Raw genomic sequence first — 57,671 nt, 5'->3', positions numbered from 1 at the left:
GCAAGATTTTTTCGTATTCCGATGCCGAGCTCATCTCGTCCGGTGAATCTTCGTTGTTGACGTTTGCCCTGAAAAATAAATAGGACCGTTTCTTTACTCATATATACTACAGGTCAGGATACCATGTCTGAATTTGTTCATCTCCACGTCCATACCGAATACAGTCTGCTTGACGGAGCCATCCGCATCAAGGACTTGTGCCAGCAGGCCAAGGACTTCGGCATGCCGGCAGTAGCCATAACCGACCACGGCTCCATGTTCGGAGCGGTTAACTTTTACATGACCGCCATGGAAATGGGCATAAAACCGATCATCGGATGCGAAGTATATGTCGCCCCCGGTGACATTGATGACGAAAACGCACACAAGAGCAAGGAAAAGCGCGAGCGCTACCACCTCGTACTGCTGGCCAAGAACCAGCAGGGCTACAAGAACCTGATCCGACTTGTCTCGCTGGGCTATCTGGAAGGGTTCCACTACAAACCGAGAGTCAGCAAATATCTGCTCAACAAATACAGTGAAGGGATAATCGCCCTTTCAGCCTGTCTTGCCGGGGAAGTGTGCCGTTCCCTGACGCAGCAAGGTCTTGATGCAGGTGTTGATATGGCCCGGCAGTACGCTGAAATCTTTCCGAACAACTTCTATCTGGAAATCCAGTGCAACGGTGTACGTGAACAGGAACAGGCCAACGACCTGCTCATCCAGTGCGCCGAACGCACCGGGCTTCCTCTGGTGGCAACCAACGACTGCCATTACCTGACTCAGGATGACTACGAAGCCCACGACCTGCTGCTCTGCATCCAGACCCAGAACAAGGTGGACGACGTAAAGCGCATGCGCATGGAAACAAACGAACTTTACTTCAAGCCGCCCGAAGAGTTTGAGCAGTATTTCGCCCATGTACCGGAAGCCATTGCCAACACCCAGCGCATTGCCGAAATGTGCAACCTTGAGATTGAGCTCGGCAACTACTACTTCCCGGAATATGAACTTCCAGAAGGGATGACACTTGATACTGAATTTATACGGCTGTGCCGGGAAGGTCTGAAAAAACGCATTGAGAACGCCCCTTACGAAATTGATGAAAAGAAATACTGGGACCGCCTTGAATACGAGCTGGGAGTCATTACCGAGATGGGCTTTCCGGCCTACTTTCTCATCGTGCAGGACTTCATCAACTGGGCCAAGAACAACCGCATCCCCGTAGGCCCCGGACGAGGATCGGCAGCTGGTTCCATTGTGGCCTGGTCTCTGCGCATAACCAACCTCGATCCCCTGCCTTACGATCTTCTGTTCGAAAGGTTCCTCAACGTGGAACGTGTTTCCATGCCTGATATCGACGTGGACTTCTGCGAACGCCGCCGTCTGGAGGTTGTAAAATACTGCTCCGAAAAATACGGATGGGACCACGTTGCCCAGATAACCACCTACGGCACCATGAAGACCAAGGCGGTAATCAAGGACGTGGGCCGTGCCCTGGGCATGCATTTTTCCGAAACCGATCCCATCGCCAAGCTCATTCCGGACGATCCGGGGGTCATCGCCCAGCTTCTTGGGGTAAAAAAGGCCAAGATTACCGTGGAAAACTCGGTAAAGGCCATCCCCGAACTGCAGAACATGGTGGACACCGACCCCAAGATAGCCAAGCTCATGGATATCGCCAAGCGTCTGGAAGGAATGTCGCGCCACGCCTCCACTCATGCGGCCGGGGTCGTTATCTCCGACAAGCCCATGACCGACTACCTGCCTCTATATCGCGGAAAAAAGGGTGAAATCGTAACCCAGTACGACATGAAAAAGGTCGAAAAAGTCGGCCTGATCAAGTTCGACTTTCTGGGACTGCGCACCATGACCGTCATTGAGGATTGTCTGGATATCATCCGCGATCAGGGCAAGGAAGCACCTGATCTGGACACCCTTTCTCTGGATGATCCGACCACATTCGAAATTTTCAGTCAGGGCGATACGGACGGGGTCTTTCAGGTTGAATCATCCGGCATGCGCAAATACCTGCGCATGCTCAAGCCGAACTGCTTTGAGGACATCATCGCGATGCTCGCCCTCTACCGTCCCGGCCCTCTCGGCTCCGGAATGGTTGACGAATTCATCAAACGCAAGCACGGGGAGATTGAAGTAACATATCTCTGGCCCACTCTGGAACCGAGTCTGGCTGCCACATACGGTGTCATAGTCTATCAGGAGCAGGTTATGGCCGCGGCAATGACCATTGCCAACTACTCCCTCGGTGAGGGTGACCTGCTGCGCCGGGCCATGGGTAAAAAAATTCCTGAGGAAATGGCCAAGCACAGGGTCCGTTTTCTGGACGGTGCACGGGAAAACAAGATTCCCGAGGAAACGGCCAACGCCATCTTCGACCTCATGGAACAGTTCGCGGCTTACGGCTTCAACAAATCACACTCGGCCGCGTACGCGCTTATTTCTTACTACACAGCCTACCTCAAGGCTCACTTTCCGGTGGAATTCATGGCAGCGCTCATGAGTACTGAAATGAACAACACCGAAAAGATCATCATGTACATCAATGCCTGCCGGGATATGGACGTAACCGTACGCCAGCCGGACATAAATCTGGGCATGGCCCGTTTCTCGGTGTACGAAGGCGACATAATCTACGGCATGGCCGGAATCAAGAACGTTGGCGAGGAAGCTATTGATGAAATCGTGGCCGAAAGAAAGAAGAACGGACCATTCAATGACCTCGTTGATTTCTGTACAAGGGTCAACCTGCGCCGGGTAACGAAGAGGGTCATGGAATATCTGATCCGGGCCGGGGCCATGGACTCCCTCGGTGTTTCAAGAGCAGGACTGATCGCCTCTCTGGACAAGGCAGTTGCATACGGCCAGAAAAAGACCAAGGAAAAGGAATCCGGCATGATAAACATGCTGGACATGCTCGGCGGAGCGGAAGACAGCACGGAAACGCCGACCATCTCCTTTGAAGAATTCAACATGCCGGAAATGGATGATCAGGAAATGCAGCGTCTTGAAAAGGAAGCTCTCGGTTTCTACCTGACCTGCCACCCGCTGCTCTCCTTCAGACACGAAATGAACCGGTTAGGTCTGGTTACAATTGAAGATTGCAAGCAGATGGGCAACGGATCTCAGGTTCGCCTCGGCATAGTCATCCCCTCCTACAAGGAATACATCACCAAGAAAGGCGACAAGATGGCCTTCTGCCAGATGGAAGACATGACCGGGGCCGGTGAATTGACCATGCTGCCGAACACATATGAGGTTGCAGCCAAATTTCTGGATCAGGACCAGCCCCTGCTGGTCAAGGGCAAGATAGACCTGCGCGATCAGGAAAACGGAGACTCCGATGGGCCGAAACAGGCCAAGGTTCTGGCGGAGGAAGTGACTCTGCTCGAATCCGCCCAGGCTGGTTGCGAGGAAGCAGTCCCTCTCCCCGTTCACCACACTCTTTGCACCCAGGAAGGAATCGAAGAATTAAAAGCGATCCTCAGCGGCTATCCCGGCTCCGCTCCGGTCACACTGCAGCTGTTTCTGGATGAAGCCATCTGCTCCCTGCGGCTTGGACACGGCTACAACATCCGCCCCAACGGAGATTTCTGGCGGGAATTCAACCAGTGGCGCAGAAACGGTAACGGCCGGAAGGCTGCGGTACAATAAAAATACCCGTGCCGAAACGGGATTTGATACCCTGTTCTCTTTAGGGTAGAAGAACCCTCCGCAGGGACTTCCGGACCGGACACAAATTCATGGAGAAAGATATGAGCAAAGGCAAATGGCGCCTCAAGGTGAAAAAGGAATTCAGCGCAGCGCACCAACTGCGCAACTACGGCGGAAAGTGCGAAAACATGCACGGGCACAACTTCGGCGTTGAGCTTGAAGTGGAAGGAGACAGGCTGGACGACCGGGTTGAAATTCTGGTGGACTTCAAGGTTCTCAAAAAAGAACTTGGCGAAGTGCTGGACACTCTGGATCACAAGCACCTGAACAGCATTCCGTATTTCGAGCACCGCAACCCTTCTTCTGAAAATATCGCCCGGTATATCTATGAAGAGATGAAAAAAAGAATCGCCACGGAACATGTCCGGGTGGTTTACGCCTCTGTTTCGGAAAAGGAATCCTCTGTCGCAACTTATTTTGAGGATTAGAAAATGCGGCTTGTCATACAGCGTACCAGCCGGGCCCGCGTAGATGTCGCAGGCTCTACAGTCGGCGAGATCGGTCCGGGGATAATGGTTCTGGTCGGATTCGGGGGCGATGATGACGAGAATCTTCCCGACTCCAAGGTATGGAACACTCTCATAGATAAAATGATCGGCCTGCGCATTTTTGAAGACGAGGAAGGGCGCATGAACAGGTCGCTTGCGGATATTTCCGGCGACATGCTGCTGGTTTCCCAGTTCACCCTTTACGCTTCATGCAAAAAAGGACGCCGTCCCTCCTTTACGGAAGCAGCGCAACCGGATCTTGCCCGCCGGCTTTTCGATCTTTTCGCCGCTCAGGCGGCATCCAAAGCGCCTGGGAAAGTCGCCACCGGAGAATTCGGAGCCATGATGAATGTGGATTTCGTAAACTGGGGACCGGTGACAATCATACTGGATTCAAAAGATTTTTCCTGATTTTCCGGTTTTGGCTTGACATCTTTTGCTAAAACGTGAGGATTAGGTATATTAAATAGAGACGTGTTTCGGGAGTCCTAATCAACAGCAACCGAAAAGACCGGCTGAGCGCCGGGAATTCCATCTGGAGCATTCATGCATAATTTCGTGCTGGCAGCAGTTCCCACCCCGGAGGAAAGCAGGGAGGTTGCGCGCAAGGCCATCCACATTCTCAAACAATACATAGCGGATGAAGACCTGCTTCACGACATAGATCTGGTGCTGACCGAGGGATGCTCCAATGTCGCGCGCCACGCCTATGAAACGGATGCCCCCTGTAACAGGCTGGAACTGGCTGTTACAGTCGTTCCTGGAGAACACGTCATTTTCGAGATTTCAGATTGGGGAAAAGGCATCTGCGCCAAAACGATAGATTTCACCATGCCTGCGCCGGAAGCGGTTGGAGGGCGCGGCATGTTCATAATGTCCGAACTGATGGACTCGTTTGAACTGATCCAGGAAGATGGCAAAAACACAATCAAGCTGACCCGCAGAATAAAGGAAGAACAATGGCAGAGGAAAGAATAATGGTAACTGACGGCACCCTTACTCTGAAATGCGGTCGGGAAATAACAATTGAAACAATATATGATTTCAAGGAGCAGGTTGAACTCAAGAGCGAAAGCCCTGAGGTAACGACAGTCATTGCCGATCTTTCAGAAGCCAGATTTCTGGACAGCTCCGGCATAGGCTTTCTTGTTTCCCTGAACTCCCGGCTTAAAAGCAACAACAAGAATATGTACCTGCTCAATCCCAGCGAACAGATATGCAAGACACTGGAACTGGTGCGGCTGATCTCATTTTTTTCCGTGATTGAAGATGAACGGGAAATTCCATAAAATTCAGCACAGCTCCCGGAGTTCCAAACATGCCCTGCCTGAGACATTATTTTGATCCAGACTTCGACCACCTCAACCTCAAGCCTATAGAAAATGTCGACGGCAGCGTAGACTACTACAATATGGGCTACGTCCAGAGTGTTATCACCGGTCAGGTTCTGGCTCAATGGACACCTGAAAACGAAGACCGCTCCTGTCCAGCCGATTACCGCAGATTTCCAGTAAAAAAATTTCCGAAAGGCCCGAACACAAAGGTTAACCCGGACAATCCCGACCAGCTCATCGCCACCAGAAACGGCTATGTTTTCTACAACGAAAAAGGTCTTATCACGGTCAAGGAACTCCTGAATGTAAGAGGGGATGTAAGTCTTTCCACTGGAAACATATTCTTTGTAGGCGACCTTGTAGTACACGGCTCCATAAAATCCGGGCTTGACGTAAAAGCCAACAATATAAACGTCAAGGGCGTAATAGAGCAGGCCAACGTGCACGCCGCAGGCTTCCTGAAGTGCAATGGCGGAATCAAGGGAAACAGCAAGGGCCATGTCGAATCGAGGGAAACACTGCGGACGGCCTTCTGCGAAAATGTCACACTTGTAAGTGGTGGAAATATTATCATTGATAAAAACTGCATACACACTAAAATATATTGTGAAGGCAAATTTGCAGTAAAAGGTAGATTTGCCGGGGGCAAATGTTATAGTGGACAATATGTCTATGTAGGGGAACAGCTTGGCGGAGGACTCAGTACACAGGCTCAGATCATCGTAGGCTATAACCCTCTGCTTCTGTTGCAGATAGACAAAATTTCAGCCCAGATATCCATCCTCATGGCCGATGTTGAAGACGTGCAGAAGTCCATGAGTAACGGTATCTACACAACTGACGACTTTACGCGAAAGATTGAGAAGAACGAGATGAAAATCAGATTTCTCAAAGGCAAGAAGAAGCAGTTGTGGAACAGGATACGGCAGACGGAAAACCTTGAAAACTGTCGCATCATGGTTGGGGGAAGGATAAAACCGGGGGTGGAAATAAGCATCGGTCCGGCTTACATGCAGGTCGATCAACCTCTGGAAAACGTATTCTTTTACTATAAAGACAATGAAATCAAAGTGGGGTCACCCGCTTTAAAAAAATAATACACTATGGATATTGCAACCTTAATCGGAATTCTGGGGGGCTTCGGCCTCATTGTCGCCACCATCATAATGGGCGGCAACGCCGGCGGTTTCATCGACCCTCCTTCCGTTGTAGTTGTTTTCGGGGGAACATTCGCTTCGGCGTTTATTATGTTTCCCATGGGAGTTGTCCTCAAATCTTTCAAGATTGCGCTCAAGGGCTTTTTTGCCAAACCGAACGACCCCAAAGCCATCATCGACCAGATTGTTGCTCTTGCCGAAACGGCCAGAAAAGAGAGCCTTGTGGCGCTTGAAAAGGTCGCCATAGACAACGAGTACCTGAAAAAGGGCATTATCCTCGTTGCCGACGGAACAGACGGAGATCTGGTCCGCTCAATCATGGAAATCGAGATAGATTTCATGAAAAAGAGGCACTTTCAGGGTCAGGGTGTATTGAAAGGCATGGGGACCATGGCCCCGGCATTCGGGATGATCGGGACACTCATAGGGCTCGTGCAGATGCTTTCAAACCTGAGCGACCCGGACGCCATCGGTCCGGCAATGGCGGTTGCGTTGCTGACGACTCTTTACGGCTCCATTCTAGCCAACGTTGTATTTCTCCCGCTGGCTAAAAAGCTGGAAGAACGCTCGTTTGAGGAATCTCTGTTCATGGAAATAATGGTTGAAGGTGTAGTGGCAATCCAAAAAGGAGAACACCCCTCAATCGTAAAGGAAAAACTGCAGGCATTCCTTGCACCGGCAATGCGCGATGCCTCTTCCTAGCAGAGACACATGCTATGCAGCACACCGGAATCCGGAATAAGCCATGGCTAAAATAGTTGTTATCAAACCCAAAGATGACAGCCCACCGCCGGAAGAGGGGCTCCCTCCGTGGATGGCCACGTTTGCGGACATGGTTACCCTGCTGCTTTGCTTTTTCGTACTGCTGCTCTCTTTTGCAAACAATGACGTTGCCAAATTCAAGGAGCTCCTAGGCTCTATCCGCGATGCTTTCGGGGTAACGGTGGAAAGAAGGGAGGCAGATAACCTGGCCCTTGTTCCTTCCGATCTGAAGAGGAAGGAAATAAAAATGGATAGCAACGACAAGCGGCTGCTGGGACTGGTTCTACGCATCAAGGCCCTCATCAACGAAGATGATGCCACCCGCAAATCCACCGGCGTGAAAGCGGATCAGGACGGTGTTCTGGTAAGCACGGACACAGCATCTCTTTTCCAGCCCGGCACGGCTCAGCTAAAACCGGGGGCAACCAAGGTTCTGGACAAGGTGATCAGCATAATGAAGGACCACAACTACAATCTGGTGGTGCGCGGTCACACCGACAATCAGGAAACCCCTTCCAGAAAATACCCGACCAACTGGGAACTCTCCTCTGCCCGAGCGGCAAGTGCCCTGCGCTACATCATAGAAAAAGGCGGCATAGAGCCCAAACGGCTCAAAGCTGTAGGATATGCGGACACCCAGCCTCTGGTAAAAAACGATACTGAAGAAAACCGCAGAAAGAACCGCAGAGTGGAATTCTATTTCCACAAACCGGCCCGTGATACGTGGTAACTAAAATGGCCGGATACAGTGCAGAACTCCTCACCGATGAATCCGGACCTTATGATGTTCGCATCATTCGAGACGGCAAAACTCAGCATATGTGGGGCAAATTCGGCCGCAGAAAGGAAACGGAACTTGCGGAAACTGTCGCCGAAGACGAAGTCCCCCTGCTGGCCGGGTCCGGAATAGGGATTGCTGCGGAATTACTTGCCGCCCGCAGAGACAGACCGCTGCTCATACTGGAAACAGAAAAAGAGATTCTCGAAGCAACCGGTCTGCGCGGCAGGCTGCCGGATTCCCCCAATGTGGTCTGGATTACAGATTCATCACCAGTTGACGCTGCACGACAGATCAAAAAATTTTCCACATCCGTTGACCGCGGAGTCAGATTCCTTAAAATCCCGTTCTACCTGCGCCTGTCCCCCTTCTATCTGCAGGTGGAAAAACTTCTTCAGGACAACGGCAATGAAGAAAGCGCACCCTTGCCTCGGCCGAAATTCCAAGGCTCTGCTCCACGCATACTGCTATTGACCAGCCAGTATTTCCTTATGGGGGAAATCGTCGCCGCATGCCAGCGCCGGGACATTCCGCACATGCTCATAAATATGGACGCCAAGGAAATGGATCTGGACCATTTCGTGGAGCGTATTTCAACGGCTTTATCCTCTTTCCGACCGGATTTCGTACTCACGGTCAACCATCTGGGGGTGGATCAGGAAGGAGTGCTGAACTCCCTGCTGCATAAATTCAAAATCCCGCTGGCATCCTGGTTCGTGGATAATCCCATGCTCATCCTGCCCCTGTATAAAGCGCAGGCAGACACATCCACCACAATTTTCACCTGGGACGCAGACAGGATGGACGCCCTCAGGGAAATGGGCTTCAACAATATCTTCCATCTTCCGCTGGGCACGGACCAGACAAGATTTCTACCTTCAAAAGTCTGTTCGGAAAGCAAGTGGGCACGAGACATCTCCTTTGTCGGCAACTCAATGGTTCACAAGACAGCCCGCAGACTTGAGGCAGCAAGGCTCAACGGTCCTCTCCTTGAAAAATGGAAAGACATTGCCGGCGCTTTCGGGGAAAAATCGGAGCCATCGGTTCAGAACTTTCTACGCACTGATTTTCCACATCTTCTGACTCATTATGAAAATCTTGTTTCACCCTACCGAAAGCTGGCCTTTGAAACTCTGGTCATCTGGCAGGCAACGCTGGAATATCGCCTTTCATGCGTAAAAAAGACACTCCCGTACAACCCGCTCATCGTCGGAGATGACGGTTGGAAGCTGCTTCTGGCCGGGTCCGATTCGTGGGAATATCACAGTGAACTCTCCTACTACGAAGACCTGCCGCGCTTTTACCCCTGCTCGAAAATTAATTTCAACTGCACCAGCCAGCAGATGAAAGGGGCCGTAAACCAGAGAGTCTTCGACGTGCCTGCCTGCAACGGCTTTCTACTTACCGACCATCGTTATCAGGTGGAAAATCTTTTCGAGCCCGGCAGGGAAATCGCAATCTATTCCACGCGAGATGAAATTCCGGAACTTATCGAAAGATATCTAGGTGACCGGGAAGCGCGAGAAAGAATAATAAAAGCGGCGCGAAAAAGGATTCTGGCCGAACACACCTATGATTGCCGCATAACAAAACTCGTTGAATGCATGCGCCAGGTGTATGCCTGATCAGAATTAATCCAGCATATTTCGTCATAAAGCTCCTTTGGTGACACCTCTGTTCTGATTTATCAGTAGGACTCGAAGCAAAAAGTCTCTCCTACCGGTTACAAATAACCATGCACAAAAAAAGACAGTGTACGGTTTCGCACACTGTCTTTTTAATGTTTAAAATGATCCTTCCTGATCAGAAGAAGCAAAGAAGCCCCTCCCCTCGGGAAGAGAAAGAATCCGCAATCAAAAGCTTCAACATTTCCATTTTAGCAGGCGTCTTTGCTCACCTGTTTTCGCAACTGCAAATGTTACTTGTCTCCGTGATCCTCGTCATTATTCTCCGCAGGCTGCCAACTGCAGCTTTTCTTACCGGAGCCTCACGGGGCAATGCCCAACTTGGGAATAATAACTTTTACGATTAACAAGACTACGGCAAAGACAGCCAGAAGTCCGAGAACATCATTCATATTAAACCTCACAAGACTTATCGGGTTTCTTTTTCTGAATTAAGTTCTACATAAAATTTGTCAATAAGCAAACATCAAAACAATCTAAATTTTAAATACCAGTCTAAATGTATTCCAGTCAAGAATCATCCAAGTTTCACGTAAAAGCTGAATACGGACCCTTCCCCTACTTTGCTCTGCACATTCATTTCCCCGCCCATCAACGACACAAGTTTGCGGGAAATGGGCAATCCCAGTCCGGTGCCGCCGTATTTCCTGCTGGTAGAGGAGTCCGCCTGAGTAAAGCTGTCGAAAATCATACCTATTTTCTCACCGGAAATACCAATCCCGGAATCTCTGACAGAAAAAAGAACTCTACCATCGTCGCGCATGGAAAGCTCCACAGCAACGGAGCCGCCGGAGGTAAACTTGATTGCGTTGCTTATCAGGTTATTCAAAACCTGCCTTATCCTGGCGGGGTCACCCACAACCTTTTCCGGCACATCATCAGCCACCGAAAAAGTAAGGGCTATATTTTTCCGCACGGCATCATTATGAAACACATTAACGACCCGCCCCACCATCTCCCGCAGTAGAAATGTCTGGTGCTCAATTTCAAGATGCCCGGCCTCGATTTTCGAAATTTCAAGAACATCGTTAATGATGGACAGCAGGGCTTCGCCGGCAGTACCGGTTATTTTTAAAAATTCGCGCTGTTCCTCATTGAGATCTGTTTCATTCAAGAGTTCCACCATGCCCAGTATTGAATGCATGGGGGTACGCAATTCATGACTCATATTCGCGAGAAACTCACTCTTCACTTTGCTGGCCGCAATCGCCTTCTCCCTTTCTTCCTGCAACCTCTCAAGCGTCTTATTTATGGCCACGGAAAGATCGGTAAGTTCATCGTTCCCGCTCAGTAGAACACTGCGGGTATAGGGCCCGACAAAATATTTACCTTTCAACTGGGACTGCAGGAACTTCACCCGGGTAACAAAATTCAGGTTTACAAGTACACCGGTGGCTATACCAATGACCACGACAGCTCCCAGAAAGCAGATCACGAAAATTCTGGTCATGGAGCTGCCTATTCTGTATGCGTCCCGGTTTATTTCCAACCGCAGAAGCACAAGAGGCCTTCCGAAAATATCATCCAGGGACTTGAAGCCCTGTATGGTTTTGTCACCGGCTTTAACATCACTGAAAAAGACCGCGTCCGTATTATTCCTGCCGAGATTGCTGAAAGCAAGTTTAAGCAGCAACTCGTCACCAAGGCGGCTGATGGCGGCATCACCAAAAAACCTGCCCATAAGCATAGTCCCGCGTGAAGGCCCCTCTATGTTGCTGTTCAGGACTTTCTGAACCGAAACCATCATGATCTTGTGCCCTACCCGGATCAACCCGGATTTACCCAGATCAGTACACTGATTTATTAACTTCCTGCCGTTGCAGCCATCCTTTTCAAAACATTCAAGCTGAGCTGCAGCTTCATCCGAACTCTTCTCGACGTAGATTCTCCCACCCCGATCAAAAAATACGAGCAGGTCAAGATTAAGGTTGATCATGACATCGTCGGTCAGGTTGGATTCAATGTACTTTTGGCTCCTATGCTCCATGAACTCATAGCTATCGTCCCACCAGGCCCAGTCACGGCAGGAATTTTCCAGCGCCTGGACGTGCGCAGAGATTGCATAGGAGGCCCGGGTCAGGTTTTCTTCCATGAGTACTTTTTCAATCTTGCCGGAGCTGCGCTCCGTAAGCAGCGAGGCCCCCAGCCACGCCACAAAAAAAATAACCGCGCAGAAGAAGAAAACACCGACAACACTTTTACCATTCAGACCTAAGCGCATTCACACCTCATGTTTGTTACCAGTGAAATTCTACCATACCTCCCCGGAAGAAAAAAAGAAACCGGACTTAAGTCCGGTTTCAAAGAATTCCATATGGTGCAGAAAAGCTAGATAACGCTCCAGACCGGTCCCTGAGGGGTGTCCTTCACTTCAATACCGAGCTCGGCCAGTTCATCCCGGATTTCATCCGAACGGGCAAAATCCTTATTTTTTCTTGCATCCTGACGCGCGGCGACAAGCTCTTCAACCCGTGAAACGTCAATTCCCTTGCGTTCAAGCATGCACTGCTTCAGATTTTCCAGAAAGACAGCAGGTTCAGCGGTAAAAATACCCAGAACTTCTCCCCACTTTTTCACATCTTCCAGAATACGAGCCCAGGCGTCACGCCCGCCCTCGCTCTTACGCCATGATTTTTCCTCGCCGATACGCCCAGCCAGACGGATCAGGGTAAAAATATGCCCCAATGCCGCAGCGGTATTCATATCGTCTTCCATGGCCTCGGCCCAGCCCTTTTCGGCTTCCGCGATTTCATCCGTAACCTCTGCAGGCAGGGCAGCCTTGGACCATTTGGTCTTCTGCAGGGCTTCCGCCGTCTGCTCCAGAGCAGTGTAAACCCTGCGGATTCCCTTTTCCGCCTCTTCAAGGGCATCAAACGAAAAATCAAGAGGGCTGCGGTAGTGCATGGTCAGCAGGAAATAACGCAATGTTTCGGGCAGGAACTTGCCCAGAATATCGCGGATGGTAAAAAAGTTGCCCAAAGATTTGGACATCTTTTCGGAATTGATCTGCACAAAACCGTTATGCACCCAGAATCGGGCCATTTCCTTACCGGTAGCAGCTTCGCTCTGGGCGATTTCATTCTCATGGTGCGGAAAGCTCAAATCCTGACCGCCGCCATGAATATCGAAAGGCAGAGGCAGATATTTTTCACTCATGGCCGAACACTCCAGATGCCAACCGGGACGGCCCTGTCCCCACGGACTTTCCCAGGAAGGTTCACCCGGCTTTGCCGCCTTCCAGAGAGCAAAATCCAAAGGATCTTCTTTTTCTTCACCCGGCTGTATACGCGCACCGGACTGCAGGTCTTCGATATTACGGCCGGAAAGCTTTCCATAATCGGCAAAGGAACGGACCTTGAAATAAACGTCGCCGGAAGGAGTAGGATAGGCATGTCCGCGCTCGATAAGAGTGGAGGTGAGCCTGATCATTTCCGGAATGTGCTCGGTACATTTGGGCTCAATATCTGCGCGCAGAATATTCAGCCTGTCCATGTCAACGTAAAATTCGCCGATAAATTTTTCAGCCAGCTCGGTGGCGGTCACACCCGTTTCATTTGCCCGGTTGATTATCTTGTCGTCAATATCCGTAAAGTTCCGAACAAAGGTAACATCATACCCCTTGAAACGCAGGTAACGAACCAGAACATCGAAAACCACGGAAGAACGGGCATGCCCGATATGGCAGAGGTCATAGGCAGTTATACCGCAGGCATACATGTTCACCTTGTTTCCGTCTAAGGGAACAAATTCTTCTTTCTTGCGTTTGAGCGTATTATAAAGGCGCATAGCCACTCCTTATTTTCTTGAATAAATTCGATCGGACCTGAACTGTTACAGATTTTCGGCTTCCACCGTTACCCCGTAGATGCCCAGCAATTCCTCAAAATCGCGGCCCATGAACAGGTACAGAAGTGGAACAGGTTCTTCGGGGTCCACCCTGAACACCAGCTTGCCGGGGTTATCAATAAATTTTTGCAACCCGGCGTAAAAATTTTCCGCATAACCGTTTCCGAGACTTCTGGCTTCCTGTATTCGAAGCTGCAGCCGTTCCCGCAATCTGGCCTTTATTTCCCCTATTCCGAGCTTTTCGTCGGAGGCCGAAAGTTCAAGCACCCTTCCGGTCAGGGAATGATCATGATAAACCAGCCCTCCGTCAAGCATGCTCACCCCGATCATCCCGCTAAGTCCCGGACTTTGCAACTTCATGTCGCCAAGGTCAAATCCTGCGCTTATCCGGCAGATATCCGAACCGTCAAAACCGAGATTCTTAACTGAAAGGCGTCTTGTCCGGTCTTCATATATGTAGTCAGCCTCAAGGTCAAAATTAAGGCTTTCATAACCGAGCTTCCGGATCTCCGAGGCATAGGAACCGAAATTCATGAAATCAACCGGAACGGAAACATTTTTCACGCTTCCCTTGAAAAACAAGGGTACATCATGTTCCCGGTCAAACTTCTCGATTACGATCTCGTCTGCCGAAAGGCTTGATCCCACCGCAAAATCGCAATGAACTCCCCAGATATGAAATGTGCGGTCAAAAGGATTTATTATTGCCCGCTCAAAATCAAACCGCACTACATTGCTGTAGCGCCCGGCAACCTCTCTGACCTTTGCCGCAGAAAAATCCTCAAGAAAAAAATACCCGCCGGCCAGAAGTCCGGATAGAACAACCAGAACAGCAAGCAGTTTCCATAAGGTTTTTCCGCTGCCCATCATCAACTCCGGGAAAAGGTCTTTACCCCGGTCACTGCAGCAACGGCTTTGATGCCTTTCTTCTCTCCGGTAAAACCGAGTTTCTCTTCAGTTGTCGCCTTGACGTTGACCTGCGATCTGTCCAGCCCCATTACCGAAGCCACATTCTTGCGGATAAGTTCCCGATGGGGGGCAAGCTTCGGAATCTGGGCAATTACCGTAAGGTCGACATGAACAATCTCCACCCCGGCTTCCTCGGCTTTGGCCATGACTTCCTTCAGAATAATGCCGCTGGACATGTTTTCGCACTCCGCAGAAGTGTCCGGGAAATGAAACCCGATATCTCCGCCGCCGAACAGCCCGAGGATCGCATCGGATAAAGCATGCAGCAGAACATCACCATCGGAATGAGCTATGACCTGAGGTCCCCCGGGAATCGGCACGCCGCCCAGAACCATGGGACGTCCTTCGCCGTAGCGATGCACATCGTATCCCCAGCCCACGCACGGCAGGGTTCTGGTTTCATCCTCAATACGTTTCAGGTCTTCAGGATTGGTTATTTTCACGTTTCCTTCCTCTCCGGGGCATATTCTTACCTCCCGACCGGCCATCTCCACCATGGACGCATCATCGGTTACATCCCAGCCTTCTTCCTCCGCCTGTCTATGTGCGGCGTAAAGGACCGGCAGGGAAAATCCCTGCGGGGTCTGCACGGCTTTGAGCCGGGAACGCACCAGAGTCTTGCGGACCACATCACCGTCAACTTCCTTGACCGTATCAGTGACCTCTACAGCAGGGACCACAGCTTCAGTTCCGTCCTGCAGCATTTCGACTATTTCAGTAACCATTGCCGCCGAGGCAAAAGGACGGGCCGAGTCATGCACCAGCACATGGGTACACCGGGAAGGAAGTTCGTTCAAGCCGTTAAATACCGAGTCCTGACGGCGGGCTCCGCCTGCAGTGACTCGCCAGGGAAGTCCCAGGGAATCACTGCCGTCCAGGCCGGCGACTGTTTCACGCATTTCCTCAACCTGATCGGGAGGAAACACGAACACAATCCCCTTAATGGCGGGTGTCTTTGAAAAAGTGAGCGCTGAATGCCAGAAGAGAGGGAAGCCCTTCCAGCTGAGAAACTGTTTTTTTACCCCGCCAACTGCCTGCGCAAGTCTCGTTCCACTGCCCGCGGCAAGAAGGACGGCCCAGACTTCACCGGATTTGCTCATTATATATTTTCCTCGCTAGCCTGAAATATTGTCACACAGTTTTCAGCTAAAAAACTCGCCGGATAAAACAAAGGCAGCCCGAAGGCTGCCCGAATATTCTTGAACAGAAAAAGGAGTCGGACTGTAAGCCGGGTCCTGTATCCGCCTTGCGGCGGACGATCATCATTCCTCTAGGATGCATGTTACCATACACCTCAAGCAACCTACCCGAAAGCTCGGCCGGGCCGGCCTCAAACACTTCCCTATTTGGTCTTGCTCCGGACGGGGTTTACCTGGCCGGACATGTCACCATATCCGCCGGTGGGCTCTTACCCCACCTTTTCACCCTTACCCCGGCGCTATGCACCGTGGCGGTCTGTTTTCTGTGGCACTTTCCCGGAATTGCTTCCGCTGGGAGTTACCCAGCGTCCTGCCCTGCGGAGCCCGGACTTTCCTCCCCGGCCATAATGGCCGCGGCGATGATCCGTCCGACTCCAAAAATTAAACGTTGCCCCCCGAAAAATCCTCCGGCCGGGCAAGCCGAAGACAAAACACCCCTGAAAGGCTCAAACGGCCTGTCAGGGGCGATTCATTCAAATTATTCAGCAGCTTCTTTCTGAAGAGCCTTGGGCTTTGCAGCCTCGGGAATATGCTCGATCCAGTAAATAAGACGCTGACAGTTGGGGCAGCTGAGAATCTGTTTCCCTTCCTGAAGCACGTTGTACTCCTGCGGCGGAATCATGATATTGCAGCCGGTGCATACTGCTGCCTCAACCGGCACGATAACCGGGTGGGAAAGACGGGAACGAATAAATTCATAACGTCCGAGAATAGGTTTGGGAACAACCTCGCAGGCTTCATTGCGACGCTTGGTGAGTTTGTCCAGCTCCCCATTGGCGGCAGCAAGTCTTTCCTTGAGTCCGGCACGCTTTTCTTCAAGTTCATCGTTGAGGGCGCTCATCTTGGAATTGATTTCTTCAAGCATCTCGGTCTGGCGGGCTGTTTCCTCCAGCACGGTTACTTTCTCTTCCTCACGCAGTCTGTTGAGCTTCTCAAGGCTGTCCATTTCACGCATCATCGCGTGGTATTCCTTGGTGGTACCCACCAGCATCAGCTTGCTCTTGCTCTTTTTGACCTTGACGGAATCTTCTTCAATCTCGAGTTCAAGCTTTTTCTTCTGATCCTGAAGAAGCTGAAGTTTTTCATCAAGCTGCTGCTTGCGCTTCATCAGAGATTCATAGCGGGCTTCCAGAGCCGCAACGTCTTTAGGTGCCTGATCTATTTCCGCTTCAAGAAGGATAATTTCATCATCAACCTTCTGCAGTACAACAAGCTGTTCTATCTGTTTTTCGTACATTCTGGGGTCCCCTTTTGCGGACGGCCTGGTACGGCCTCCGCCACATCGATGTTCGGAAACTCGGTTTGCCGCAAAGGGCGGCATTTCCCGCAATAAAACATAGTGACAGTTCCGTAAGGCCTCTGCGGAACTGTTGATTTCTTATTTTAAGATCCTTTTCAGGACCTGCGGACACCTTCCCCGCGCAGATGAAAGGCAAAGGGATTGCGTCCGCTGAAAAATTTGACCTGCACTGTATCGCCCAGTTCTGATCCCAATATCAGGGAAAACCGGCGCATCATTTCTTCCTCAAGGGAGAAATGCCCTACGTCAAGAATGGCGACAGGAGTTTCCTGCGCAGGATGATACTTGACGTCTCCGGTAATAAAAACATCCGCCCCCGCCGCATGAGCGTCTTCGATAAGGGACGAGCCGGAACCGGGGCAGATGGCAACCCGACCGACTTTTTCCGGCTGCGGACCGCAAACCGGTATAAAATCGCACCCCGCCAGAACGGCAACCTGTTCGGCAAATTCCCCGAACGGGCGGGAAACGGAAAAATTCCCGATGCATCCGAACCCCAGGACATTTCCTGCGGCATCTTCCGCAACAGGCTCCAGGACCTGCATGTCCTCAAGGCCAAATTCCCGACCAAGCCAGGAGACAACTCCCCTGAACTGTACATCAAGGGAAGTATGCGCGGCAAAGAGAGTCACCCCTGAACCGAGCACCAGCCGCATCACCTCGTGGAACCAGTCAAGCCTTGCCGGAAGCTTTGCTTCGATCGCCAGCGGATGATGGGTAAGAATAAAATCAGCACCCCATCCAAGGGCCTCGGCAACAACCTGCGCAAGCGGATCAAGCGCAACGGCAACCCTGGCGACATTCCTTTCCGCTCCGGCAATCTGGACACCGCAGTTATCCCATGAAGACGCATACCCTGAAGGCACCAGCTTCTCTATCGCCCTGATAACTTCCGCCGTTCTCATGAGGTCCACCTTTGGCCCTGTCTTCGGCACAACTTCAGACAGAACAGGTATATCCAATTATTACCACAATTAACAGATTTCAACACATCCGGTCCCGATAAAATAATATGCTCCCGCAAGGGCTGTCCCCCGGGAGCACATCGGCCTTTCTACAGGAAAGGCGGTAAGGTCAGGATTATATTCTGATATGTATCCATATGATAAAATGGTGGGCCAACCAGGATTCGAACCTGGGACCATCCGGTTATGAGCCGGGGGCTCTACCAACTGAGCTATTGGCCCGTTTCGCCAAGCGAGTCGAGTCTACTACCGCAGACGACTCGCCGTTGTCAAGCATCAAACCGCAAATATTTAAATAAAAGCCGAAATTATTCTTTAACACACAAACCGACACAAAGAAACAGCGTAGAGGTTCACACCCGCCCTATTCTATTTCCTTATCCCGGATATGCCTGATGATGCCGGTGGTGGAATACCCGGGCAAAAGCGGGAGAGAAAGCACCTTTCCGCCATTCTCCTCCACAACATCCCTTCCGACGATCTTTTCCACCGCCCAGTCTCCGCCTTTGACCAGAACATCCGGGCGCACACGCCGGATAAGGTTATACGGCGTATCCTCATCAAAGAAAATCACATAATCAATGCAGGACAGCCCGGCCAGAACAAAGGCCCGCTGCTGCTGCCCGGTAACAGGTCTCTTTTCACCTTTTATGGAGCGTACGGACTTATCACTATTGAGCCCCAGCACCAGACAATCACCCTGTTCGCGTGCTCTGGAAAGCAAATCAACATGCCCGGCATGAAGGATATCAAAACAGCCGTTGGTGAACACTATCTTCCGGCCTGCCGGAAAATCCGCACGCACTTTTTCAAATTCCTCGGCTGACATTATCTTTGGACTGCAAAGGCCGATATTCAATTCCTGACTCAAATAAAATCTCCGGGTTGTGGTGATGATGAGCAGATGATAATCAGAAAACAGGACTTTGCAAGGAGCAATCACCATGAACAGCAAGAAAAAATCAACGATTCTGATAATCACCGCCCTACCGTTCTATCTCAATGATTTTTCGAACATATTTATCAGACACGAACTTCTCTGGCTGACGATAGATTACGGATTGAAACTGCTCCCGCTGGGCTACCTATTCTTCCTCACCGGGCAGGGAACTCTCAGTCGCGCGGACCTCGGCCTCGTCTCCCTTTCCAAGGGGAGATTTCTCAGCTGGACCGCCGGAATGACAGTTCTCGGGCTCTGCCTTGACGAACCGGGATTCGCCTTCTGGAACGGCATACTGCCCTCCCTGAGACTCGGCTCTATCCCGATCGGTCCGGACTCCCCTCTGTACATGCTGGATATGACTATCGGACTGGCACTGGTTGCGGTCGCAGAAGAAATCATCTTCAGGGGGCTTGTTTTTTCGGCATTAAAGGAAAAAGGATACTCCACCCCGGCTGTTTTCATGACCTCGGCAGCCATCTTCGGGCTGATACACTGGTCACAGGGCCCTGTTGCCCTAGCGGCGACAGCAGTTACCGGTTCCGGGCTCATGCTCTGCATGTGGAAGACAGGATCGGTATACCCTACAATAATTGCACACTTCATAATCAACGTACTTTCCTTTACAGGACTGGCATGTGAATTCTGGGGGCTGTAAAATGAAATGCACATTTCTGGGAGTAGGTTCGGCTTTTGATGCCGAGCGGACCTCAACTTCCATACTGATTGAATCCGGCAGCAGATCCGCCCTTCTGGATTGCGGATTCAACGCGGGTCACGCTTTTGCCCAAAAAGCCTCGAATCCTGCTGAACTGGATATGCTCTGGATTTCCCACTTTCACGGAGACCATTTTTTCGGAGTTCCTTTCCTGCTGGGCTTCCTGTTCAGTACAGGGCGACAAAAAACTCTGCACATATGCGGACCTGCAGGGCTTGAACAAAAGATACGCGACCTTACAGCTCTTGCATATCCGCACCTGATGGACAAAATTCCTTTTGATATATTATTTGAAGAATTCAATTCCGGGGACATGAAAAGTGTTGCCGGATTCCGGATAGGAGTATGCAATGTTGAGCATTCTCCCCCGGCACTGGCCGTTCGCATTGAGATAGACGAAAAATCAGTTTTCTACAGTGGAGACGGCTCCGTAACGGCTGAGTGTGCGGCCCTTGCATACCGTGCCGACCTGGGCATCATGGAGGCCCAGCAGCTAAGCACGCCTGTAAAAGGACACTCTACTGTAACACAAGTCATTGAATTTGCATCTATTGCAAAAATAGGTCAGGTTGCTCTTGTACATCTGGACCCTTTTATGCGAACCTGTAAAAAAGTTGACCTGCAACATATTCTTGATACATCCGAATCAGTTGAATTTTTTCTTCCAGAAGACGGCCAAAGAGTCACGCCGGGCAAGGCAATGTGACTAATGGGGGACAAGTGGCAACCAGTTACGATCAGATAGTGCGCAATTTTTTTGAAGGATTGTCCGGACATGCTATTCTGTTGAGCGATGAACCTTCATTCTACAAACTTCTGAGGGGCACTCTCTACAAAATTCTGGCAATAAGACGTGATTGCCTCAGTTTCTTTCAGGAACAGCCCACGGCGATGCTGGAAATCAAAGACAAAGCCGGATCAGGAGTTCCTGTGCTGGTCTTTGTTGAACGCATTCTGAAAGGAAAGCCTTCAGCCGATTTTATCCTGAATATCCGCAAACTTTATCCCGAAATAAAACTCATTGTTCTCACCGGTGAAACAGGCGAAGAGGAACTTATCTTCCTGCACGAACTTGGCGCGAACAACATCATTACCAAACCTGTTTCAGTGGACAGTCTTGTCCAGAAGCTGGCCTTCACCATCAAGCCCCAGGGCAAACTCAACCAGTTGGTGGAAGGAGGAAAGCAACTTCTGCGGCGCGGAGAGCTAGAACAGGTTATGCAGATCAGCGCCAAGATACTTGAGATCAAACCCGGCAGCCCTGCCGGACTGATGCTTTTGGGCGATGCTCTAAGCGGAATGGGCAGGCGCGATGAAGCGTTAAAAGCTTATCTCAAGGCACATGAACAATCCAAGGTGTTCATGGAGCCGATCAAAAAACTGGCCGAGTTCTACAAGAACAATGATGACGTTGAATATCTGCGCTATCTGAAAAAACTGGACTCGATCAGCCCGCTCAACACCGAACGAAAATGTGAAATCGGCAGGGTCCATCTTGAACGCGATGAACTTGAGGATGCCGAATCATATTTCGATCAGGCCGTGAAATGCGCTGTGAAGGAAGCACACGGCTATCTTTCGCAGGTCATGAGCGGTATTGCGGAATCCCTTTTCGAGATTGCCCCGGAAAAGGCGGAAAAATACTATTCCAAACTTCTTTCGGTAAAAGCGGCGAACCTGACGGCGGACGATCTGGAAACATACAACAGGCTGGGCATAGCCCTGCGCAAACAGGGAAAATGGCAACGCGCGGTGGAAAACTATCAGGAAGCGCTGAGAGTAGCTCCAAACGAAGCAGGCCTGTTCTACAACATCGGATTGGCCTATTCGGATGGCAAGGAGTACTCCCTGTGCGCCAAATATTTCAAACGGGCAGTCCGCTCGGAGCAGATGATTCATAAATCCGCCCCTTCGGTCGCCCGCAATATTGCCGGAATTTTTCTTAAAATGGGCATGACCGATGAAGCCAGAATGGTTATAGAAGACGCATTGACCGAATTCACGGAAGACGCGAGGCTTAAAGCCCTTCTGAAAAAGGTCGTACCCAACAGCTGAACTGTACAGACGGCAAAACCATTCGTGACCACGGCAATGCCCTGCATATATCCTGTGAGAATAGTCCCTGCAAACGGTTTTGAAAAAATGATCGATGCGGTATACAACAGCACCCTGTCGATATTTCATGCTTTTTATATGGAGTCGATATGTTATTTTTAGGGCTTCTTGTTTTCTGTTTCATTGTTTTCGTTGCGTTGTATGCCCGCTACATGTTTGCAGAAAATGATATTTCAAAAAGAAGAACTCATCTTGAGAACAAAAGAGAAAAGGCGGAGCAGAAAATCAAGCGGCTGCAATCCGGTACCGGGCAGATAAAAAAAGACATCAACAGCGTTTCCGCAAGGCTTGAGGACTTGAAAAGAACATTGCGGGAAGGAGGCAGAACCGACCATGGCTTTTGAACTGCTGCTTGCAGCGGCAATTCTCGTATCCGGTATTTTCGTCAACAGGATGATCGGGAAATGGCATGATGAAACAATAAAGGCATTCAGACGGGAAGAAGAGCAACTCCGCAACAGTGTGACTTCTGCCCTGCGTGAACAGAAAAAAGCCCTGATTACACTGCGCAATATAAAAGCCCAGATCGTAAATTGCGAACAGCAGATCTACGACCAGAAATTATAAATCCTGCCCGGCCTCCAATAAGGCCAAAAAACGTTCAGAACTTCCGGATACAAATTTCCTGCTCAGGAGCGACCTAAACAGATCAGAAAGAAATGTCTGTTTGCACCACATCATCGCTGTTTGTTAACTGTGCAACCAGCGTCGCCGCAGAAGAAGAATTTCCATCCGCGTCATAATAAAGTTCGTGAGTCACATCATCATAGACAAAGTACGCCTGAGAATCGGCAAGCCCGGTACTGCCGTCAAAATTGGAAATTGTAGTAAACCGCGAAAGAGCTGACGAATCAAAATTAGTGCTGTCAAACTTGAAGACATCCTGACCGGAAGTGAAACTATCGACACTATCACCGCAATCGCTTTGCGCCGTATACATGAGCAAAGAAGACTGCCCGGTCTGGAGATAAATCTTATCCGCGCCGCCGCCGCCGATTATGGTATCAGAGGCCGAGGTACTTCCTGTGATCGTATCAACATGGCTGGAACCTATTACCGCTTCAATACTGCTGATCGTATCCACATCCGTTCCGGCCGCTACGGTTGCGCCGGAGTTGAAATTAAAATTGACCCCCACGCTTCCAGTATCCAGATAGGTGTATGACGCGGTATCATTACCGGTTTCGCCGATAAGCTGGTCGTTACCGTCTCCACCCATCAGGAAATCGTCCTCGCTTCCCCCGTTAAGGGTATCATTTCCATCGCCGCCATAAAGGGTATCGTAGCCGTCGTTAGATTCGAGTGTATCATCACCGGCACCGCCAACCGATGTATCGTTTCCGGCGCCGCCGACAATCTTGTCACCTCCGTCCATACCCATGAGAGTATCACTGGATGCGCTGCCAATGATGACGTCGTCATTGGCTGTTGCGATTAAAGCCTGAAAATTGCTGACCGTATCGACATCTGTTCCGCCGACCACTGTTACAGTGTTGTAGTAGAGGTTGGCGTCTATACCGACAGTGGCATATGAATAGTCAAGGGTGTTGACCCCTATTCCGCCGTCCAGTGTGTCCAGCCCGTCTCCGCCGGAAATTATATCATTTCCGGCACTGCCAAGTATGCTGTCCGCACCGTCTGCGCCGTAAATGGTATCATCTCCATCGGCACCGTCTATGGTGCTTCCGGCACTGTTGGCCGTAATCATATCCGCGTAGTCTGAACCAAGGGCATTTTCGATTCCGCTGAGCACGTCCTCATCCGTTCCTGGAGTAACAGTGGCAGCCGAATCAAGATAGGCAAAAATTCCATTTGCGGCATACGCATAACTTACAAGGTCAATGTCGGTTCCACCGGTAAGGGTATCCATACCAGCACCACCGATTAACGTATTGCCACCGGACTGGCCGAGTATAACATCGTCCCCGGCACCACCATCCAGATAGTCATCACCGGCACCGGCATAAAGGACATCATTATCTTCATTGCCGTAAACGGTATCGCTCCCATCATTACCCCATATCGTATCGAGTCCGGTTCCGCCGCTGATGGTCGAATTTCCGGCACCGTCAGATATACGGTCATCTCCTGCATCTCCGGTAATCGTGTTGTTACCATATGTGGAAGTAATGCTGTCCGCTCCGTCACCGCCTATAAGGATATCATTACCGTCATTGCCCTGTATGAAATCATCATCAATACCACCATCGATATAATCATCACCGGAACTGGAGGTAATAGTATCCTTGCCGGCGCCACCATAAATAGTATTTGTTCCGTTAGATCCATCTATATTATCGTCACCGGCGCCACCGTAAACGGTATCGTTACCTTCGTGGGCGTTTATGGAATCATCACCGTCTCCACCCTCGATATAATCGTTGCTCCAACCGCCCAGAATTGAGTCATTCCCGCCGCCACCGTAAAGCGACTGAGCCACATAGGTTACCGCGGAAATGGTATCTGCGTTATCTGTTCCTATGACAACTTCGAAATCTATAAGGGTATCTTCGTCAGTCCCGCTGACCACCGTGGCTGCCTCGGCAAGCAGATCTACGTTAACGCCGCCTGCAGTGTAGTAGGAGTAGTCAATGGTATCCACCCCGTCACCGCCGACAAGGTAATCAATCCCGGAACCGCCGACAACGGTATCGTTACCTAAGCCGGCATCAACGGTGCTATCGCCGGAATAGTCCGTAATGTGGTCGGCATAGTCTGAGCCGAGAACGTTCTCGATGTTTAAAAGAACATCGACATCCGTTCCGGCAACAACATTGACTGTGGTTGAACCGGAACTGAGATCGACGGTCACTCCGTTTGCAGCATAGGTAAAATCAACCCAGTCAATACCGTCACCACCATCAAGGGTATTGTATCCTCCGCCGCCTGAAAGATAGTCAATCCCGAGACCTCCCAGCAGAAAATCCGTTCCGACATTCCCGGCAAGAATATCTGACCCGGCGCCACCGCTCAGGCTACTGCCTCCCATATAGGCGCCAAGAGCGTCATCATAATCAGAACCGATGGCATTCTCCACACCGTCAATAGTGTCAATGTCCGAACCGCTGACAGTAACAACAGTACTTCCCATACTGAGATCAACGGTTACACCGGTGGTAGCGTAATCATACGAGACCGTATCAAAACCGGTTCCTCCCTGTATGGAGTCGTTTCCGTCACCGCCGGAAAGGGTATTGTTGTCGGTTCCGCCATCGATATAATCAGCGCCCGCACCACCGGAAATTATATCCGATCCGGCCTCACCGTACAGGGTGTCATTTCCTGCGCCGCCGTCGATACTGTCACTGCCGCTTCCACCATAAACAAAGTCGTTTCCGTCATCGCTGCTGATGGAATCATTGCCGTCTCTGCCCTTGATTGTGTTTGCTGCCGTAGAACCGTAAAGCTCATCATTTCCGGAGCCGCCGACAATATTTTCTATACTGTCCAGACTGATGGTGTTGATTACTGTCCCGCCACTTTCAATGGAAGCGGAACCTGTTGAGGTACTGATAGTTACATTGACGTCGTTACTCAGGGTTTCGAATGCAACGGTGTCCGAACCGGCCCCGCCGATTACGACATCGTTCCCCAGCAGGGGCTCAAATTTGTTGTCACCGGAATCTCCGGCCAGATAATCGTCATAATTGGAGCCGATTATACCCTCTATGCTGATCAGGGAATCCTGACCATCGGCACCGGTTGAAGTCCCATCTGTGAGACAGACGGATACAGATCCGGTAGCATCGGCATAGGAAGCAAAATCCACCTCATCGGCCGCCCCGGTCCCGCCATCCAGATAATCGTCGCCGGCACCGCCGTTGAGAGCATCCTCGCCTTCATTTCCGTAGAGAGTATCGTCCCCGGCCTTTCCGTAAAGCTCATCGTCACCCTGCAGTCCGGTGATGGTCTGCGACCCGTCGCCTCCGACCAGGGTATCCGCATTCACTGTTCCGGTTATCACACTGGGCACGACAGGAGTATCATCGCCACCGGTATCACTGGTGTCATCTCCCGTGCTTCCGGTCTGGGTATCATCCCCGGTATCACCGGTTCCTGTATCGCCGGTATCATAATAGTCATCGCCATCGGTACTGCCGGTCAGCGTATCCCCGCCGGTACTCCCGCCCAGAGTATCCGTACCTGATCCACCTATCAGGGAATCTCCGTCATCTCCTTCCCCGACGCCATCGCCGTTGTCAGTGTTGTCAGCTGCCTGCTGAACTACAACAGCCTTTCCGGGGCCCTCATTTTCAACATCCTTCTCTTTTCCGGGAACTTCAGGCTTGTCTATTTGAACCGGATTAAAATCTCTCTGATCAGCCAGCGGAGAATTGCCGCCTTCAAGTCCGCCTTCGGGATGGAGCACTCCGCCGAGCTCCTCGCCTTCCTGTCCTGATTCACCGCCCGGAGAAACATCCTGAGGAAGCTCACCCGGCTGTTCCTGACCAAGCTCTCCCTGTTGGTCCTGAGGTTGCTCGTCCGACTGCTGCCCCTGAGCTTCTTCGCCCTGCTGCTCGTCTGTCTGATCGTCAGCGGGAGCGTCATCATCTTCATCTCGCTCGTCGCGACGCTGCTCCTGAATATCCTGTTCCTGCCGTATATTTGACGGAGCTATTTCCCTAAAGGAATTGAATTCCTGCATTGTTAAAGGACGGACCGAACTGAGCGCACCGGAACTGCTTACATCAACCAGTCCCATGGACTGACCTATCTGCCGTACAGCCCCGGTGATGTTACTTTGGACAACCAGTGCCTTTCCTGAGTGGATCTGTTCAACACCGTGCTTCTCCCCCTGTCCGGGGATGACTTCGTGAACAGTAGTGGTTCCACGGATTCCGATCGTGGCAAGAGGGGTGCCGACCTTGAACCGCTCGGGGTTCTGTTCGGCAATTTTGCCGGTAACCATGCGGAAGGTGCCCTGCGCGATATTGACCATAAAATCAGAGGCACCGGAATCATCGAAAACGTAATCGTCAAGGGAGATGCGGGAATCTTCGCCCTGAGAAAGAAGGGTATCGTCAACAAACCTGATTTCCACATTACCGTCAGCGCCGGTAACCAGTTCCTCTCCCTGATAAATGGGAGAGCCCGGCTCCAGTGCCCGCATTCCGGAAGCGGATTCTGCGTATACGTCTCCTGAAAGACCGGTAACAACACCGATCTCGGCAGGACCGTTGGGATTGTCAGGCATGTCGGCTCCTGTGAAAAACAACCGCTGTCTGGCGGCAGATACATACTGCCATTAAGAATTCTTTATTAAAAAATAAGCATTTTTCCTTCTGCCCGCAAGTACAAAACTGTTTTCGGCATTTATAAGCATAAGTTTAGCATTTTTTATGCCCTTTATTTGAATTCGTTTACAGCAATTGACAGAAATATCACGTACCCATTGGTTTTTTCATAGTTAATTAAATTTCAAAGTTGAGGTTCATAAAACGTAACAAGAAAAAAATGCCGCCCCGCATGTACACGGAACGGCATTATACGCTGATTTATTAAGGCTGCTGTCAATTTACCGAAAGGTCTGAGTCATGCAGATCGCCAACACCGTTAAGGGTCGCAATCAGAGTATCTCCCCGTTCTTCAGTTCCGTTGGAATCGTACCACAGCTGCCCGGTACTGTCGTCAAAGATAAAACAGGCATCGGTTGTTTCCAGGCCGGAATTGCTGCCATCATATTCCTCATGAATCACCTTGAAATTGGATAACGCGGAAGAATCAAAATCGCTTCCGGTAAAAAACAGGTGATCCTCTCCGGAAACAAAAGAATTGATGGTGTCTCCGCCATCGTCAAGGGACGTATAGACCACAGCAGTGGATCTTCCCGTAACAAGATTGATTGTATCTACACCTTCGCCGCCCTGAATGGAATCATGATAGCTGCTTCCGGAAACAGGGTCTCCGCTGTTGCTTGCGGTAAGCGTGTCATCATGTCCGGAACCTATGATGGATTCGATTGAGCTGAAGATGTCGGTTCCGGCCCCCCCGGTGGCGGTTCCGCAACTCAGACTGACTGAGACTCCAGACGAAGCGGATGCATAGCTGACCGCGTCAATCCCGCCGCCGCCGGCGATGGAATCGTTACCCAGTCCGCCTTCAAATGTCTCGGAAGCATCACTGCCGGTAAACGAATCATTGCCGCTGCCGCCGATAAATCCTTCAATGCTGTCAAACGTATCAGTGTATGTGTTTGTGTCGTCACTGTATGTTGCCGTATGGGCATCGACCTTAAGGGTTATGGAATTGAAGGCATGGGCCAGGGACAGGGTATCCAGACCGTCCCCGCCGCTGACGGTATCACTGCCGTCACCCACAGCAAATGTTTCCGAGCCGCTGCTTCCGGTAAAGGAATCGTTCTGCTCGGAACCGATGAAACACTCCACACTCGTAAAAGTTGCAACACCGTCATTGGTTGTTGCCGTTCCTATCCCGGACCCGATGTCGGCGTTCAAATTGATAGGCCCTGCTCCACTGAAAGAGATCGTATCGAGCCCGTCTCCACCGTCAAAATAATCTGCACCAAGGTCACCAACGAATGTATCGTGGCCCTCCCCGCCGTAGAAAGTATCATTTCCGGTGTCGCCCAGAAAAGTATCACCGCCATCGGAGCCGTGATAAATTTCAAAACCGGACAGTGTATCCGTTCCCGAACCATGATGAGCGGTTCCCTGTCCGGAACTGATCGTTACAGCGTCCGTGTTCTCCAGATCGGCATACGAAACAATATCGACCCCGTCACCGCCGAGAAGAGAGTTGGATCCTTCTCCCCCGAGAATGGTATCGTTACCGAGCATACCGTAGATGGTATCATCGCCGTAAAAGCCCGAAAGAATATTGGCGGCCGAAGAACCGGTAAGGGTATCTCCATAACCGCTGCCCTCGGCATTCTCTATATTTCTCAGAACATCGGTATCGGAACCGGAAACAGCACTTCCATCCGTTCCTTCTGAAAGAGTAAGGGTAACTCCTCCGGAAGCCCCGTCCGTGTAGGAAACCCAATCGATATCGGCTCCTCCGTCAATTGTATCCGATCCCGCACCGCCGGACAGGAAATCATCACCGGCGCCGCCCTGTAATGAATCATTCCCGTCTGCGCCGTAAAAGGTGTCGCTATAAGCGCTTCCGGTAAAAATATCCGCGTAGCCCGATCCCCTGAATGATTCGACACGGACAAATGTGTCCACGGACTCGGAGGTATGGTGCGTTGCCGTTCCGCTGCCCGCCGCAGTGAGCACAAGGTTGACCACATCGTCGGATTCCGCAAAACTCAGCAGGTCTGTCCCGGCACCTCCGTCTATGGAGTTTGTACCCTCGCCAGCTGTGATAAAATCCATTCCACCGTTGCCGAGCAGATAGTCGTCTCCCCCCAAACCGCTGATATCGTCCGCTCCGGCTCCACCCATTATCGTGTTATCCTCGGAACTTCCGGTAATCATGTCGTTTCCGGAGGAGCCTTCCACATTTTCAATACTGAGCAGATCAACAACGCTAAGCAAACTTTCCATCTGATAAAAAACCGACGCGGTCCCTGTTTCAGAAGAGAGGTCCACCTCGACGTGATACTGACCGGACAAGGAACTGAATTGCACCCAGTCGGAACCGCCCTTGCCGTCAATATAGTCCTTGTTCTCATCCGGAAATTCTGTTGAATAGTTTTTACTCAACATAGGATCGAATTTATTCGCTTCATCATCCCCGTAAAGAGTGTCCGCGTAGTTGGAACCGATTATTCCTTCCAGATTTACAAGGATATCATCCCCGTCGGCACTATGGGCCGTTCCTTCGGCAAGAGAGGCCGTCACTCCGCCGGAAGTATCAGCATAGGAAACAAAATCAAATTCATCTGAAGTATTGCTGCCGCCGTCAAGGTAATCATTACCGGCACCGCCCTTGAGCAGGTCCTCTCCGGCTCCACCGAAAAGAGTATCGGCTCCTTCACCGCCGGACAATTCATCGTTTCCGGCATTACCGGTAAGGGTATCGTCCCCGGCCAGTCCGCTGAGGGTATCCGCCAGTTCCTGACCTATGATTATGTCCGCTCCGGACGTTCCGGTAAGGATATTATTTATCCCGACAGTACCGACTATCGCGTTGTCCGGAGTATGTTCATCTTCGCCGGAATCTTCGTCACCACCGGACTGTGCGGAGGACTGGTCATCAGTATTCCCTGTTCCGGTGCCGGTATCATCTATATAGTCGTCTCCGGTATTAGCTGCTCCGGAAGTCTGGTCCTGCCCCTCTTCCATTCCTTCGTTCTGAGGCGAGCTATCACGTTCGCCCTGCCCGTCAGGTCCTTCACCCGGCTGAGAACCAGCCCCTTCCTGCTGCCGTTCTTCAGCGGTAGGAGGATTGGATAATTTGGTTCCGTCCAGTTCCTGCTGTTCGGGAATAACACCGGCGATATCCTGGGTTCCGCCGTCAGGGAAAAGCACACTTCCCATCCCGGAACCAAGGGGAGAGCTTCCTTCTCCGGCTCCACCGCCCTCTACTTCTCCGCCCTCTACTTCTCCGCCCTGAGCGGGAGGGGCTTCACCGGATGCGGCTCCCTCTTCTCCTCCCTGACCGTCCTGTTGCTGATCACCCTGCTGTCCGCCATCATCCTGCTGCCCGCCGTCATCCTGCGGCAGATCATCCTGATCTTCATCAGACCCGTCATCACCGGAATCTTCCCGGTCGGAACGGATTTCATTCTCCTGAAGAATATTGGATGGAGCAATCTCACGAAATGAATTGAATTCCTGCATCGTCAGGGGACGCACAGGAGAAAGAGCCCCGGACGACCCCACATCGACCAGCCCCATGGACTGACCTATCTGGCGAACGGCCCCGGTTATATTACTCTGAACCAGCAAAGCACGCCCGGAATGAAGTTCTTCGACCCCGTGTCTTTCGCCCTGTCCGGGAATTACCTCATGGACGGTTGTGGTCCCCCTGATACCTATGGTTGCCAGCGGAGACCCTATCTTGAAACGCTCGGGATTGTTCTCGGCAATCTTTCCGGTGACAACCCTGAACATCCCCTGTGCGATGTCCAGCATCAGTTCGGAGGAAGAACCGTCACTCGCATCATAGACATAATCATCAAGGGCTATTCTTGAATTCTCACCCTGGGAAAGCAGGGTATCGTCTACAAAACGAACTTCAACGTTGCCACCGGCTTCGGTAATCAACTCTTCACCCCTGTAAACAGGTCCGCCCTGCTCAAGAGGTCTGATTCCGGACGAAGATTCAGCGAAAGCTTCCCCGGCAAGCCCGGTGACGACTCCTATTTGGGAAAGCGGCTGCTGACTGGAAGGCATTATGAACTCCAATTAAATGTCATTAAATTATATTAAAAACAACAACTTCATATTAACAAAGATGCACATTAGATGAAGAGCTTTACACAAACAAGTATAATAATCCGATTATCAATAGATTAACTGCAATCAACTTTTCCGCCAGTTGCCCGGCTCGGCCGTATATCTCTTGAATCCTATTCTCCCCAGCCCGGTAAAGTTACATGCAGGAGTTGCCCGTGCAGCAGGCTTCTTGCACTTATTTGCTGTGAAATTTCCGGAGAGGCAGACGGTGTCCCGGTTGGAAGAACGCCTGAACGGGATCAGGACTTTGCTTCTTGTGTTATCTTCGCAAAATAGTGTAGGCTCAAACGAGGCATAGGCTTAAAACATGTGCGCCGAGCGGAGGGAAGATGGGAATTTTTACCAGCAAAAACAGGCCGGGACTGAACATACCTGTCTGGCTAAGGGTTACTGCCCCGACTATAGTCTCGCTTGTGCTGTTCATAATAGTCATATTCGCAGTACACATGCCCGCTGTGCGCGAAGCCATGCTTTCCCAGAAAAAAACGGCCCTCAAACACATGACTCAGGTTGCCACGGGAATTCTTGAGCAGATGTACGAGAAAGAACGGAAAGGGCTTCTTACACCGGAACAGGCCAGAAGGGAAGCTGCCGCACTGATCGGTAAAATGAGATTCGGTACCGCCGGAAAGGACTACTTCTGGATAAACGATACGAACGCAAAGATGATCATGCACCCGTACATGCCGGAGCTGGACGGCCGGGACATGTCCGGATTCACCGACTTCAAGGGAAATGCTATTTTCCGTGAAACAGCGAAGGCGACGAAAAAAAACGGCGAAGGCATCATTACCTACTATTGGCAGTGGCAGGACAAGCCGGACAGGATTGTACCCAAACTATCGTATGTAAGGCGATTTGAACCCTGGCACTGGATTGTGGGAACCGGGCTCTATCTCGATGACCTGGAGAAGGAGGCCCTGGCCAGAAGCAGGGAACTGATAATGCTTACCCTGATAGTCCTCGCGGTGATAGGCTTTCTTTCCGCATACACCATCATCGAAAGCAGAAAAGCCGGCGATAGGATTCTTGAAAGCGAGGCTCTCTTCAAGGGGGTTTTCAACCACAGCCAGCAGTTTATGGGCGTGCTGACCCCGGAAGGTGTGCTGCTGCTCATAAACAAAGTGGCCTTGGACTTTGCCGGTATTGAAGAAAAGGACGTCCTTAACACCTACTTATGGGAAACTCCGTTCTGGAACTACTCCATAGATGTTCAAAGGGCTTTGAAGGAAGCTATCCAGATAGGATCCCTTGGCGGCATCGGGAGAGGTATTTTCCGCCATTTCGGCAAAAACGGAGAATGCATCCACGTGGATTTTTCAGTTAAACCGGCCATATCTGAAAACGGCTCGGTACTGTTCCTGATCGCCGAAGGGCACAATGTCACGGAACTCAAGGAGGCTCAGGAGCGTCTGGCGGTGAGCGAGGCCATGTTCAAGGGGATATTCAACCAGTCACTGCATTTCATGGGAGTTGTAGCTCTTGACGGCACCCTGCTCGAAATAAACCAGTCTGCTCTGGAAATCAGATCCGCAACAGCTGAAAATGTTGTAGGGAAACCGTTCTGGGAAGGTCCGTGGTGGCAGAATCCCCCCTCACTGGTTCAGGAACTCAAAAAAGATATCCGCAATGCGGCTGACGGCCGGGTTATACGCAGGGAAATAGAGAGCTACGATGGTAATAGCCCGGAGGCTATATACGTCGATTTTTCCCTTAAGCCTGCATTCGGGTCTGACGGAAAAGCAATATTTCTGATTGCGGAAGGAAGGGACATAACCGAATTGCGCACAGCGCAGGAGCAGTTGCGAAACATCAACAGCAGGCTTGAAGCAAAAGTGGAGGAGCGGACCTCGGAACTTAAAATGTCCATAGAACGGCTGGAAAGAGCCCAGAATCAGCTCATCCAGTCCGAAAAAATGGCGGCACTGGGAGACCTTGTTGCAGGCGTGGCCCACGAAATCAACACCCCTGTAGGCATAAGCGTCACCAGCATAAGTTATCTGGAAGAAAAAATTACAGAGATAGACCGCAAGGTTGCCGCTGGAGAACTCCGCAAATCGGACTTCGACAAATTTCTGAATGTGGCCAGGGAGGCGACAAAATCCAGCATGCTCAACCTGCACCGGGCCGCTGAGCTGATCGGCAACTTCAAGCAGGTTGCCGCGGATCAGGCTTCGGGCCAGAAACGCACCATTCAGTTCGGACACTACATAGACGAAATACTTCTCAGCCTGCGCTCAAAATATAAAAGGACCAAGCACAAGATCAACGTCAGCTGCCCGGAAGACCTGCAATTGAACACTTATCCCGGAGCGTTCATGCAGATTCTGTCCAATCTGATTATCAACTCCCTGCTGCACGGTTTTGAAGGCATAGAAGCAGGCAACATCGATATCGGGGTTGAGGTTACGGACACTAACGTCATTCTCCGTTACACTGATGACGGAAAGGGCATGAGCCCGTCCGACCTTTCCAAGGTATTTGAACCGTTCTTCACCACCAAGAGAGGAGCCGGGGGAACAGGACTGGGGATGAGCATAGTCTACAATCTGGTGACCAGCAGACTCGGCGGCACTATAACCTGCTCAAGCAACGAGGGTCAGGGAACCGCTTTCACCATTCTTCTTCCTCTGGATATGGTGGTTGTGTCCTGATTTTCTTGCGCTATCGCCCCTTGACGGTTTACATTGAAGTAATATGTTTGAGACAGCCGCATCTTCAAGGTGCGGCCGTTTTATATTTTTCTGCATTTCAGGATAAAGCATAACAACAAGGTAATTACAGGAGCCCGAAATATGACAAGCCAGATCAAAACCTTTTTTCTGCTTGCCGCGCTGACGGCAATCATCCTCTTTCTCGGAAGCATGATGGGAGGGCGGACCGGACTGGTCATAGCCTTTGCATTCGCCATATTCATGAATGTCGGCAGTTACTGGTATTCAGACAAAATAGTATTGTCCATGTACCGTGCCCGCCAACTGTCCGCATCGGATGCGCCCATGGTTCACTCCATGGTGCAGGAACTGGCCGCCAATGCCGGAATTCCCGCTCCGCGCCTGTACGTCATCGAGCAGGATTCACCCAATGCCTTCGCCACCGGACGAAACCCTGAAAACGCGGTGGTAGCCGTAACCAGCGGGATAATGCGCATACTGACCCCGGAAGAACTGCGCGGAGTAATCGCCCATGAAATAGGCCACATCACCAACAGGGACATACTTATCCAGTCCGTAGCCGCAGTGCTGGCCGGAGCCATAATGATGATCGCCAACATGATGCAATGGGCGGCCATTTTCGGCTTCGGCAACGATGACGAAGAAGGCTCAAACCCCATTGCGGCCATAGCCCTGGCAATAGTGGCCCCCATTGCAGCGTCACTTATCCAGATGGCCATATCCCGGTCCCGCGAATTCCTTGCGGATTCGACAGGAGCACGTATTTCACACGACCCCAAGGCCCTCGCCTCGGCCCTCTACAAACTGGATGCAACCGTGCGCAACCTGCCCATGGACGCCAACCCGGCCACTGAAAACATGTTCATAGTCAACCCCTTCAGCGGCGGAAACATGGCCAACTGGTTCAGCACCCACCCCACCACCGAAGAACGCATATCCAGACTCATGGCCATGGCCGGAAAATAAACCGACTTCGCCATTACCCTACCCTGAAAAAACCAAAAGGCCGTAACTCCAATAGGAATTACGGCCTCTTATTTTGATGCGCTTCGCGCTTTCAGTCATTTGATTTCGCCGCCGGCGGCCAAAGGAGATAATCCCCTTTGGAAACCCTGATAATTTAAAACTGTTGCTTTGATAATTATCTCATTAGCAAAAAATTATGCGGAGCTGATGCAATAACCATATTTGCAAAATGGTTTAAGGCCATCGGATACATCCTGATAAAATGTTCCTTAATCCGCAGTAATGACTTCCATTCCGCCCATATAGGGACGCAGAGCCTCGGGGACTACGATGGAACCGTCCTTCTGCTGGTAGTTTTCAACTACTGCGACAAAGGTGCGTCCCACGGCCAGACCTGATCCGTTGAGAGTATGCACAAACTGGGCTTTCTTGGCTCCGGCTGCCTTGAACTTGATATTCGCGCGGCGGGCCTGAAAATCCATGCAGTTGGAGCAGGACGAAATCTCGCGATACTTGTCCTGGCCGGGCAGCCAGACTTCAATGTCGTAGGTCTTGGCCGAGCCGAAACCCATGTCCCCGGTACACAGGGTAATTACCCGGTAGTGCAGGTTCAAACGCTTCAGAATCTCTTCGGCATGTCCGGTCATTGCTTCCAGATCTTCAAAAGACCTGTCCGGATGAGCAAAGCGGACCATTTCCACTTTGTGGAACTGATGCTGACGGATAAGGCCTTTGGTATCCTTGCCGTATGATCCGGCTTCGGAACGGAAGCACGGAGTGGGCGCGCAATAGGCAACGGAGAGATCTTCCTCGGCAAGCACTTCGTCCCGATGCAGGTTGGTCAGCGGGACCTCGGCAGTCGGGATCATGAAGTAATCCCAGTTTTCCAGCTTGAAGAGGTCCTCGGCGAATTTAGGCAGCTGCCCGGTTCCGAAAAGGGACTCGCGGTTGACTATATACGGAGGGATCACCTCGGTATAGCCGTGTTCGTTGGTCTGGATGTCCACCATGAAAGAGGTCAGAGCCCGTTCCAGTCTGGCGCCCCACTTTTTTAGCACGGCGAAACGAGCACCGGTAAGCTTTGCGGCGCGTTCAAAATCAACTCCGCCCAACTCCACGGCCAGATCCCAGTGTTCGCGGGGAGTAAAATCGAATTCAGGCTTTTCGCCCCATACTCTTATAACCGGGTTATCGTCCTCGGTTCTGCCGAACGGCACGGACTCGTGCGGCATGTTGGGAACAGAAACAAGCCAGTCGCGTTCTGCGGATTCAATATCCCGGAGATCTTCATCAAGAGCCTTGATCCTTCCGGAGACTTCTCCCATTCTGGCAATTATTTCGGATGCATCCCCTTTTTCCTTTTTGATACGGGCAATCTCGGAAGAGGTGGAGTTGCGCTCCGCTTTCAACGCTTCCACTTCCTGCAGCAGTTCCTTGCGGCGGGAATCAAGACTGCTGAATTCGTTTACATCAAGTTTGGAACTTCTTTTTTCAAGGCTTTCGCGGACAGCATCCAGATTGTTCTGAACAAACTTCAAATCGAGCATTTCCTTCTCCTCTTCATGATCAATATATAAAAGGGGCTGTTTCCACAGACCTGCAAAACATGTTTCAAACACACCGCACACACAATAAACATACGGATCGATATGCCAGTAACCGATGTACGGACATTTATAAAGGGGCAGCCGCCATGGAAATTAAAGATCGTCCACACCCATGGCCTTGTTGGAATATACGCAGCCGATATTGACGCAGATACCGATGAACAGCAGCAGCGCCATAGTGCTCCCCGCCCAGCAGGAAACGAAAAGATAGCACGTCCCGACAAAAAAACCGAATGTCTGAAGCCATTTTTTCCTGTTCCACGGCTTCCTGAGCCAGACGCGTTCCTTTGCAATCAGGAGGTCTATGCTTTTGAACGGCGGGACAGGGTCCGGAAGCTCGCAAAGCGAAATAACCGCGACTCCGGCACTGGCAAAAAACATTATTATCGAATGCAGCCAGAGCGCGGCAAGAAAGAGCACCACGAAACAGACCATCAGAATCCAATTCCAATGAGCGCAGTGCCTTTTCCAGATGTATTCAGCGGCATTCCTGAAATTCACGGCAGCAAGTCCGTCATCCCGATTTAAAGGACCGCACCGTCCCGGTCCCGGATTTCATAGAAAGCGGCTGCGTCACATTCACAGAACGTACGCGATTGTCACGCCGGGCCGCCCGACACATTCGGCAGGAGCATCATACACCCTGCCGGGTCCGCTGCCAACGGTGTATAGCACGATGTAGCAGGGGGCAACCATTAATATCTGTACCGGACCTCTTCAAATGTGCCGGAATTAGGTATAGAGTGCCTGCATGATTGATAACATTGTACCCGCCATAGGCAAAATACTGATAGATAAAGGCTGGACTCTCGGAACCGCGGAATCGTGCACCGGGGGCCTTGTTGCCGCTACGCTGACCGATTTTTCGGGCAGTTCCGCATGGTTTTCCGGGGCGGTTGTAGCCTACTCCAACCAGATTAAAATGTCCCTGCTCCATGTGCCGGAAGCCACTCTGATTGAACACGGCGCGGTAAGCGAGGCGACCGTGCTGGCCATGGCCGAAGGGGTCTGCAGGACTCTGGGCACCGATGCAGGCGTATCACTGTCCGGAATTGCCGGGCCTACAGGGGGAACCCCCGACAAACCGGTAGGCACAGTCTGGATAGGCTGGTGTGTCAACGGAACCTGCCGGGCCGAAAAATTTCTGTTCCCCGGCGACCGTGCGGCAGTTAAAAGACAAAGCCTTGAAACGGTTCTCACCGGTCTTCTTGAACTCCTGAAAAAAAACTGATCCGTATATGAAAATAAAAATTCTCCCGCTGCTGTTATTTCTTATCCTCGCTACAGCCAGACCGGCCTTTTGCGAAGACTCTTTGCGCGACTATCTGGGGCTGCATGGCAATTCGGAACGGACGAAATCAGTACTGCTGCAATCCATACGCAAGCAATGGGACGAATTCCAGAATGCCACCGGTCCCATGACCATAGACGGCGATGTGCTGGCCTACTGGGACGGCTATTCAGACACCAGAATAAACGGCGAAAGCAAGGAAGGGAAGGATCAGGGCGCGGTCAAGGCAAGGGTCAGACTGAACTGGCAGCCCTTTGGGAACGGCGCTTTCTTTCTCCAGATGCAGGGAGGATATTCCGACACCGGCAGCAACCCTTCCAGCAGAGGATTGGTAGCTTCTCCACTGAACGGGCAGGCATCCCGCACCACAGCCGGCGGACAGGTATCCATTTCCGACCTGCTTTATACCCAGCACTTCGGCAATAAACAGGCATACATATCTCTGGGTTGGACAGACCCGGAATCGTTCATTGACGAAAACCGCTTTGCAGGCAACGGCAGAACTCAATTCGTAAACACAATTTTCAATAACGAACCGATCTTCGACTCAATTGACGAGTCTCTGCCCATTGTTGCCGCCGGGTTGCAGCCGGTTGAGCCGTTACGGGTAACAATTTTCGCCCAGTCAACACGACGCAGCGCCCTTGACCGCGACCAGCAGAAGGAAGCTTTCGAAGATATGACCGACGACCCGCTCATCGGCGGACAGGTCACCTACGCACCCAGTTTCGGAGCATTGCAGGGCAACTACCGTTTCTTTTTCTGGACCAACACCTATGAACAGCCCCGGCTGGACAACAGCGAGGGAGCGGAGAACTGGGGACTGGGTTTCAACATGGACCAGGACATCACCAAAGAATTCGGAATCTTCGCCAGACTTGGACGCGGAAACGGCGCCGTGAACTCTGTTACATGGACATGGTCGGCGGGCACGCACTGGCAGGGACCGCTTCCGGGACGTTCCGAAGATGTCTGGGGGGTTGCGGCAGGCGGGCTGCAGGGCAACCGGCACACTTCAGATAATGATATGGAATTCCACTATGAATCCTACTACGAGATCAAACTTGCTGACAACTTCTCGATTATCCCCGATATTACTTATGTAACAAACTCAAACTGCAACAGCGAAAACGATGATATCGTGTTCGGAATGTTGAAATTCTTCTTCACTTTTTCCACACCCTGATCAAAAACACTTTAACGGGCTGGGATACAATGAAAAAGATAAGAACATTTATTGCACACCCTGTTCCTGAACACTGGAAAAAGATCATCGGCGAAGCCATGGACGGATTCAGCGAGGGGCTTGAATCAAGGATATCCTGGGTCCGCCCTGAAAACATGCATTTTACCCTCAGATTTATCGGAAATATTCCGGAAACGGATATCCCTGCCCTGCATAAAACTCTCTCCGAACTGAAAACCGCACCCTTTGAAATATCAGCAGGAAAAGCTGGATTTTTCCCCGGCATGGATAACCCGCATATAATCTGGATAGACCTTGAGCGCGGAGCAAAACAATTCTGCGCGAATGCGGAACTTGTGGACAGCAGCCTTGTAGCTTTGGGATACGAGCGAAACAGAAAGACGTGCCACGCCCACCTGACTCTTGGACGCATAAAAAAACAGGCGGCTGACGACTGGGCGGCACTGGCAGAACGAATCGGACGGCTGGAACTGGATCCGGCACAACTGGACAGCTTCGCCCTGTATAAGAGCACACTTACTCCGGAAGGCCCTATCTATTCCGTGCTGCATCGCTACGGTGTAATGCCCGGCGTGCAATCGGGCAACTGACCGGGCACCCATGAAAGTACTACACGTCATCAGCCAGACACCCGATTTCACGGGCAGCGGCAAGTACGTACTGGAAATGATCAGGCAAAGCGGCAGCAGAGGAAATGAAAATTTTCTGGTGGCCGGTACCGAGCACGATTTCAGACTGCCGACAACCGTGCTCCCGCCGGAGAATTGTTGTTTTGTCCGCTTCGGGCACGATCTGGATTTCCCTATTGTAGGCATGAGCGACGTCATGCCCTATTCAAGCACGGTCTGCTCATCCCTGACCCCGCAACAGATCGAAAGCTACAAAAACGCTTTCCGGCGGGAAATAGGCCGGGCGGTCACATCCTTCAAACCGGACGTGGTCCACACAAATCATTTATGGATGGCTTCGGCGGTGACCCGTGAAGTCGCACCCCGCCTTCCCATGGTGACAACCTGCCACGGCACCTGCCTGCGGCAGCACAGACTCTGCCCGGAACTCGGCCGTTCCCTAAAGGGATCACTATCCGGAATAGACCGGATAATAGCCCTGTCCGAAGATCAGAAGCAGGCTGTCTGCGGATTGCTGGATTATCCCGAAGACCGGGTATCCGTAATCAGCGGAGGATTCAACAGCAGTTGCTTCCATCATGACTGCACCAAGAGGCGGTCTGCGGAAGTCCGGCTCCTTTACGCCGGAAAACTGGGCGCCAGCAAGGGTGTTCCCTGGCTGCTGAAAAGCCTGACGCGGCTCAAAAACAGAAAATTCCACCTTCATCTTGTTGGAGGCGGAAGCGGAGCGGAAAAGAGGCTTTGTCTGGAACTGGCGGCAGAGCTTGGCGACAAAGTGACCGTCCACGGAATTCTTTCGCACCGTGAACTTGCCGACCTGATGCGGGAATCGGATATTTTCGTGCTGCCGTCCTTTTACGAAGGGGTGCCGCTGGTGCTGCTGGAAGCACTGGCCTGCGGCTGTCGGATAATAACCACTGACCTGCCCGGATCGCGAATGCTGTTCACGCCAGCGCATCCGTCCATGGTGCGCATGGTAAAACTGCCCGCGCTCATGACCGTGGACCGCCCCTACCCGGAAGACGAGCCCGCGCTCGAAAGTAAACTGGCGGAAACTCTTGCCGAGGCTTTTGAGGACATTCTGGGAGGAGCCGGGCCGGATCTTGATTACATTCAATCCGTTTCCAAGCCCTACACATGGGAAAAAATCTTCGACCGCGTGGACAGAGTGTACCGGGAAGCAGCCGACACTCGCCGATAACCTGAATAATTAGACATTAAAAGCCTCGGCGACATCTCTGCTTTCAACAGGTCGCTAAAACTCAAAGCAAAGCTCTTAGTTAAGCGACGGCAAGGCCTGCCGGGGCCTTAAACTATTAGGGATTCCAAAGGGGATTATCCCCTTTGGCCGCTGGCGGCGAAGTCAAATTCTCAAAAGCGCTAAGCGCATCAAATTCAATACCTTAAATGTATTTTTATGAATTAAGCTTCACGTAATAGAAATTCCGGCCCCGCTGAACCTTGAGCATTACTTTATTGCTCATGCGATAGCGCAGGAAGGAATCCAGAAAGTCCTGCTGAGAGCCGACCATGCGGTTGCCGATCTGATGAATCTTGTCACCCGGCTGAAGTCCGAGTCTGGCGGACGGGCTGTTGGGGGATACTTTTTCAACCAGAACGCCCCTTCCTCTGCTGTCGCGGTTCACAGCCATTCCCCAGCGCCCCCAGGCCAGACCGCGCAACTGTGCGGAGGAAAGGGACTGCGGATAAAGACGCACTTTGGAAACCGATCCGGCATGGAGAGCTTCAAGAACAACTTTTTCGCCGCGGGTCTGCCCCCGGAGCAAAGAAAGATAACTGTCCTTGTCCTCTACTTCTATACCGTCGATCGAAAGAATCACATCTCCGGGAACAAGTCCGGCTTTGGATGCCGGAGTCCCTTTGTAGACTTCGGTCACCAACAGGCCGTGCACATGGGACAAACCGAAATAACTGGCGGCACCCTGATCAAGATCCTGCCCGCTTACTCCCAGCCAGACCGGAGAAACCCTGCCGGAAGCAAGCAGTTCCTTGACAACTCTTTTGGCCCTATTGACGGGAATGGCAAAACCGATGCCTTCGGCTCTGGCCTGGATGGAAGTATTGATACCGATCAGATCGCCCATGATGTTGAGCAGCGGCCCTCCGCTGTTGCCGGGATTGATGGCCGCATCGGTCTGGATGAAATCCGTGAAAGTGCCCTGCTGGGATTTGACGGTACGCTTAAGCGCGGAAACAACGCCGGTGGTAACCGTATGGGTGTATCCGAACGGGTTGCCGATGGCGATGACTGTCTCGCCGATATAAATATCCGATGAATCGCCCATCTTTACCTGCGGAAGATTTCCAGCACCTTTTATCTTGAGCACGGCAAGATCGAAATCTGCATCCGAACCGACAATCTCGGCCTCGTACTCGTGTCCGTTTATCGTGCGGACCTTGATATCGCTTCCGCCGGCCAGCACATGCGCGTTGGTCAGTATAAGTCCGTCATGCCCGTTGATGATGACGCCCGAGCCGGTGCTGGTGGCCCTGAACTTCTGCTTTCTGGTCTGGAAACCATTAAAAAATGAATCGAACGGATCACCGCCGAACATCTGCCCGAAAGGCGAAACTCCGCGTTCCACCACACTGGTTACTGTTATGTTTACAACTGCCGGAGCGGTCTGCTGCACGGCCCTGACCACTGGAGTTATGCGCAGGGAATCTCCGCCTGAAGCGCAGACTGTAAAAGAGGAAACAAGAACAAACAGTAAGGCAAAAACCGGGAATAGGATTAACTTCTTCATGGCAGATCAAAGGATTGTCCCGGACCGGATTAATTCCGTGATCCGGGTGTGTATTGCCCCCCGCGGGGAATGAAAAGACAAAACGGTTACAGGTCCAACCCCTGCTTTTTGTAGTCATTAAGCTTGTTGCGCAGGGTGCGTACGGATATGCCCAGAAGTTCTGCTGCCTTGGTACGGTTGCCCTGCGTCTGATCAAGACTTTTTATTATCATCTTCTTTTCCATCTCGGAAATGGGCATAAGATCGAATGAAGCGGCGACGCCGGCCTCGCCGGACGCAGAGTCTCCATCACCCGAGAGCCCCATAGCGGAACCGGGCTCGGCGTTCACAAACTCTTCCTCGGGCATCCAAGCATCGGGATCGTTCAGGAAATGTCTCGATTCAATGGGACCGCTGCCGGCCAGAAGAACCGCTCTCTCCATCAGGTTCTGCAACTCGCGAACGTTTCCCGGCCATTCATAGCCGAGAAGCCATTTAACGGCTTCATCGGAAAATTCCAACGGTTTGAGCCCGTATTCAGAGCAGTTCTTATCCACGAAAAATTTGGCCAGCAACAGGACGTCTTCACCGCGCTGGGCCAGAGCAGGGAGTTTCAGGGGAATGACATTGAGCCGGTAGAAAAGGTCCTGCCGAAATTTCCCTTCCTTTACCGTCTCCTCAATGGCCCGGTTGGTGGTCGCCAGCACGCGGACATCCACTTTAACCGTATCCACACCGCCAACGCGGTCTATTTCCCCTTCCTGCAGCACCCTCAGCAGCTTGGCCTGCAACCCGAGGTCCATTTCGGTTATTTCATCAAGAAGAATGGTGCCGCCCGATGCAAGCTCGAATTTTCCGAGCTTACGGCTGATTGCACCGGTAAAGGCTCCTTTTTCATGGCCGAAAAGTTCTGATTCCAAAAGATGTTCAGGCAGGGCGGCGCAGTTTATGGCGACAAAAGGCTTGTCACTGCGGTCGGAATGATGATGCAGAAACCGCGCGAACATTTCCTTACCGGTTCCGGATTCACCGGAAATGAGCACCGTGGCCTTGGATTTGGCCACCTGTCTGGCAAGGCCGAGCACACGCATCATCGCCGGGTGACGGCCGATTACCTGATACCGCCCCTGCGTTCCCTGCGAACCAGCTCCCGGCTGCGGGTCTCCCAGATCCTCTTCGGATGGCATGGCCGGAGGACGCTCATCCGGAAGCATGAGCTTGATTTTCTCCCAGGACAGGGGTTCCAGCCAATAATCACGAGCGCCGAGCTCCATGTACCTGCGCGCTTCGTCTGCTGATCCGCTGCGGGAAAAGACAACAACCGGAGGGAAATTTTCAATATTGACAGCTTCGGCAAGAAGAGCCTGTGCGGAATAGCCCTGCATTACCGGTCTTGTAAAGATCAGGCACGGTTTCGATTTTTTTATGAAATTAATGGCTCCGGCCAGATTATCGGCAAGCCCGGCCTGATATCCCGCCTCCTTGAGGGGGGAAAAAACGGAGGTAACGGACTGAGGTTCGGCTATGAATAGTAATGTGCTGTCAGGCATGGCTTTTTCATATCTCTAAGTCGAAACCTTTTCAACTTAATATATATTGCATGTTGATAAAAGTCGCAGGTTGCTGTTTATTGGAATATATTTGGCAAGAGCTACCTGAAACCGAATCACATCAGCGGATCGGGCTGAAATCATACACAAACACTTTGGGCCCTTTTCTTTCACTGATGTTGATTAAAATGGACAATTTCTAGCGAAAACGCAAAGAAAACAAAATTAATTTCGTGATACGCAAAAAACAAAATTGTGTGGTTTTGCTTATCGCAGGAAAAGCGGGGGTGTTTTTTAACAAAAATGATTTTTATCAGGATACATAATTCGCGATTCTGCAAAAAAACGCATTTTAATCCGGAATGAGTGAAAACTTGCCGAATTTTGTTCCATTTGATAACCCGTTTTCGTCCGCTTCAGAATAATTTTTTACGGGATTTGTACAAAAGTGATAAAATTTAACAGCGTCAATAAGTACTACGGTGAATACCACGCCCTGAGAAATCTCAATCTCACAATTGAGAAAGGCGAGGTGGTGGTTGTCTGCGGCCCTTCAGGATCCGGTAAAAGCACCATGATCCGGTGCATAAACCGCCTTGAACCCATTCAGGAAGGTGAAATTCTTGTAGAAGGCATGAACGTGAATGACCCGAGAGTCAATCTTCCTATGCTCCGCGCCGAGATAGGGTTCGTCTTCCAGTCTTTCAACCTCTATCCGCATATGACGGTTTTGGAAAATATCATACTGGCACCGACAATGGTGCGGAACATGAAGCGCAAAGAAGCGGTTGAACTGGCCATGGAGCTCCTCTCCAAGGTCAACATTCCCGACAAGGCCGGGGATTATCCCTCCCAGCTTTCCGGAGGCCAGCAGCAGCGCGTAGCCATTGCCCGGGGACTGGCCATGCGGCCGAACATCATGCTCTTTGACGAACCGACCTCGGCTCTCGACCCGGAAATGATCAACGAGGTTCTGGATGTAATGAAAGCGCTGGCTCGCGAAGGCATGACCATGGTCTGCGTAACACACGAAATGGGATTTGCCAGGGAAGTCGCCGACAGGGTGCTGTTCATGGATGAAGGGACCCTTATCGAAGAGAACACACCGGAAGAATTTTTCAACAACCCTCAGCACGAGCGTTCCAAACTCTTCCTGAGCAAGATTCTATCACATTAGGCAGCAGGCGGTGTTCCGGTGTCGGAACTCCGCTTTTTTGTATACTCTACGTCTACTTCCACGCAGGAGGAAAGAATGAAAAGGTTTATGACTCTGGCTCTCACAGCCGCTCTGGTTATGGCTTTTGCAGCAACTGCCATGGCAGGTGCCGCCTATGACAAGATCATGAAGGACAAGGTAGTACGCATCGGCATCATGACCGACTCCATTCCCGGCGCTTTCTACAACGACAAGAAAGAATGGGTCGGCTTCGATGTTGACATCGCCAACGAAATCGCAAGACGCATGGGCGTTAAAATCGACCAGGTCCCGGTAAACAACAAGACCCGTATCGGCTTTCTGCAGCAGGGCCGCATCGATATGTCCGTTTCCAACATGACCCATAAACGTTCACGCGACAACTCCATCGACTTCTCCATCACCTACTTTTTTGACGGACAGAAATTTCTGGCCCCCAAAGGCAAATACGCTGACCTCAAAGACTTCGTAGGCAAAAGAATTGCCGTTATGCAGGGCACAACTTCCGAAATCAACGTCAGAAACCTGCTCAAGAAAATGGGTGACCCCAATCCCAAAGTTATCTCCTACCAGAAGGAATCCGAATGCTTCCAGGCACTGCAGATGGGTCGCGCAGACGCATGGTCCACAGACTCCACCATCCTGCTCGGCTACGCAGCACAGGTTCCCGGAAAGTATGAGCTCGTAGGCGACTTCTTCTCCAACGAACCCTACGGCATCGGCCTGCCCGAAAATGATTCCAAACTTCGCGACACCGTCAACTTCGCCATTCAGGATATGTGGAAAGACGGTACCTACGAAAAAATCTACAACAAGTGGTACGGTCCCGACACCAAGTACTACTTCCCGCTCACCGAAAAAATCGAAATGTGGCCCTAGGGCTCACCGGAAGACCTGCGGGTTTTCCTGATTAAAGCATTCATGCTGATTCCGGCAGGGTTTTTGAGAATCCTGCCGGGATCAGTTCCATACCGGACAGACAGAGCTTACGGAAACGTTTGCCGTATCAACGTCCGGCAAACAAAAAAGAGACAGTTTTCGCGATGATCAACCGTTATCTGGAAAAAACATGGGTTCAATACCTGTGTCTGGCATTTGTAACAGGGCTCCTGGTCTATTATTTCGGGTGGGTCTTCGACTTCGGCTACAAGTTCGACTGGACCGTACTCTACAAAAGAGATCCGGCCTACGGAGAAGTCCTTGGCGACATGCTCATCAACGGCTTAGGACTCACAGTAAGCATCACCCTGATGAGTTCGGTCATCGCCCTGGGACTGGGCATACTTTTCGGGCTGGGCAGACTCTCGCAGTTCAAGCCGGTATACTGCTTCTGCACCTGTTACGTGGAATTTTTCAGGAACACCCCTCTGCTGGTGCAGCTCTTTTTCTGGTATTTCGCGCTGCCCATGGGCCTGCCGGAAAACGTGCGCAACTTTCTCTTTGATCAGAACTTCGAAATGCTCTCCGCAACTGTCGGTCTGGGAATTTATACCAGCGCCTTCATGGCGGAAGTCATCCGTGCCGGAATCCAGTCCATCCCCAAGGGTCTGCTTGAAGCAGCCTATTCTTCCGGCCTCAGCACCTTCCAGACCCTGACCAGAATCATCCTGCCGCTTGCGTTCCGGGCCATAATCCCGCCCCTGGGCAGCGAGTTCCTGAACAACATGAAGAACTCCTCTCTGGCCATGGTCGTCGGCGTCGCCGAGCTGTGCTGGTCCTCGCAGCAGATCGAATCACTGACCTTCAAGGGCTTTGAAGCGACTTCTGCCGCAACGGTAATCTACCTTTCGCTGTCGCTTATCATTGCCGGCATCCTCACTCTGGTAAACTGGCGACTCCAGATACTCCCCAAGAAAAGCTGGAAGGCCGGACACCACATCGCGCACATGATTTTCTGGCCTTTCGAGGCTCCGGTGGCCTTCCTGGCCAGGATGCACCGGCGGTTCATGCGCAGCCGCAAGGAAAATTTCAGCCTTACCAGCAGCCAGGCCGCACGAAAGGCCTTTTTCTCAGCCGTAATGAAAATAATGTCCTACCTGTGGAAGGGCGTCTTTCTCGGCTGCCTCGGTTTTCTGCTGGTCATGGCGGCCTACGGTGTTTCAAAATTCAATTTCCAGATTATCTGGGATAACCTCGGGACCATGCTCTGGTGGAAATTCCCCAACGGCGATCCGAACGATATCCTCTGGGGACTGGGCGGACTCTCCTTCTCCATCCTCATGTCCGTTATAGCAATCTCGGTAAGCTTCTTCATCGGCCTGATCGTGGGCATAGGCCGCACCTCCAGGAACAAGCTTTTCCTCATACCTTCCACTCTGTACATTGAACTAATCCGCGGCAACCCGCTTATCATGGTCATTTTCTGGATATACTTCTTCATCCCGATCCTGACCGGGCAGTTCATGAACGTATTCTGGTCCGCGACTATTGCGCTGACCATCTTCACCGGTGCATATCTGGCGGAAATAGTTCGTTCCGGCATCCAGAACCTGCCCCCGGGACAGTTCGAGGCAGCAGTTTCCACCGGACTCACCTACTGGCAGACCATGCGCAAAATCATCCTGCCCCAGGCATTGAAGCAGATGCTTCCGGCCATTGTCGGACAGTTCATCGCCATCTTCAAGGACACCTCGCTGGCATTCGTCATCGGTGTTCTTGAACTCACATTCGTAGCTCAGGGTCTGAACAACAGACTGATGATATACCCCTTCGAAATCTACACCACGATAGCATTTTTGTACTTTATTTGTTGCTACCTGATGAGTCTCGTGGCAAGACGACTCGAACGGAAGCTGTCAACAGACACTTTCCGTCTGCAGATGTAATCCATCTTCCTCCCCCTGCCCCGGCGGGGGGAGGACAGTTGAAATAGAAGCATTTCGGAGTTGTCTCATGCTCGGTAAGAGTGTCCCCGTGTTCTGTTATCACGCCGTCTGCGAAGAAGACGGCCATTCCCCCGCCCTTTTCGCATCGCACCTGGACGCAATGCTTGAAATGGGCTTCAAGACCATCACCGCCGACCATCTTTTCGAAATATGCATGGGTCGCAAACCCATTGACGATAAATATGTGGTCCTGACCTTTGACGACTGTCACATAAGCAACTGGATCAACGCCGTTCCGCTGCTGGAAGAAAGGGGTATGACCGGTATATTTTTCGCTGTCAGCGACTTTATCGGCAGCGGTAAAATCAGGACCGAAGCGGATGTCCCCCGAATGCTTTCCATGCGCGAGTCGTTCATCAAGGCTCTTTCGGAAAACGACACCTCCCAGTTCATGAACGAAGCCGAACTGAAATCTCTGGTCCGGGACAAAGGCATGGAAGTCCACGCCCACACATGCAGACATCAGGGCTGCTTCAAGGATTTCCGGTCCAAAGGAACATTTTCGCTCGCCTCCCACTGGTCCACATGGGGAATCTACCGCAAATTCAATACGGAACTGCCGGTCTTCGACAACGGCAGCGCGTTTGCCTACAACGGATTCTGGCCGGTCTTCCGCAAGGGCAAGGTTTCCTTCAAAAGACGCAGCGATGAAGAAAGACGTGCATTCTGCCGAAAAGATTTCACCCGCTGTCTGGAAAAAATAAGCAGCATCAACAACGCCCGCCGTCAATATTTTTGCTGGCCGTGGGGGCACTTCGACCCGCTTTCCATGCAGGAGGCCGCAGCAGCCGGATTTTCCGGCACGTTCACCCTTGAGCGCTCGGCAAATATGCTCGGAACGGACCCGATGCGCTTCAACCGTATCGGTGTGGGCAAGGAAAAAGACGCTGCCTGGATAAAAAAACGGCTGCTCATGTACTCATACGAAGCACCGGCAATGGTCTGCTTCAAATTTTTCAGCAAGCGCAATGATATCGGCAGGGTATTATACATCACCGATACCGGAAAACTCTCCGGCGGCAGCCGTCAGTTGATCAACAGTGCCAAGGCCATGCTGATTGCCGGGCTCGAAGTAGTTGCCGTTCTCCCGCCTGAATCAGGATTGATTCCGGAATTGAAAAGCATGGGCGTGGAAGTGATCATTCTGGATGATTTCAAAAACATGCTCGCCGCAGCGGGCTTTCTGGCCGAAATCATTGAGGAGCACCACATTGACGTGGTCCATACCTTCCACAACAGGGCAATCAAGATCGGGTGCATCACCAAAGGTCTTTCCCTGCTCGGCGGACGGAATTTCAAGCTGTTCTTCAACCGGGGAGTAATCTACAAGCCCAACCCGCTGGCGCCTATTTTTTCACTGATCGGCAACGGCTTCATCTGCAACTCGGCCAAAGGCCGCGAAATGCTTCTGAAGCACGGAGTACCGGGAAAACGTGCCCAGGTGGTCTACAACTCCTTTGCCGGTGGCGGACGCAAACCGCGGCGTTCCGTTTCCACCAGCGTAATCTACGTGGGCAATTCAGGACATGCCAAAGGCCCGGACGTATTCATCCGGGCTGTGGACAAACTTCTTTCCAGTCAGAACTGTGAGGGGGTACGTTTCATTGCCGTAGGATTGGAAAATCTTTCCGAATACAGCAGCATGGCTTCTCCTTCAACACTGGAGCGCATTGAGTGTCCCGGCTACATCAGCCATGAAGAAGTGGTAAAACTACTCGCCATCTCCCACATTTACGTAATGAGTTCCCGTCAGGAATCCATTCCAAACACCCTGCTCGAAGCCTTTGACGCAGGTCTCGCAACAGTATGCACGGATGCGGGCGGCACACCGGAACTGATCCGCGACGGAATAAACGGATTTCTATGCAAGGTGGAAGATGTTGACGCCCTTGCAACCGCCATGGGCAGGCTCATTGAAGACGGAGAACTGCGCAAACAGATGGGCCGCATAAACCGGAAGATAGTGCGCACCTACTTGAGCAGCGCAGCAAAAGCGCAGGCCCTGCTCCGGGTCTATTGTTCGCTGCCCAAGGATGAACCGCTTACCGAGCTGCCCGATATTGATGCCCTGACCGGCAAATAAAACCGGCACAGAAACGTATTACAGTATTCCGACATCCCTTCGGATTCAGCCTTGTTGCGTACTTATAAAAACCGCTGTATTTGCTTATGAAAGAATAAAGCGATACTAAACGGAACTGTCCTGAAAATATCAACAATGGACAACGCATAAGGAGGCACGGATATGGAGACCTCTTCCGAAAACGGTTTCTGGGATGAAATGAATCCGCAGATACGGCGCAGGCTGCTCATGGGCTCGGTCGGCTCCACCCATCTGCTCGGAACAGGTATTCGTTCGCTGGAATCTGATTCCGGACTAGGTGCCGAACTCCTGTTTGCCGCATATGCGGCAAACCCGCTCGACGGGAACCTCGCCCGTTCAATCCTCAATCTTGAAACAGCTCCCGGATTTTTCTCCGGTCCGGCACTGACCTGCCTCAGGCATGTTGCCGCGGCATGGGTGCGCCCGGAAAACCTTTCGTATTTTCTGCGTATCACCGCACGGCGGGACAACGACAAAATAAGGCATTACATTGAGTCGTGTCTTGAAAAAGAACCGGGGAACCTGTTCTGGCTCCAGCAGGGACTGATCCATGCCGGAGCAAGTTCCGATTTCAGATACGGCCTGAAGCTGCTCAGCATGGAACAGCACGAAGCTGTCCGACCGGCAGTCAATGCTGCACGGGCCTTTTTCCGCCTCATGAACACAGACCTGCAGGAAGCGGCAGACCTGCTTGAAGATGTTTCCGCTGTTTTCGGCGAAACCGAAACCGCCCAGCTTATCGCTTCCTGTTCTCTTAAAATGGGGGATCGGAACGCAGCCATACGCAGTCTTGCCGCATGCGTACAAAAACAGCCATGGCGTGTTTCGGAAACACTGCGCCTCCACGATCTGGCTCGCGGCCTTGATTCTGAAAAAAGACCGCTGCCGGGCAGAACGGCCATCCTGCTCTATTCCTACAACAAGGCCGAAGAACTGGACTCCACGCTCAAATCCCTGCGTAATTCGGAACTATACGAAAGCAGGATATTCGTTCTCGATAACGGCTCCACAGATGAAACGGCCAACGTCATGGACAGATGGCAGCAGGCTTTCGGGGAACAGATGGCCCGCATCGACCTTCCGGTAAATATAGGTGCCGCTGCTGCCAGAAACTGGCTCATGAACCTCCTGGAAGTACGCGAGTGCGATTTTGCCTTATATCTGGACGATGACGTGGAGGTCGAGCAGGACTGGCTCTCACGGTTCGGAACCGCCGTAGCGGCCTACCCGGATGCCGGAGTATGGGGCTGCCGGGTGGTAAGCCAGTCATCTCCTGCGGTCATGCAGTCCGTGGACCTGCACATTGTCCAGCCGTCAGGAGAAGAGGGCAACGGCCCCGAAGTGGACCTGACCAGAATTTCCCCCAACCCGTTCAGGGTTTCGGACCTGCATCATCAGACACTTGATGCCGGTTATTTCGCTTTCATGCGTCCTTGCGCCTCGGTTACAGGATGCTGCCATCTTTTCAGCACCAGGAAGTTACTTGACAACGAAGGCTTTTCCCTGTTCCTTTCTCCGTCGCAGTACGATGACATGGAACATGATCTGCGCAGTTGCCTGAAAGGGCAATTCGCGGTTTATCAGGGACACCTGCGCATTCTGCATCGCAAGAACACCGGCAACGCCAGCCATGTATCAGTGGAACAGGAAGGCAATGCACTCGGTAATAAATACAAGATGCAGGCCATGCACCCAAGAAGCGAAATACTGCGGATAATGGCCGATGAAGAAAGTCTTCTCCGGTCCGACATCGAAAAAAAGACACAATATCTGCTGGATGCCGGTTTAATCGGCAGCAAAGTATAAAGGGAGAGTGAAAATGTCAGAACAAGATCAGACACAGGAATTCCTGAACAGCCTGCCGGAGCTTGAACCGGGCAAGACCTTCGGCTTTGCCTGCCACCCTCAGGTCCGCTGTTTCAACGCCTGTTGCGGCGACCTGAACCTGATGCTCACCCCCTACGATGTATTGCGTCTGCGCCGGGCTCTGGGACACGACAGCAAAAAATTCATTCACAATCACGCCGACATTTCCCGCACTCCCGGAACAGGATTTCCCATGTGTCGCCTGCGCATGCTGGACAATGCCAAACGCAGCTGTCCATTTGTTCGCGCGGAAGGCTGCTCCGTGTATGAAAACCGTCCCGGTGCATGCCGCACCTATCCCCTCGGACGGGCCTCCCGCATGGGCGAGAACGGAGAGGTGATAGAACAGTTTTTCATCGTTCAGGAGCCGCATTGCCGCGGGTTTGAGGAAAAAAAGGAATGGACCAGCGATGAGTGGCTCAAGGATCAGGGGCTGGAGGCATACAATGCTGTAAACGACCGTTACATGCGCATCATGAACCGTACACACCAGGCCGGAGCCGTTCTTGACGAAAGAAAGCTGAACATGGCCTTTCTGGCTCTCTATCAGGTGGACAACTTCACCAATTTCATAAAAGACATGAATGTATTCTCCCGCCTCGATGTTTCCGAAGAACGTCAGCAGGCTATCCTGACCGATGAAGAAGAATGTCTCAATTTCGCCCTCGACTGGGTGGAACTCCTCGCTTTGGGCAGCAGCGAAAACCTGCAGCCGAAATAATACATGCAACAGCCCCGCAGGATTCCGTAAAATATTCAGCGGGGCTGATTCCGATAATGTCGATGACTTTTCCACAGAAGCGAGGGAGTCTCAACAGCAGGCTTAGATAAACTGGAATAGTAAGGACGATCCTCCCGCGTCTGACACCAAACCTATTTTACCTGTACCGATCATAAATACCTTCGATTGTTCCATTACTTATAAGCTTTTGAAGGGCTTTATTTAAACGGGGAAGTGCATCCTTTTTATCAGGATGGACGCGCATCATCATATCAATGGCAACAAACGGTTTTTCTGCGACAAGCTTACCCTGCAAATTTTCTTTTTTTATCTGATACTGGGCATATTCCTTGTCCAGAATGGCCTGATCCAGACGTCCTGCAACCAGCATCTGTATAAGCTTGCCGTCATTCTCCATCGGATAGCTCCTTATACGCCCATCCTCAAAATACGGTCCGTATACTAAGTAACTATATCCCCTGACAGTGCCGACGGTCTTGCCTATTAAATCATCCGGAGAGTAGGTGGGGGTGTATTTATCTGCATTGAACAGGAGAATTTCATCGGAAGTTGCGAAGGGGATACTGTATAGCCCCTGAACTGAAGACTTTTTCCTCCATGCAGGATTGCACATGGGTTCAATATCTATTTTTCCGTTATCAAACTGATATTGCCCCCTGTTGAAAGGGACATCAATGAACTTGAAAATATCACCGGTCTCCTTTGCAAGAGCCTTGAACAAATCCCGTATAATACCGGTTTCGGAACTGCCTTCTTTGAAAGAGTACGGCGGATAGCTGCTGGAATAAGACAGGACACGGAAAATTTCCGCATTTCCAGTCTTAATGAAAGGAGAAAAAAGGCTCAAAACAAATGCCGTCAGGACAATAATCTTTTTCATCACGCCGCCCCTCCGCGGATTGATATGCAAAATCCCCAACAAGCACTTACTCTATTATAAACTATTTATCAAACATCTATATTGTTAATTTAGGTGCTCTGAACCCATGATAATTTTTCGCAACAATACACTATGCATGCCTTTGATTTCTTAATCATTTGGCATGACACCACCCCGGTTCTACGCCGGAGAAAATTGATGTCGGAAGGGACAGGTTATGAAAGGAAGGAATTCTGTGAAGGAGAATTTCTGCTGAAACACCCCTCCCCAGATAGAAAATGATATCAGAAAGAAAAAATAAGACCGTCTCCGGTAGCTGTTCCTCTGGGTTCAAAGCCGAGGTATCCCAGAATTTCCTTTAGAAGCGGCCTCTCCTCCTCCGGACCTTCAACAACCGGGACATCGCCTTCCAATCCGCAAAGAGCCTTGAGCAGTCCGACAGCGTCTTCAAAACCGCCAAGCCGGTCAACCAGCCCCAGTTCCTTGGCTTCACGCCCGGTTACGGCCCGGCCGTCGGCAATCTTTTCAACATCCTTGCGATCCAGCTTGCGTGCTCTGGCCACATCATCAACAAACTGGTTGTGGATATCCATGATAAGACCGGTAAGATATTCACGCTGCTCGGGAGTAATCTCGGAATAAGGCGATCCCGCGCCCTTGAGTTTGCCGCTGGTGATTATGACCGGTTCCACGCCCAGCTTGTCCATGAGCTGGCGGAAACTTGCATACTCCGCCTTGACGCCGATGGAGCCGGTAATGGACCCGGCGCTGGCCAGTATTTTGGTTGCCGGAGCGGCAGCGTAGTACCCGCCGGAAGCGGCAACAGTCCCGAAGGAGGCAACTATGGGTTTGACCTCTGCAAAGGCCTTGACCGCGTGATACAACTCCTGGGAAGGCGCAATGGTCCCTCCGGGAGAATTCACACGCAGCAGCACGCCCTTTACGGAGTCATCCCGGCGCAGTTCGCGCAGAAATTTTACCGCCGGCAATGATTCGGTGATGGTTCCCTGTATGTTGACTATGCCTATCCTTCCGGAGCCGAAAAGTCCTGAGCTGCCATGAAAAAAGGCTGTGGCCCCCCATATGAGGGCCACAGCCATAAACAACAGACTTAATCCGAAAAGAAACGGATGCCTGACAGAGAACCCTTTCTTAGGATTCTTCATCCTCGGACTCTGCGGCAGCCTTGGCTTCGGTAGCGTCGGCAAGTTTCTGTTTCAGCAGTTCACCCAGAGAGTTGCCGCTGTCGGCAGGACCGGAACGGAATTCTTTGGGTTTACGTTTGTCTTCTTCTTCCTTGAGCTGCTTGATGGACAGGCCGAGACGGCGTTCGTCAGCAGACACATGGATGACTTTGGCCTGAATGGTCACGCCTTCCTTGAACATTTCGGAAGGGTTCTTGATCTTCTTGTGGGAGATTTCGGAAACGTGAACCAGACCTTCTATGCCTTCTTCAACCTCAACGAAGAGACCGAAGTCGGTGATATTGGTGATAAGTCCTTCAAGGGTGCAGCCCACTGGGTACTTGGTGGGAACCTGAGACCAGGGGTCTTCGGAAAGCTGCTTTACACCGAGAGTGAACTTTTCGTTTTCCTTATCTACAGTAAGTACCTTGGCCTGAACGGTATCGCCCACGCTGTATACTTCTGAAGGATGGCGAACCTTGCGGGTCCAGGAGATATCGGAAACATGGATCAGGCCGTCAATGCCGTCTTCAATGCCGATGAACACACCGAATTCGGTGATGTTCTTGATCTGGCCTTCAAGGATGGTTCCTTCGGGGAACTTCTCTGCAACAACATCCCAGGGATTGGGTTTAACCTGCTTCATGCCCAGGGAGATGCGTTTCTTGTCGGGATCAACACCCAGCACAACTACATCTACTTCATCGCCTACACGCACCATCTGGGAAGGATGACGCAGTTTGCGGGTCCAGGACATTTCGGAGATGTGAACCAGTCCTTCAACACCGGCTTCAAGCTCAACAAAAGCACCGTAATCAGCGAGGTTGGTAACCTTGCCGGTGAACTTGGAACCTTCGGGGTACTTGCCGGAAATGTCTTCCCAGGGATCGGGAACAAGCTGCTTGAGGCCGAGGGAAACTTTCTGTCCTTCCTTGTCGAAGTTGAGGACTTTCAGTTCCAGTTCGTCACCGAGGGCAACCATTTCCTTGGGATGCTTGATGCGTTTCCAGGACATGTCAGTGATATGCAGAAGTCCGTCCAGACCACCGAGGTCGATGAATACACCGTATTCGGTGATGTTCTTGACCTTACCTTTAACGGTCTGCTCTTCTTCAAGAGTACCGAGCAGCTGAGAACGCATTTCGTTGCGCTGTTCTTCGAGAAGAACACGGCGGGAAACGATAACGTTGCTGCGGCGACGGTTGATTTTCAGAATTTTGAATTCGTAGGTCTGATCTACAAGAGCGTCCATATCGGGAACGGGACGCAGATCGACGTGAGAACCGGGCAGGAATGCTTCCACGCCGCCGAGGTCGACGGTGTAGCCGCCCTTGATGCGGCGGACGATTCTGCCTTCGACAACGCCTTCCTGCTCCTGCATTTCTTCAAGCTTGTCGAAGAGCTGCATGCGTTTGGCCTTATCACGGGAAAGGTGGATGGTGCCTTCGCTTTCGTTTTTGTTTGCAACAAAAACATCTACTTTGTCACCGACCTTCACGGTCAAATTACCGTCAGCATCCGTGAATTCGGATACTGCGATCTGGCCTTCGGACTTGAAGTTTACGTCGATAAGAACGAAGTCCTTGTCAACTTTAACAACTTCACCGGAAACGATGCTTCCTTCGTCCAGATTTCCGAAATCGGCATTAAGGTAATCTTCGAGGGCTGCCTCGAAGTCCATTTCCATTTCGGCGTTCATGTTTTCATTGTTTTCCATGGGTTACCTCCAACAACGATGACCTCGGACAAAATTTCGGCATATATTTCGTGGGAGTGATGCACTGGATTCAACCCGGTCATGCGTTCCGAGGCAGCCGAAGCCCGGACTGTCCGTTGGCCTTAAAGCGGCCGCATCATTCCCTAATGCCCGTTACGGGGATATCTCAGGCACTCGGTTGCACCGCAAAACCTGCGGTTTTTCGCAACTGATTATCAGCTTGAGATTAAGAGAATTGCTTCTATCCTAAAAAAGCATTCGTGTAAACCCAATTAACTCCCCCACTCCCAGACCGGCTGCTCTCTCCCGAACGCGGGACGCAAAAAAAGCCGGAACCGGTCCGGCTTTCGAAAGACTGTCTGCTGAAAAGAGATTAACCACGGCATTGATGCTTAATATTAACGCCCTGAGTGATGAAAATAACCGATTCGGCAATATTGGTAGCCTGATCAGCGATACGCTCCAGATGATTGGCGGACATGATGAGGTGCACACCGCGCTCTACTATTCTGGTTTCCGTCACCATGTTTTCGATCAATCCCTTGAGAATACGCAGGTTCAGGCTGTCCGCTTCATTATCCATTCCGCAAACCTTTGATGCCAGGTCATGATCTTCGTCCGCAAATGATTTGACCGCCATGCTGACCATCTCGCGGGTAACGTTGGACATCTTCTCCAGCAGCTGATTGAAAGGCAAAGGAGGCCGGGTGCTCAGAAAGACGGCCCTGTGCGCAAGGTTCACCGCTTCGTCGCCGATACGTTCAAGGTTGCTGCTGATGCGCATGGAGCCGACAATAAACCGGAGGTCTCTGGCCATGGGCTGGTCCAGAGCGAGCAGTTCGATGTTGAATTTATCAAGCTCGCATTCAAGCTCGTTGATCTTGATGTCATTCATTATGACATCCTCAGCCAGCTCTGCATTGCAATCGCCCAGGGCCTTGACGGCGTTGTGCATGGCCGTTTCAGCCATGCTGGACATACGCAGGACCTGAACCTTCAGGTCGTCCATTTTTTTAGTAAAGTGAGCGCGATGCTCCATGTTATTCAATCTCCTGAAACAAAAACCGTTACCGTTTTCCAGCCCGGACATGCCC

43 protein-coding genes, 1 tRNA gene and 1 other RNA gene are annotated in these 57,671 nt (G+C 51.5%); 26 read left to right on the top strand and 19 right to left on the bottom strand.

From position 1 onward, the window contains the following. Window positions 1-123 precede the first annotated feature (123 nt). The 9 genes from dnaE to ACKU4E_RS15695 all read left to right on the top strand — a co-directional run bounded on the left by dnaE (window position 124) and on the right by ACKU4E_RS15695 (window position 9,855). The gene (gene dnaE, locus ACKU4E_RS15735) at window positions 124-3,651 is read left to right on the top strand and encodes a DNA polymerase III subunit alpha (protein ID WP_320172033.1); all 3,528 of its coding nucleotides are present in this window, start codon (window positions 124-126) and stop codon (window positions 3,649-3,651) included. A 101-nt stretch (window positions 3,652-3,752) separates the two neighbouring features. Continuing rightward, window positions 3,753-4,139: a 6-carboxytetrahydropterin synthase QueD gene (queD, locus tag ACKU4E_RS15730; protein WP_320172032.1), complete on the top strand. Its 387-nt coding sequence runs from the start codon at window positions 3,753-3,755 to the stop codon at window positions 4,137-4,139. Between the two features lie 3 nt (window positions 4,140-4,142). Further along, window positions 4,143-4,610 carry a D-aminoacyl-tRNA deacylase gene (gene dtd / locus ACKU4E_RS15725; RefSeq protein WP_320172031.1) on the top strand — a complete coding sequence of 156 codons (468 nt, stop codon included), beginning with the start codon at window positions 4,143-4,145 and terminating at the stop codon, window positions 4,608-4,610. Between the two features lie 135 nt (window positions 4,611-4,745). Next, a complete protein-coding gene (locus ACKU4E_RS15720; RefSeq protein WP_320172030.1) occupies window positions 4,746-5,177 on the top strand; it encodes an ATP-binding protein in 432 nt (143 codons plus the stop codon). Next, window positions 5,159-5,488, top strand: a complete 330-nt coding sequence (locus ACKU4E_RS15715; protein ID WP_320172029.1) for an STAS domain-containing protein — start codon at window positions 5,159-5,161, stop codon at window positions 5,486-5,488. The genes ACKU4E_RS15720 and ACKU4E_RS15715 overlap by 19 nt, the downstream gene beginning before the upstream one ends. Window positions 5,489-5,517: 29 nt before the next feature. Next, window positions 5,518-6,630: a FapA family protein gene (locus tag ACKU4E_RS15710; protein ID WP_320172028.1), complete on the top strand. Its 1,113-nt coding sequence runs from the start codon at window positions 5,518-5,520 to the stop codon at window positions 6,628-6,630. Window positions 6,631-6,636: 6 nt separating this feature from the next. Next, window positions 6,637-7,392 carry a MotA/TolQ/ExbB proton channel family protein gene (locus tag ACKU4E_RS15705; protein ID WP_320172027.1) on the top strand — a complete coding sequence of 252 codons (756 nt, stop codon included), beginning with the start codon at window positions 6,637-6,639 and terminating at the stop codon, window positions 7,390-7,392. A gap of 43 nt (window positions 7,393-7,435) precedes the next feature. Next, a complete protein-coding gene (locus tag ACKU4E_RS15700) occupies window positions 7,436-8,182 on the top strand; it encodes an OmpA family protein (protein ID WP_320172026.1) in 747 nt (248 codons plus the stop codon). Between the two features lie 5 nt (window positions 8,183-8,187). After that, window positions 8,188-9,855: a glycosyltransferase gene (locus ACKU4E_RS15695; protein WP_320172025.1), complete on the top strand. Its 1,668-nt coding sequence runs from the start codon at window positions 8,188-8,190 to the stop codon at window positions 9,853-9,855. 577 nt (window positions 9,856-10,432) lie between these two features. Here the strand turns inward: ACKU4E_RS15695 and ACKU4E_RS15690 are convergent. The 9 genes from ACKU4E_RS15690 to rfaE2 form a co-directional block, all read right to left on the bottom strand. Further along, window positions 10,433-12,136 (bottom strand): CHASE4 domain-containing protein, encoded by a 1,704-nt coding sequence (locus ACKU4E_RS15690; protein WP_320172024.1) that lies wholly within the window; start codon window positions 12,134-12,136, stop codon window positions 10,433-10,435. A gap of 107 nt (window positions 12,137-12,243) precedes the next feature. Then, window positions 12,244-13,701 carry a cysteine--tRNA ligase gene (cysS, locus tag ACKU4E_RS15685; protein ID WP_320172023.1) on the bottom strand — a complete coding sequence of 486 codons (1,458 nt, stop codon included), beginning with the start codon at window positions 13,699-13,701 and terminating at the stop codon, window positions 12,244-12,246. A 45-nt stretch (window positions 13,702-13,746) separates the two neighbouring features. Beyond that, the gene (locus ACKU4E_RS15680) at window positions 13,747-14,628 is read right to left on the bottom strand and encodes a hypothetical protein (RefSeq protein WP_320172022.1); all 882 of its coding nucleotides are present in this window, start codon (window positions 14,626-14,628) and stop codon (window positions 13,747-13,749) included. A 2-nt stretch (window positions 14,629-14,630) separates the two neighbouring features. Continuing rightward, window positions 14,631-15,830, bottom strand: a complete 1,200-nt coding sequence (gene ispD / locus ACKU4E_RS15675; protein WP_320172021.1) for a 2-C-methyl-D-erythritol 4-phosphate cytidylyltransferase — start codon at window positions 15,828-15,830, stop codon at window positions 14,631-14,633. A gap of 108 nt (window positions 15,831-15,938) precedes the next feature. Next, an RNA gene (gene rnpB, locus ACKU4E_RS15670) (RNase P RNA component class A) lies at window positions 15,939-16,305 on the bottom strand. A 102-nt stretch (window positions 16,306-16,407) separates the two neighbouring features. Further along, window positions 16,408-17,166: a C4-type zinc ribbon domain-containing protein gene (locus ACKU4E_RS15665; RefSeq protein WP_320172020.1), complete on the bottom strand. Its 759-nt coding sequence runs from the start codon at window positions 17,164-17,166 to the stop codon at window positions 16,408-16,410. A gap of 158 nt (window positions 17,167-17,324) precedes the next feature. Further along, complete coding sequence (locus tag ACKU4E_RS15660) at window positions 17,325-18,134, bottom strand: Nif3-like dinuclear metal center hexameric protein (protein WP_320172019.1); 810 nt, start codon at window positions 18,132-18,134, stop codon at window positions 17,325-17,327. Window positions 18,135-18,340: 206 nt separating this feature from the next. Further along, window positions 18,341-18,416, bottom strand: a tRNA-Ile gene (locus ACKU4E_RS15655). 142 nt (window positions 18,417-18,558) lie between these two features. After that, window positions 18,559-19,023, bottom strand: coding sequence for a D-glycero-beta-D-manno-heptose 1-phosphate adenylyltransferase (gene rfaE2 / locus ACKU4E_RS15650; protein WP_320172648.1), 465 nt, complete (start codon window positions 19,021-19,023; stop codon window positions 18,559-18,561). Between the two features lie 115 nt (window positions 19,024-19,138). Between rfaE2 and ACKU4E_RS15645 the strand changes: the two genes are divergently transcribed. The 5 genes from ACKU4E_RS15645 to ACKU4E_RS15625 all read left to right on the top strand — a co-directional run bounded on the left by ACKU4E_RS15645 (window position 19,139) and on the right by ACKU4E_RS15625 (window position 22,534). After that, the gene (locus ACKU4E_RS15645; protein WP_320172018.1) at window positions 19,139-19,792 is read left to right on the top strand and encodes a type II CAAX endopeptidase family protein; all 654 of its coding nucleotides are present in this window, start codon (window positions 19,139-19,141) and stop codon (window positions 19,790-19,792) included. Window position 19,793: 1 nt separating this feature from the next. After that, on the top strand, window positions 19,794-20,558 hold the full coding sequence (locus ACKU4E_RS15640; protein ID WP_320172017.1) for a ribonuclease Z: 765 nt from the start codon (window positions 19,794-19,796) through the stop codon (window positions 20,556-20,558). A gap of 14 nt (window positions 20,559-20,572) precedes the next feature. After that, a complete protein-coding gene (locus ACKU4E_RS15635; RefSeq protein ID WP_320172016.1) occupies window positions 20,573-21,907 on the top strand; it encodes a tetratricopeptide repeat protein in 1,335 nt (444 codons plus the stop codon). Window positions 21,908-22,056: 149 nt separating this feature from the next. Further along, window positions 22,057-22,311, top strand: coding sequence for a hypothetical protein (locus ACKU4E_RS15630; RefSeq protein WP_320172015.1), 255 nt, complete (start codon window positions 22,057-22,059; stop codon window positions 22,309-22,311). Continuing rightward, entirely contained in the window at window positions 22,301-22,534 is a 234-nt protein-coding gene (locus ACKU4E_RS15625; protein WP_320172014.1) for a hypothetical protein, read from the top strand. Before ACKU4E_RS15630 ends, ACKU4E_RS15625 begins: the two co-directional genes overlap by 11 nt. A gap of 82 nt (window positions 22,535-22,616) precedes the next feature. On the opposite strand, the gene ACKU4E_RS15620 is transcribed toward ACKU4E_RS15625, so the two are convergent. Then, window positions 22,617-27,161: a FecR domain-containing protein gene (locus tag ACKU4E_RS15620; RefSeq protein ID WP_320172013.1), complete on the bottom strand. Its 4,545-nt coding sequence runs from the start codon at window positions 27,159-27,161 to the stop codon at window positions 22,617-22,619. Window positions 27,162-27,477: 316 nt separating this feature from the next. Next, window positions 27,478-31,269, bottom strand: a complete 3,792-nt coding sequence (locus tag ACKU4E_RS15615) for a FecR domain-containing protein (RefSeq protein WP_320172012.1) — start codon at window positions 31,267-31,269, stop codon at window positions 27,478-27,480. Window positions 31,270-31,661: 392 nt separating this feature from the next. Here ACKU4E_RS15615 and ACKU4E_RS15610 point away from each other — a divergent pair, with 392 nt between their 5' ends. Further along, window positions 31,662-33,986: a cache domain-containing protein gene (locus ACKU4E_RS15610; RefSeq protein WP_320172011.1), complete on the top strand. Its 2,325-nt coding sequence runs from the start codon at window positions 31,662-31,664 to the stop codon at window positions 33,984-33,986. A gap of 141 nt (window positions 33,987-34,127) precedes the next feature. Further along, on the top strand, window positions 34,128-34,973 hold the full coding sequence (gene htpX, locus ACKU4E_RS15605; RefSeq protein ID WP_320172010.1) for a zinc metalloprotease HtpX: 846 nt from the start codon (window positions 34,128-34,130) through the stop codon (window positions 34,971-34,973). A 269-nt stretch (window positions 34,974-35,242) separates the two neighbouring features. On the opposite strand, the gene serS is transcribed toward htpX, so the two are convergent. Then, window positions 35,243-36,520: a serine--tRNA ligase gene (serS, locus tag ACKU4E_RS15600; RefSeq protein WP_320172009.1), complete on the bottom strand. Its 1,278-nt coding sequence runs from the start codon at window positions 36,518-36,520 to the stop codon at window positions 35,243-35,245. Between the two features lie 153 nt (window positions 36,521-36,673). Further along, entirely contained in the window at window positions 36,674-37,081 is a 408-nt protein-coding gene (locus tag ACKU4E_RS15595) for a hypothetical protein (protein ID WP_320172008.1), read from the bottom strand. 250 nt (window positions 37,082-37,331) lie between these two features. Between ACKU4E_RS15595 and ACKU4E_RS15590 the strand changes: the two genes are divergently transcribed. The 4 genes from ACKU4E_RS15590 to ACKU4E_RS15575 are packed head-to-tail and all read left to right on the top strand — an operon-like array spanning window position 37,332 to window position 40,908. Continuing rightward, window positions 37,332-37,811 carry a CinA family protein gene (locus ACKU4E_RS15590; RefSeq protein WP_320172007.1) on the top strand — a complete coding sequence of 160 codons (480 nt, stop codon included), beginning with the start codon at window positions 37,332-37,334 and terminating at the stop codon, window positions 37,809-37,811. Between the two features lie 7 nt (window positions 37,812-37,818). Then, on the top strand, window positions 37,819-39,057 hold the full coding sequence (locus ACKU4E_RS15585; RefSeq protein ID WP_320172006.1) for a carbohydrate porin: 1,239 nt from the start codon (window positions 37,819-37,821) through the stop codon (window positions 39,055-39,057). Window positions 39,058-39,086: 29 nt separating this feature from the next. After that, entirely contained in the window at window positions 39,087-39,668 is a 582-nt protein-coding gene (gene thpR, locus ACKU4E_RS15580; RefSeq protein ID WP_320172005.1) for an RNA 2',3'-cyclic phosphodiesterase, read from the top strand. A 10-nt stretch (window positions 39,669-39,678) separates the two neighbouring features. Then, window positions 39,679-40,908, top strand: coding sequence for a glycosyltransferase family 4 protein (locus ACKU4E_RS15575; protein WP_320172004.1), 1,230 nt, complete (start codon window positions 39,679-39,681; stop codon window positions 40,906-40,908). Window positions 40,909-41,122: 214 nt separating this feature from the next. On the opposite strand, the gene ACKU4E_RS15570 is transcribed toward ACKU4E_RS15575, so the two are convergent. Together ACKU4E_RS15570 and ACKU4E_RS15565 are read right to left on the bottom strand one after the other, a co-directional pair. Then, window positions 41,123-42,475, bottom strand: coding sequence for a trypsin-like peptidase domain-containing protein (locus ACKU4E_RS15570; RefSeq protein ID WP_320172003.1), 1,353 nt, complete (start codon window positions 42,473-42,475; stop codon window positions 41,123-41,125). Window positions 42,476-42,561: 86 nt separating this feature from the next. After that, window positions 42,562-44,004: a sigma-54 dependent transcriptional regulator gene (locus tag ACKU4E_RS15565; protein WP_320172002.1), complete on the bottom strand. Its 1,443-nt coding sequence runs from the start codon at window positions 44,002-44,004 to the stop codon at window positions 42,562-42,564. A 448-nt stretch (window positions 44,005-44,452) separates the two neighbouring features. On the opposite strand from ACKU4E_RS15565, the gene ACKU4E_RS15560 reads away from it, so the two are divergent. The 6 genes from ACKU4E_RS15560 to ACKU4E_RS15535 all read left to right on the top strand — a co-directional run bounded on the left by ACKU4E_RS15560 (window position 44,453) and on the right by ACKU4E_RS15535 (window position 52,775). Continuing rightward, window positions 44,453-45,181: an amino acid ABC transporter ATP-binding protein gene (locus ACKU4E_RS15560; RefSeq protein ID WP_320172001.1), complete on the top strand. Its 729-nt coding sequence runs from the start codon at window positions 44,453-44,455 to the stop codon at window positions 45,179-45,181. 75 nt (window positions 45,182-45,256) lie between these two features. After that, window positions 45,257-46,078 carry an ABC transporter substrate-binding protein gene (locus tag ACKU4E_RS15555; RefSeq protein ID WP_320172000.1) on the top strand — a complete coding sequence of 274 codons (822 nt, stop codon included), beginning with the start codon at window positions 45,257-45,259 and terminating at the stop codon, window positions 46,076-46,078. A gap of 164 nt (window positions 46,079-46,242) precedes the next feature. Beyond that, the gene (locus ACKU4E_RS15550; RefSeq protein ID WP_320171999.1) at window positions 46,243-48,024 is read left to right on the top strand and encodes an amino acid ABC transporter permease; all 1,782 of its coding nucleotides are present in this window, start codon (window positions 46,243-46,245) and stop codon (window positions 48,022-48,024) included. A gap of 67 nt (window positions 48,025-48,091) precedes the next feature. Continuing rightward, window positions 48,092-50,167, top strand: coding sequence for a glycosyltransferase (locus ACKU4E_RS15545; RefSeq protein ID WP_320171998.1), 2,076 nt, complete (start codon window positions 48,092-48,094; stop codon window positions 50,165-50,167). Window positions 50,168-50,329: 162 nt separating this feature from the next. Continuing rightward, window positions 50,330-51,994, top strand: a complete 1,665-nt coding sequence (locus ACKU4E_RS15540; RefSeq protein WP_320171997.1) for a glycosyltransferase — start codon at window positions 50,330-50,332, stop codon at window positions 51,992-51,994. 13 nt (window positions 51,995-52,007) lie between these two features. Beyond that, window positions 52,008-52,775 carry a YkgJ family cysteine cluster protein gene (locus tag ACKU4E_RS15535; RefSeq protein WP_320171996.1) on the top strand — a complete coding sequence of 256 codons (768 nt, stop codon included), beginning with the start codon at window positions 52,008-52,010 and terminating at the stop codon, window positions 52,773-52,775. A gap of 157 nt (window positions 52,776-52,932) precedes the next feature. On the opposite strand, the gene ACKU4E_RS15530 is transcribed toward ACKU4E_RS15535, so the two are convergent. The 4 genes from ACKU4E_RS15530 to phoU all read right to left on the bottom strand — a co-directional run bounded on the left by ACKU4E_RS15530 (window position 52,933) and on the right by phoU (window position 57,616). After that, window positions 52,933-53,676 (bottom strand): transporter substrate-binding domain-containing protein, encoded by a 744-nt coding sequence (locus ACKU4E_RS15530; protein WP_320171995.1) that lies wholly within the window; start codon window positions 53,674-53,676, stop codon window positions 52,933-52,935. 284 nt (window positions 53,677-53,960) lie between these two features. Then, window positions 53,961-54,842, bottom strand: a complete 882-nt coding sequence (sppA, locus tag ACKU4E_RS15525) for a signal peptide peptidase SppA (protein ID WP_320171994.1) — start codon at window positions 54,840-54,842, stop codon at window positions 53,961-53,963. Continuing rightward, entirely contained in the window at window positions 54,829-56,577 is a 1,749-nt protein-coding gene (locus ACKU4E_RS15520; RefSeq protein ID WP_320171993.1) for a 30S ribosomal protein S1, read from the bottom strand. The genes sppA and ACKU4E_RS15520 overlap by 14 nt, the downstream gene beginning before the upstream one ends. Window positions 56,578-56,950: 373 nt before the next feature. Beyond that, complete coding sequence (gene phoU, locus ACKU4E_RS15515; protein WP_320171992.1) at window positions 56,951-57,616, bottom strand: phosphate signaling complex protein PhoU; 666 nt, start codon at window positions 57,614-57,616, stop codon at window positions 56,951-56,953. Between the last annotated feature and the right edge of the window lie 55 nt (window positions 57,617-57,671).

This window comes from Maridesulfovibrio sp. (assembly GCF_963677005.1).
Lineage (GTDB): Bacteria > Desulfobacterota > Desulfovibrionia > Desulfovibrionales > Desulfovibrionaceae > Maridesulfovibrio.
This window is presented reverse-complemented; position numbering and strand designations above follow the sequence as displayed.

What these genes read in the sequence shown, in the direction of transcription:
- dnaE (WP_320172033.1), top strand. Translation starts at nt 124, where the DNA reads ATGTCTGAATTTGTTCATCTCCACGTCCATACCGAATACAGTCTGCTT.
- queD (WP_320172032.1), top strand. Translation starts at nt 3,753, where the DNA reads ATGAGCAAAGGCAAATGGCGCCTCAAGGTGAAAAAGGAATTCAGCGCA.
- dtd (WP_320172031.1), top strand. Translation starts at nt 4,143, where the DNA reads ATGCGGCTTGTCATACAGCGTACCAGCCGGGCCCGCGTAGATGTCGCA.
- ACKU4E_RS15720 (WP_320172030.1), top strand. Translation starts at nt 4,746, where the DNA reads ATGCATAATTTCGTGCTGGCAGCAGTTCCCACCCCGGAGGAAAGCAGG.
- ACKU4E_RS15715 (WP_320172029.1), top strand. Translation starts at nt 5,159, where the DNA reads ATGGCAGAGGAAAGAATAATGGTAACTGACGGCACCCTTACTCTGAAA.
- ACKU4E_RS15710 (WP_320172028.1), top strand. Translation starts at nt 5,518, where the DNA reads ATGCCCTGCCTGAGACATTATTTTGATCCAGACTTCGACCACCTCAAC.
- ACKU4E_RS15705 (WP_320172027.1), top strand. Translation starts at nt 6,637, where the DNA reads ATGGATATTGCAACCTTAATCGGAATTCTGGGGGGCTTCGGCCTCATT.
- ACKU4E_RS15700 (WP_320172026.1), top strand. Translation starts at nt 7,436, where the DNA reads ATGGCTAAAATAGTTGTTATCAAACCCAAAGATGACAGCCCACCGCCG.
- ACKU4E_RS15695 (WP_320172025.1), top strand. Translation starts at nt 8,188, where the DNA reads ATGGCCGGATACAGTGCAGAACTCCTCACCGATGAATCCGGACCTTAT.
- ACKU4E_RS15690 (WP_320172024.1), bottom strand. Translation starts at nt 12,136, where the DNA reads ATGCGCTTAGGTCTGAATGGTAAAAGTGTTGTCGGTGTTTTCTTCTTC.
- cysS (WP_320172023.1), bottom strand. Translation starts at nt 13,701, where the DNA reads ATGCGCCTTTATAATACGCTCAAACGCAAGAAAGAAGAATTTGTTCCC.
- ACKU4E_RS15680 (WP_320172022.1), bottom strand. Translation starts at nt 14,628, where the DNA reads ATGGGCAGCGGAAAAACCTTATGGAAACTGCTTGCTGTTCTGGTTGTT.
- ispD (WP_320172021.1), bottom strand. Translation starts at nt 15,830, where the DNA reads ATGAGCAAATCCGGTGAAGTCTGGGCCGTCCTTCTTGCCGCGGGCAGT.
- ACKU4E_RS15665 (WP_320172020.1), bottom strand. Translation starts at nt 17,166, where the DNA reads ATGTACGAAAAACAGATAGAACAGCTTGTTGTACTGCAGAAGGTTGAT.
- ACKU4E_RS15660 (WP_320172019.1), bottom strand. Translation starts at nt 18,134, where the DNA reads ATGAGAACGGCGGAAGTTATCAGGGCGATAGAGAAGCTGGTGCCTTCA.
- rfaE2 (WP_320172648.1), bottom strand. Translation starts at nt 19,023, where the DNA reads ATGTCAGCCGAGGAATTTGAAAAAGTGCGTGCGGATTTTCCGGCAGGC.
- ACKU4E_RS15645 (WP_320172018.1), top strand. Translation starts at nt 19,139, where the DNA reads ATGAACAGCAAGAAAAAATCAACGATTCTGATAATCACCGCCCTACCG.
- ACKU4E_RS15640 (WP_320172017.1), top strand. Translation starts at nt 19,794, where the DNA reads ATGAAATGCACATTTCTGGGAGTAGGTTCGGCTTTTGATGCCGAGCGG.
- ACKU4E_RS15630 (WP_320172015.1), top strand. Translation starts at nt 22,057, where the DNA reads ATGTTATTTTTAGGGCTTCTTGTTTTCTGTTTCATTGTTTTCGTTGCG.
- ACKU4E_RS15625 (WP_320172014.1), top strand. Translation starts at nt 22,301, where the DNA reads ATGGCTTTTGAACTGCTGCTTGCAGCGGCAATTCTCGTATCCGGTATT.
- ACKU4E_RS15620 (WP_320172013.1), bottom strand. Translation starts at nt 27,161, where the DNA reads ATGCCTGACAATCCCAACGGTCCTGCCGAGATCGGTGTTGTTACCGGT.
- ACKU4E_RS15615 (WP_320172012.1), bottom strand. Translation starts at nt 31,269, where the DNA reads ATGCCTTCCAGTCAGCAGCCGCTTTCCCAAATAGGAGTCGTCACCGGG.
- ACKU4E_RS15610 (WP_320172011.1), top strand. Translation starts at nt 31,662, where the DNA reads ATGGGAATTTTTACCAGCAAAAACAGGCCGGGACTGAACATACCTGTC.
- htpX (WP_320172010.1), top strand. Translation starts at nt 34,128, where the DNA reads ATGACAAGCCAGATCAAAACCTTTTTTCTGCTTGCCGCGCTGACGGCA.
- serS (WP_320172009.1), bottom strand. Translation starts at nt 36,520, where the DNA reads ATGCTCGATTTGAAGTTTGTTCAGAACAATCTGGATGCTGTCCGCGAA.
- ACKU4E_RS15590 (WP_320172007.1), top strand. Translation starts at nt 37,332, where the DNA reads ATGATTGATAACATTGTACCCGCCATAGGCAAAATACTGATAGATAAA.
- ACKU4E_RS15585 (WP_320172006.1), top strand. Translation starts at nt 37,819, where the DNA reads ATGAAAATAAAAATTCTCCCGCTGCTGTTATTTCTTATCCTCGCTACA.
- thpR (WP_320172005.1), top strand. Translation starts at nt 39,087, where the DNA reads ATGAAAAAGATAAGAACATTTATTGCACACCCTGTTCCTGAACACTGG.
- ACKU4E_RS15575 (WP_320172004.1), top strand. Translation starts at nt 39,679, where the DNA reads ATGAAAGTACTACACGTCATCAGCCAGACACCCGATTTCACGGGCAGC.
- ACKU4E_RS15570 (WP_320172003.1), bottom strand. Translation starts at nt 42,475, where the DNA reads ATGAAGAAGTTAATCCTATTCCCGGTTTTTGCCTTACTGTTTGTTCTT.
- ACKU4E_RS15565 (WP_320172002.1), bottom strand. Translation starts at nt 44,004, where the DNA reads ATGCCTGACAGCACATTACTATTCATAGCCGAACCTCAGTCCGTTACC.
- ACKU4E_RS15555 (WP_320172000.1), top strand. Translation starts at nt 45,257, where the DNA reads ATGAAAAGGTTTATGACTCTGGCTCTCACAGCCGCTCTGGTTATGGCT.
- ACKU4E_RS15550 (WP_320171999.1), top strand. Translation starts at nt 46,243, where the DNA reads ATGATCAACCGTTATCTGGAAAAAACATGGGTTCAATACCTGTGTCTG.
- ACKU4E_RS15545 (WP_320171998.1), top strand. Translation starts at nt 48,092, where the DNA reads ATGCTCGGTAAGAGTGTCCCCGTGTTCTGTTATCACGCCGTCTGCGAA.
- ACKU4E_RS15540 (WP_320171997.1), top strand. Translation starts at nt 50,330, where the DNA reads ATGGAGACCTCTTCCGAAAACGGTTTCTGGGATGAAATGAATCCGCAG.
- ACKU4E_RS15535 (WP_320171996.1), top strand. Translation starts at nt 52,008, where the DNA reads ATGTCAGAACAAGATCAGACACAGGAATTCCTGAACAGCCTGCCGGAG.
- ACKU4E_RS15530 (WP_320171995.1), bottom strand. Translation starts at nt 53,676, where the DNA reads ATGAAAAAGATTATTGTCCTGACGGCATTTGTTTTGAGCCTTTTTTCT.
- sppA (WP_320171994.1), bottom strand. Translation starts at nt 54,842, where the DNA reads ATGAAGAATCCTAAGAAAGGGTTCTCTGTCAGGCATCCGTTTCTTTTC.
- ACKU4E_RS15520 (WP_320171993.1), bottom strand. Translation starts at nt 56,577, where the DNA reads ATGGAAAACAATGAAAACATGAACGCCGAAATGGAAATGGACTTCGAG.
- phoU (WP_320171992.1), bottom strand. Translation starts at nt 57,616, where the DNA reads ATGGAGCATCGCGCTCACTTTACTAAAAAAATGGACGACCTGAAGGTT.